This is a genomic window from Ideonella sp., assembly GCF_036277275.1.
In the GTDB taxonomy this organism is placed as follows: Bacteria; Pseudomonadota; Gammaproteobacteria; order Burkholderiales; family Burkholderiaceae_C; genus Ideonella.
In genome coordinates, this window is record NZ_DASUNH010000121.1 from 1 (window position 1) to 41,143 (window position 41,143).

At 66.6% G+C, this 41,143-nt stretch carries 43 protein-coding genes and 2 tRNA genes; 15 read left to right on the plus strand and 30 right to left on the minus strand.

What is annotated here, in order from left to right:
- From VFY73_RS20055 to VFY73_RS20105, 11 genes are all read right to left on the minus strand, one after another.
- Positions 1–354: TCP-1/cpn60 chaperonin family protein (locus VFY73_RS20055; RefSeq protein ID WP_329722087.1), on the minus strand; the 354-nt coding region annotated here is incomplete at its 3' end.
- Positions 355–482: 128 nt separating this feature from the next.
- On the minus strand, positions 483–773 hold the full coding sequence (gene groES / locus VFY73_RS20060) for a co-chaperone GroES (protein WP_329722089.1): 291 nt from the start codon (positions 771–773) through the stop codon (positions 483–485).
- Positions 774–1,058: 285 nt separating this feature from the next.
- Positions 1,059–1,718, minus strand: a complete 660-nt coding sequence (locus VFY73_RS20065) for an ECF-type sigma factor (protein ID WP_329722091.1) — start codon at positions 1,716–1,718, stop codon at positions 1,059–1,061.
- A 167-nt stretch (positions 1,719–1,885) separates the two neighbouring features.
- On the minus strand, positions 1,886–2,086 hold the full coding sequence (locus VFY73_RS20070; protein ID WP_329722093.1) for a DNA gyrase inhibitor YacG: 201 nt from the start codon (positions 2,084–2,086) through the stop codon (positions 1,886–1,888).
- Positions 2,087–2,097: 11 nt separating this feature from the next.
- Positions 2,098–2,853: a cell division protein ZapD gene (zapD, locus tag VFY73_RS20075; protein ID WP_329722095.1), complete on the minus strand. Its 756-nt coding sequence runs from the start codon at positions 2,851–2,853 to the stop codon at positions 2,098–2,100.
- Positions 2,854–2,934: 81 nt separating this feature from the next.
- Positions 2,935–3,567 (minus strand): dephospho-CoA kinase, encoded by a 633-nt coding sequence (gene coaE / locus VFY73_RS20080; protein ID WP_329722166.1) that lies wholly within the window; start codon positions 3,565–3,567, stop codon positions 2,935–2,937.
- Positions 3,568–3,572: 5 nt separating this feature from the next.
- Positions 3,573–4,499, minus strand: coding sequence for an A24 family peptidase (locus VFY73_RS20085; protein ID WP_329722097.1), 927 nt, complete (start codon positions 4,497–4,499; stop codon positions 3,573–3,575).
- 3 nt (positions 4,500–4,502) lie between these two features.
- Positions 4,503–5,723, minus strand: coding sequence for a type II secretion system F family protein (locus VFY73_RS20090; protein WP_329722099.1), 1,221 nt, complete (start codon positions 5,721–5,723; stop codon positions 4,503–4,505).
- Between the two features lie 64 nt (positions 5,724–5,787).
- Positions 5,788–7,503 carry a type IV-A pilus assembly ATPase PilB gene (gene pilB, locus VFY73_RS20095; protein WP_414654497.1) on the minus strand — a complete coding sequence of 572 codons (1,716 nt, stop codon included), beginning with the start codon at positions 7,501–7,503 and terminating at the stop codon, positions 5,788–5,790.
- Positions 7,504–7,690: 187 nt separating this feature from the next.
- A tRNA-Pro gene (locus VFY73_RS20100) sits at positions 7,691–7,767 on the minus strand.
- A 29-nt stretch (positions 7,768–7,796) separates the two neighbouring features.
- Entirely contained in the window at positions 7,797–8,786 is a 990-nt protein-coding gene (locus VFY73_RS20105) for a polyprenyl synthetase family protein (protein ID WP_329722102.1), read from the minus strand.
- Between the two features lie 218 nt (positions 8,787–9,004).
- Between VFY73_RS20105 and rplU the strand changes: the two genes are divergently transcribed.
- The 4 genes from rplU to proB all read left to right on the plus strand — a co-directional run bounded on the left by rplU (position 9,005) and on the right by proB (position 11,973).
- Complete coding sequence (rplU, locus tag VFY73_RS20110) at positions 9,005–9,316, plus strand: 50S ribosomal protein L21 (protein WP_329722104.1); 312 nt, start codon at positions 9,005–9,007, stop codon at positions 9,314–9,316.
- 25 nt (positions 9,317–9,341) lie between these two features.
- Positions 9,342–9,599, plus strand: a complete 258-nt coding sequence (gene rpmA, locus VFY73_RS20115) for a 50S ribosomal protein L27 (protein ID WP_329722106.1) — start codon at positions 9,342–9,344, stop codon at positions 9,597–9,599.
- Positions 9,600–9,700: 101 nt separating this feature from the next.
- A complete protein-coding gene (gene cgtA, locus VFY73_RS20120) occupies positions 9,701–10,855 on the plus strand; it encodes an Obg family GTPase CgtA (RefSeq protein ID WP_329722108.1) in 1,155 nt (384 codons plus the stop codon).
- A complete protein-coding gene (gene proB / locus VFY73_RS20125; protein WP_329722110.1) occupies positions 10,852–11,973 on the plus strand; it encodes a glutamate 5-kinase in 1,122 nt (373 codons plus the stop codon). Before cgtA ends, proB begins: the two co-directional genes overlap by 4 nt.
- Positions 11,974–12,138: 165 nt before the next feature.
- Here the strand turns inward: proB and VFY73_RS20130 are convergent, their stop codons facing one another.
- A complete protein-coding gene (locus VFY73_RS20130) occupies positions 12,139–12,762 on the minus strand; it encodes an RNA pyrophosphohydrolase (protein ID WP_414654501.1) in 624 nt (207 codons plus the stop codon).
- 115 nt (positions 12,763–12,877) lie between these two features.
- On the opposite strand from VFY73_RS20130, the gene VFY73_RS20135 reads away from it, so the two are divergent.
- Together VFY73_RS20135 and VFY73_RS20140 are read left to right on the plus strand one after the other, a co-directional pair.
- Positions 12,878–14,623 (plus strand): proline--tRNA ligase, encoded by a 1,746-nt coding sequence (locus VFY73_RS20135; RefSeq protein ID WP_329722112.1) that lies wholly within the window; start codon positions 12,878–12,880, stop codon positions 14,621–14,623.
- A complete protein-coding gene (locus VFY73_RS20140) occupies positions 14,623–15,297 on the plus strand; it encodes a lytic transglycosylase domain-containing protein (RefSeq protein ID WP_329722114.1) in 675 nt (224 codons plus the stop codon). The genes VFY73_RS20135 and VFY73_RS20140 overlap by 1 nt, the downstream gene beginning before the upstream one ends.
- Here the strand turns inward: VFY73_RS20140 and VFY73_RS20145 are convergent.
- From VFY73_RS20145 to hemA, 6 genes are all read right to left on the minus strand, one after another.
- Positions 15,286–15,852: a UbiX family flavin prenyltransferase gene (locus tag VFY73_RS20145; protein WP_329722116.1), complete on the minus strand. Its 567-nt coding sequence runs from the start codon at positions 15,850–15,852 to the stop codon at positions 15,286–15,288. The two genes, VFY73_RS20140 and VFY73_RS20145, sit on opposite strands and share 12 nt — an antisense overlap.
- Positions 15,853–15,973: 121 nt before the next feature.
- Positions 15,974–16,282, minus strand: coding sequence for a Grx4 family monothiol glutaredoxin (gene grxD, locus VFY73_RS20150; RefSeq protein WP_329722118.1), 309 nt, complete (start codon positions 16,280–16,282; stop codon positions 15,974–15,976).
- Between the two features lie 106 nt (positions 16,283–16,388).
- Positions 16,389–16,985 carry a hypothetical protein gene (locus VFY73_RS20155; protein ID WP_329722120.1) on the minus strand — a complete coding sequence of 199 codons (597 nt, stop codon included), beginning with the start codon at positions 16,983–16,985 and terminating at the stop codon, positions 16,389–16,391.
- Positions 16,986–17,147: 162 nt separating this feature from the next.
- Positions 17,148–17,978, minus strand: a complete 831-nt coding sequence (gene prmC, locus VFY73_RS20160) for a peptide chain release factor N(5)-glutamine methyltransferase (protein ID WP_329722122.1) — start codon at positions 17,976–17,978, stop codon at positions 17,148–17,150.
- 70 nt (positions 17,979–18,048) lie between these two features.
- Complete coding sequence (prfA, locus tag VFY73_RS20165; RefSeq protein ID WP_329722124.1) at positions 18,049–19,137, minus strand: peptide chain release factor 1; 1,089 nt, start codon at positions 19,135–19,137, stop codon at positions 18,049–18,051.
- 95 nt (positions 19,138–19,232) lie between these two features.
- Entirely contained in the window at positions 19,233–20,552 is a 1,320-nt protein-coding gene (gene hemA, locus VFY73_RS20170) for a glutamyl-tRNA reductase (RefSeq protein ID WP_329722126.1), read from the minus strand.
- Positions 20,553–20,659: 107 nt separating this feature from the next.
- Here hemA and VFY73_RS20175 point away from each other — a divergent pair, with 107 nt between their 5' ends.
- Positions 20,660–20,938, plus strand: coding sequence for a hypothetical protein (locus VFY73_RS20175; protein ID WP_329722128.1), 279 nt, complete (start codon positions 20,660–20,662; stop codon positions 20,936–20,938).
- On the opposite strand, the gene miaB is transcribed toward VFY73_RS20175, so the two are convergent.
- The 3 genes from miaB to VFY73_RS20190 form a co-directional block, all read right to left on the minus strand.
- A complete protein-coding gene (gene miaB / locus VFY73_RS20180; RefSeq protein WP_329722130.1) occupies positions 20,939–22,303 on the minus strand; it encodes a tRNA (N6-isopentenyl adenosine(37)-C2)-methylthiotransferase MiaB in 1,365 nt (454 codons plus the stop codon).
- Between the two features lie 26 nt (positions 22,304–22,329).
- Complete coding sequence (locus VFY73_RS20185; protein WP_329722132.1) at positions 22,330–22,755, minus strand: hypothetical protein; 426 nt, start codon at positions 22,753–22,755, stop codon at positions 22,330–22,332.
- A 119-nt stretch (positions 22,756–22,874) separates the two neighbouring features.
- On the minus strand, positions 22,875–23,360 hold the full coding sequence (locus VFY73_RS20190; RefSeq protein ID WP_329722134.1) for a MarR family winged helix-turn-helix transcriptional regulator: 486 nt from the start codon (positions 23,358–23,360) through the stop codon (positions 22,875–22,877).
- 111 nt (positions 23,361–23,471) lie between these two features.
- Here VFY73_RS20190 and VFY73_RS20195 point away from each other — a divergent pair, with 111 nt between their 5' ends.
- The gene (locus VFY73_RS20195) at positions 23,472–24,206 is read left to right on the plus strand and encodes a siderophore-interacting protein (protein ID WP_329722136.1); all 735 of its coding nucleotides are present in this window, start codon (positions 23,472–23,474) and stop codon (positions 24,204–24,206) included.
- Here VFY73_RS20195 and VFY73_RS20200 read toward each other — a convergent pair whose 3' ends face one another.
- The 7 genes from VFY73_RS20200 to VFY73_RS20230 all read right to left on the minus strand — a co-directional run bounded on the left by VFY73_RS20200 (position 24,207) and on the right by VFY73_RS20230 (position 30,211).
- Complete coding sequence (locus tag VFY73_RS20200; protein ID WP_329722138.1) at positions 24,207–24,737, minus strand: hypothetical protein; 531 nt, start codon at positions 24,735–24,737, stop codon at positions 24,207–24,209.
- A 32-nt stretch (positions 24,738–24,769) separates the two neighbouring features.
- Complete coding sequence (locus VFY73_RS20205; protein ID WP_329722140.1) at positions 24,770–25,798, minus strand: M35 family metallo-endopeptidase; 1,029 nt, start codon at positions 25,796–25,798, stop codon at positions 24,770–24,772.
- Between the two features lie 200 nt (positions 25,799–25,998).
- Positions 25,999–27,042, minus strand: coding sequence for a M35 family metallo-endopeptidase (locus tag VFY73_RS20210; RefSeq protein WP_329722142.1), 1,044 nt, complete (start codon positions 27,040–27,042; stop codon positions 25,999–26,001).
- A 270-nt stretch (positions 27,043–27,312) separates the two neighbouring features.
- Positions 27,313–28,089: a ferredoxin--NADP reductase gene (locus VFY73_RS20215; RefSeq protein ID WP_329722144.1), complete on the minus strand. Its 777-nt coding sequence runs from the start codon at positions 28,087–28,089 to the stop codon at positions 27,313–27,315.
- Between the two features lie 50 nt (positions 28,090–28,139).
- Entirely contained in the window at positions 28,140–29,219 is a 1,080-nt protein-coding gene (locus VFY73_RS20220) for a tartrate dehydrogenase (protein ID WP_329722146.1), read from the minus strand.
- A gap of 17 nt (positions 29,220–29,236) precedes the next feature.
- Positions 29,237–30,034, minus strand: coding sequence for a 4-hydroxy-2-oxoheptanedioate aldolase (gene hpaI / locus VFY73_RS20225; protein ID WP_414654499.1), 798 nt, complete (start codon positions 30,032–30,034; stop codon positions 29,237–29,239).
- Between the two features lie 100 nt (positions 30,035–30,134).
- Positions 30,135–30,211, minus strand: a tRNA-Met gene (locus tag VFY73_RS20230).
- 76 nt (positions 30,212–30,287) lie between these two features.
- Here VFY73_RS20230 and ftsY point away from each other — a divergent pair.
- Positions 30,288–31,568 (plus strand): signal recognition particle-docking protein FtsY, encoded by a 1,281-nt coding sequence (gene ftsY / locus VFY73_RS20235; protein ID WP_414654500.1) that lies wholly within the window; start codon positions 30,288–30,290, stop codon positions 31,566–31,568.
- Positions 31,569–31,588: 20 nt separating this feature from the next.
- On the opposite strand, the gene VFY73_RS20240 is transcribed toward ftsY, so the two are convergent.
- Together VFY73_RS20240 and ffh are read right to left on the minus strand one after the other, a co-directional pair.
- Positions 31,589–32,272: a DUF2726 domain-containing protein gene (locus VFY73_RS20240; protein WP_329722150.1), complete on the minus strand. Its 684-nt coding sequence runs from the start codon at positions 32,270–32,272 to the stop codon at positions 31,589–31,591.
- 37 nt (positions 32,273–32,309) lie between these two features.
- Positions 32,310–33,701 carry a signal recognition particle protein gene (ffh, locus tag VFY73_RS20245; protein WP_329722152.1) on the minus strand — a complete coding sequence of 464 codons (1,392 nt, stop codon included), beginning with the start codon at positions 33,699–33,701 and terminating at the stop codon, positions 32,310–32,312.
- Positions 33,702–33,770: 69 nt separating this feature from the next.
- On the opposite strand from ffh, the gene VFY73_RS20250 reads away from it, so the two are divergent.
- The 6 genes from VFY73_RS20250 to VFY73_RS20275 form a co-directional block, all read left to right on the plus strand.
- Positions 33,771–34,583: a cytochrome C assembly family protein gene (locus VFY73_RS20250; protein WP_329722154.1), complete on the plus strand. Its 813-nt coding sequence runs from the start codon at positions 33,771–33,773 to the stop codon at positions 34,581–34,583.
- Positions 34,580–34,816, plus strand: coding sequence for a PP0621 family protein (locus tag VFY73_RS20255; RefSeq protein ID WP_329722156.1), 237 nt, complete (start codon positions 34,580–34,582; stop codon positions 34,814–34,816). The genes VFY73_RS20250 and VFY73_RS20255 overlap by 4 nt, the downstream gene beginning before the upstream one ends.
- Positions 34,817–34,826: 10 nt before the next feature.
- Positions 34,827–36,710, plus strand: coding sequence for a sensor histidine kinase (locus VFY73_RS20260; protein WP_329722158.1), 1,884 nt, complete (start codon positions 34,827–34,829; stop codon positions 36,708–36,710).
- Between the two features lie 45 nt (positions 36,711–36,755).
- Positions 36,756–38,246: a sigma-54 dependent transcriptional regulator gene (locus VFY73_RS20265; protein ID WP_329722160.1), complete on the plus strand. Its 1,491-nt coding sequence runs from the start codon at positions 36,756–36,758 to the stop codon at positions 38,244–38,246.
- Positions 38,243–38,809: a 1,6-anhydro-N-acetylmuramyl-L-alanine amidase AmpD gene (ampD, locus tag VFY73_RS20270; RefSeq protein ID WP_329722162.1), complete on the plus strand. Its 567-nt coding sequence runs from the start codon at positions 38,243–38,245 to the stop codon at positions 38,807–38,809. The genes VFY73_RS20265 and ampD overlap by 4 nt, the downstream gene beginning before the upstream one ends.
- A gap of 534 nt (positions 38,810–39,343) precedes the next feature.
- Positions 39,344–41,143 (plus strand): ribonucleoside-diphosphate reductase subunit alpha (locus VFY73_RS20275; RefSeq protein ID WP_329722164.1); only part of this gene is annotated, 1,800 nt, incomplete at its 3' end.

A 41,143-nucleotide genomic window follows, 5' to 3' on the forward strand; every position in this document is an offset into this window, starting at 1 on the left:
GCGCTTCAGGTCCATCGGGTTCATGCCGGCGGCGACGAACTTCATGCCTTCGCGCACGATCGACTGCGCCAGCACCGTGGCGGTGGTGGTGCCGTCACCGGCGTTGTCGCTGGTCTTGGAAGCGACTTCCTTGACCATCTGCGCGCCCATGTTCTGGAGCTTGTCCTTCAGCTCGATTTCCTTGGCGACCGAGACACCGTCCTTGGTGACGGTGGGGGCGCCGAACGAGCGCTCGAGCACGACGTTGCGACCCTTGGGACCCAGCGTGACCTTGACCGCGTTGGCCAGGATGTTCACGCCTTCGACCATGCGGTGACGTGCGTCGGCGCCGAAGATGACGTCTTTTGCTGCCATGTTGATTTCTCCGAATTCAGTTCAGTGATGCGTGGTGGCGACCCACTTTTGTCTTCGGCCGGCCCTGTGGGCCTTGACTTGGCCTTGCCAAGTTAGCCTTCGACGGAAGTAAATCGCCTTCAGGCGATTTACTTCTCGACGACTGCGAACAGGTCGTCTTCCTTCATGACCAGCAGCTCTTCGCCGTCGACCTTGACGGTCTGGCCAGAGTACTTGCCGAACAGCACGCGGTCGCCGACCTTGACGTTCAGGGCGATGAAATCACCCTTGTCGTTGCGCTTGCCCGGGCCGACGGCCAGCACTTCACCCTGGTCGGGCTTCTCGGCGGCGTTGTCGGGGATGACGATGCCCGAGGCGGTCTTGGTTTCGTTTTCCAGGCGCTTGACGATCACGCGATCGTGCAACGGACGAAGCTTCATTGCATCTCCTTGGGTGTTTGCAGTAAGACTATATGTGGAGGACCAACGAAGTTGGCACTCATTCACAATCGGTACCCGCGGGGCGGGTACCTGTGAGGCTGCTCCGATCGCTGGCTGTTAGCACTCCAGCGAATCGAGTGCTAACAGGCATTATAGGGATCGACGCAAAGCTTTCAAGGCCGTTGCATCAGGTTCGCTGTTGCTGCCTTTTTCCGCCGCCGCCGCCGTCAGCCTGCTGCGCATTGCGCTTGCGCCTGGGCCTCGTGCTGGTCGGCCGGGCAGGGCTTACCGGCGTGCCGCTTTGCGCCTGCCGAGTTCGCGCAACAGCCAGGCGCGGGCGGTCGACCATTCACGTTTCACGGTGGCTGCGGAAACGCCGATCGCCTCAGCCGTTTCGTCGACGCTCAGGCCGCCGAAGAAGCGCAACTCGACGACGCGGCCTTGCCGGTCGTCCAGCTGCGCCAGTTCTTGTAGCGCTTCGTCGAGCTGGATGATGTCCAGGATGGCATCGCCGTCACCCGGGCTCGCCAGCTCGCCTGCTTCCTCCTGCAGCGCGTCGAGGCTTTGCGGCGGAATGCCGCTGCCGCGCTTGGCGGCATGGCGACTGCGGGCGTGGTCGACCAGGATGCGGCGCATCAGTGTCGACATCCAGCCAAAGAACTCCCCACGCGATGCCAGGTGAAGCTCGCTGCGCTGGGCCAACCGCATGAACGCCTCATGAACGAGCCCGGTGCTTTGCAGGGTGTGGTTGTCACGCTCGTGGCGCAGATGCCGGCGTGCGAGTTGCCGCAGATCGTCATAGACCAGCGGTACGAGCCGGTCCAGCGCCTGCTCATCGCCGTTCGACCAGCTGTGCAGCAGGGCCGTGATGGGCGATCGGATGTCGCTGTGGTCGGCTTCGGCCTGATGCTTCGGACTGGTCTGAGCCAGGCCAGGGGCGCGCATGGTAATTCGAGACTGCAAAGGGGCCCCGATTCACGCACACTCGTAGTCCGATCGCAAGGCGAAGCCCCGGCTTCGGGTGGGGCACTACAAGTTTCGCAACGGCTGAGACGGCTTGTGCCGTCGTTGGCCTTCGGCGCATCGACCCACGAACAGCGAGGGGCCGCGACCTATTCCTGATCGTCCGGCGGCGGGTTGGCCTCGACGCGGTAGGCCTCGTTGGCCCAGGCGCCGAAATCGTGCCCTTGGCAACGCGCGCTGCAGAACGGGCGATAGGGGTTGCCGGGCGAGAACAGCGCGGGTGCCTTGCACGCGGGGCAAGGCACCATGCGCGGCTTGGGCGCGGCGGGTGGTGAAGATGGTTCGGGCATGACCGAGCGCATCAGGCGCACAGCGCGAGGTCGAAACTCGCGTCACCGTGGTAGGTCTTCAACCGGCCCTCGGCATCTGCGCGCATGAGGCGCACCGACACCATCAGGCGGTGGCCGCTGATCTCCGGCACCAGCCCCGAGGACTCATCGATGCGCACCCGCAGCAACTGGTAGGCCCGGCCGGGCGGCAGGCTCTGCTGGTACTGGCCAGCCTGCGCAACGACGCGGTGGGGCACGCCTGCATCGCGCAGCAGGTTCAGCAGCAGCAGCAGCGCCTCGGCCAGTGGCACCAGCGTGTCGACCCAATGGGTCAGGTCGCTGCGGCGTTGGTCCGGGGCCAACTGCTGCCATGCGTAGTAGGCGGGCAGGTCGAACGAGCAGGTGCCGCCTGGGATGCTGATGCGGCTGCGGATGCTCATCAACCAGTCGTTGGCGACGAGGGTGTGCCCGGCTTTGCCGCTCAGGTGGTTCAGGCCGGCATGGGCATGGTCGATGCGAGCAATGATCTCGTCCAGCGCGGCTTCCGAGACGCTGGGATTGCCGCGGAAGCTCTGCAGCTGGGCTTTGTGGCGCTCCAGCTCTTTCAACAGGTCGGACTTGAGATCGGCGCGTGACGAGACATCCATGATCTCGAACAGCGTGACCAATGCGAAATGGTGGTCCACCGCGGTGTCTCGCGGCAGCAGGGCGTGCAAGCGCGCGAACAGATGCTCCAGCCGAAGCATCGTGCGAATGCCTTCGTTGAAGGGATATTCGTAAAGAACCAAACCGTGTCGTCCTTGCTCGGCAGCCGTGCCCAGGCGCTGTGAGCCCGGGGCGACACCGATTGTTTCACAGCGGCTGCTGTTTCAAGGGTTTGCGGCGCCAAAGGCCGCGCTGGGCCACCAGCATCGCCACAGTTGTCCGACGGCATCGTCGAGGGTGGACAGATCCAACCGCTCGTTGAGCAGCACGGCGTCGGCGATCGCACGCCGGGCCGGCCGCGAGGCCTGCTGCGCGATGACGCGCAGCACTTCGGCCTCGGCCCAGCCCGAGCGTTGCACGACCCGCTTGACTTGCAGGGACTCGTCGCAGTCCACCACCAGCACCCGGTCGACGCGCTCTCGCCAGTGGGCGGATTCAGTCAGCAAGGGCACATCGAACACAACGGGCTGGTCGGGTTCGGCGCGGGCCGCCTGGGTTTGCGCTTCCTGTCCGATCAAAGGATGCAAGATCGCTTCCAGCCGCAGGCGCGCGGCCGGCTCGGCGAACACCTCGGCCCGCATGCGCACCCGGTCCAATGCGCCGGCCGGGTCGATCATCACGGCGCCAAAGGCGGCGGCGATGGCCGGCAACGCCAACCCGCCGGGGGCGGTGAGTTGGCGGGCGATCTGGTCGGTGTCGACGATCACTGCGCCGCGCTGTGCCAGAGCGGACGCGACGGTGCTCTTGCCGCTGCCGATGCCGCCGGTGAGGCCGACGCGCAGCCGTCCCGGCGCCATCGTGGTCACTGCCCGATCCAGCCCAGCACGCGTTCGGTGCCGGCCAGCACCACCACCACGCCGCCGCCGGCGAGGAAGGGGCCAAAGGGTACGTAGCCGCCCTCGCGCAGGCCGGAGGTGAACTTCATCGTGATGCCGACCACCGCGCCGATCACCGAGGACATCAGGATGATTGGAAGAATGGCCTCCCACCCCAGCCAGGCGCCCAGCGCGGCGAGCAGCTTGAAGTCGCCGTAGCCCATGCCTTCCTTGCCGGTGGCCGCCTTGTAGAGCTTGTAGACGACCCACAGCGACAAGTAACCGACGATGGCCCCCCAGACCGCGTTACGCAGAGGCACCGCCGTCCAACCCAATGAGGCTGCGGCGAGTCCGGCCCACAGCAGCGGCAGGGTGATCGAGTCCGGCAGCATCGTGGTGTCCCAGTCGATCGCGGCGAGCGCGACCAGCGCCGCCAGCAGCGCACACCACAACAGCGCAACCGGTTGCGCACCGAAGCGCCAGGCGGTCGCAGCGAACAGCGCACCCGTCAGCAGTTCAAGCAGCGGGTATCTGGGCGAGATCCTGGTCTTGCAGGCCGAGCAACGACCGCGCAGTCGAAGCCAACCGAAGACGGGGATGTTCTCGTGCCAAGCGATCTGATGGCCACAGGCCGGGCAGGCCGAGCGCGGTTTTGCCAGCCCGTACGATCCCAGGCCTTCCACTTCCTGGGCCAGTTCCTTGGCCGTGGTCTGAAGGGCCTTCGACGGCTCGTGTCCGAAACAGCGCTTGAACGACTCGCCATCGCTCAATTGCTCGGCGAAGTCCGTCCACCAATCGCGCTCCATCATGCGCGGCAGCCGATGGGCGACGACGTTCAGAAAGCTGCCGACACACAGGCCGAGCAATCCCAGCACCGGTGGCGACAGCCACAGGCTCAGTGCTTCAGAGGACATGGATTAGACGACCTGGCCGAGCTTGAAGATGGGCAGGTACATCGACACCACGATGCCGCCGATCAACGTGCCCAGGAAGACGATGATGATCGGCTCCAGCAAGGTCGACAGGCCCTTGACCATCTCGTCGACTTCTTCTTCGTAGAAATCGGCAGCGCGCGACAGCATGTCGTCCAGCGCCCCCGACTCTTCGCCGATGGCCGCCATCTGCAGCACCATGTTCGGAAAGACCCCGGTCTGGGTCATCGAGGTGGTCAGTGCGGTACCGGTCGAGACATCGCGCTGGATCTGTTGCGTGGCCTGGGCGTAGACCGAGTTGCCGGCTGTGCCGCCGACCGAATCGAGTGCCTCGACCAGCGGCACTCCGGCGGCAAACATCGTCGACAGCGTGCGGGTCCAGCGCGCAATGATGGCCTTGCGGATGAGGTCGCCGAACACCGGCAGCCGAAGCAGGAAGCGGTCCATCGCGAACTGCACCTTCTCCGACCGCTTCCAGGTCTGCATGAAGGTGTAGCCGCCGCCGAAGAGGACGCCGAAGATCAGCCACCAATAAGTGACGAAGATGTCGCTCATCCCCATCACGAACAGCGTCGGCGCCGGCAGTTCGGCGCCGAAGTTCTTGAACACGTCCTTGAAGGCGGGAATCACGAACAGCATGATGACTGTCACAACGACAAAGGCCACCACCAGCACCGAGATCGGATAGATCATCGCCGACTTGACCTTCTGCTTGATGGCCAGCGTCTTCTCCTGGTACATCGCCAGGCGTGAAAGCAGTTCTTCCAGGATACCGCCGGCTTCGCCCGCTTCGACCAGATTGCAGTACAACGCGTCGAAATACTGGGGATGACGGCGGAACGCCGAGGAGAGGTTGGTGCCGGTTTCGACATCGGAGCGGATGTCCATCAGCAGCCGAGTCAGGCGCGGGTTCGGGCTGCCGCGGCCGACAATGTCAAAGGCTTGCAGCAGGGGCACGCCGGCCTTCATCATCGTGGCCAACTGGCGGGTGAAGACGGCAATGTCCTTGGGCTTGATGGCCTTGCCGCCACCGGTGCGGCGCTTCTTGACCTTGGTGACCATCACGCCCTGGCGGCGCAGGCTGGCACTGACCGCTGCTTCGCCTCCGGAGCGCAACTCACCGCGCACGATCTTGCCGTTGCGGTCCTTGCCTTCCCACTCGAAGATGAATTCCTTGACGTCTTTCGTCGCTACTGCAGTTGCCATTAAGCCTCCGGCCGATCCCCAATTGATCGATGTACGCGTTGTCGTGATTGTGCTTGCTCGCCGGTCACTCGTTGGTCGCGGCGATCACTTCCTCGAGCGAGGTGGCACCCAGCCGGACCTTCAGCAGCCCTGACTGCCGAAGGTCACGCACACCGTCGCGCTGGGCCGCTGCGGCGATGTCGACCGCCGAGCCCAGCGACAGGATGATGCGCTGGATCTCTTCGGTCACCGGCATCGCCTGGTAGACGCCGACCCGGCCCCTGTAGCCGTTGTTGCAACTGCTGCATCCGACGGCCTTGTAGGGCATCCAGCTTCCGTCGAGATCGCTTTCGGCGTAGCCTGCCTTCAGCAAGGCGCTGCGCGGGTAGTCGCCCGGCTTCTTGCAGTTCTCGCACAGCTTGCGCACCAGGCGCTGTGCGGTGATCAGCAGCACGCTGGAGGCGATGTTGAACGGCGCCACGCCCATGTTCAACAGCCGGGTCAGGGTCGAGGGTGCATCGTTGGTGTGCAGCGTCGACATCACCATGTGGCCGGTCTGGGCCGCCTTGATCGCGATGTCGGCAGTTTCCAGGTCGCGGATTTCACCGACCATGATGATGTCGGGATCCTGCCGCAGGAAGGACTTCAGCGCCACGGCGAAGTTCAGACCCGCCTTGTCGTTGACGTTGACCTGGTTGATGCCGGGCAGGTTGATTTCGGCTGGGTCCTCCACCGTGGCGATGTTGACGCCCGGCTGGTTCAGGATGTTCAGGCAGGTATAGAGCGACACCGTCTTGCCGCTGCCGGTGGGGCCGGTGACCAGTACCATGCCATAGGGCCGGTGAATGGCGTGCAGCAGGCGTTCCTTCTCGGCCGGCTCGTAGCCGAGCGCCTCGATGCCCAGCTTGGCGCTGGACGAGTCGAGAATCCGGATCACGATCTTTTCGCCGAACAGTGTCGGCAATGTGCTGACCCGAAAGTCGATCGACTTGTTGCCGAAGCGCAGCTTCATGCGACCGTCTTGCGGCACGCGCTTTTCGGAGATGTCCAGCCGCGAGATCACCTTGATCCGCGATGCCAGCTTGTCCTTGATGGCGATCGGCGGCTGGGTGATTTCGCGCAACTCGCCGTCGACGCGAAAGCGTACCCGGTAATTGAACTCGTAAGGCTCGAAGTGCAGATCGGACGCGCGCATGTTGATCGCGTCGACCAGCATCTTTTGCAGGAAACGCACGACCGGCGCGTCTTCGACCTCGGTCGTGACGTCCGCTGCGGCTGGCGCCGTATCTTCTTCGGTGACATCGAAATCGAAATCGGCGTTGGCAATGGCCTCGAGGGCTTGCGACGCCGGGGCCGCCTGCGAGTCGATCTGGCGGCTGAGCTTGTCGTACTCGACCAGCACCCACTCGGGCGCCAGCTGGGTTGCAAACTTGATGCGCTCGCTGGCTTCCTGGTCGGTCGGGTCTGCACAGGCCAGGAACAGACGGCTGCCGCGCTTGCTCAGCGGCAGCACCTTGTACTGGGCGATCAGCTTGGCGTCGAGGACGGTGCGAGGCAGCCGCTGAGGATCGACCGCATCCAGATCCAGCAAGGGTATCGCGAGCGCCGTCGAGAGATTGTGAGCCAGCGCTGACGGCGTCATCTCGCCCGCATCCATCAATGCGGCGACGAAACTGATGCGTTTTTCGCGCGCCGACGCCGTCAGTTCTTCAGCGCGCTGGACTTTCAGTTTTCCGCCGTGCACCAGCACGCGAGCGACGCCGGACAGCGCGGAAGAAGAGGCTTCGATCAGGGTATCCACAACCACGCACCGTCAGGGCGCAAAAAGACCATGATCGGCCATCATCGCCGAACCAACAGGGCCTGTAAATCGTGGGGATCGCGGTGGAGGTGCTCCCATGAACACCTGGTCACGCTTCGTGTCCCTGGCGAGACATCTGCAACGGCCCAGGGCGGGCACGGCGTGACGGATGGGAAACGGAAAATTCTGGTCGGGGTGAGAGGATTCGAACCTCCGGCCTCTACGTCCCGAACGTAGCGCTCTACCAGGCTAAGCTACACCCCGATGCTTCTGCGTCGTGTTGTTTTGCAGCGCTACGAGGAACGCTCAACCGACCGAGCAGAGAATTCTAGCAGAGCTTCGCGAGCTCTCGATGGCGGCAATACAAAAAGTCGTTCGCGGGCGTGCTGCGCTTCGGTGCGGGCCGCGTCGCGCGTTGCTTGCAGCGCACCCGTGCGGCTGACGATGGCGACGATCTCGGGCAGGCGCTCCACTTCGCCATGTTCGATGGCGTGACGGATCAACGCCCGCTCTTCCGGTGTGCCGCGCTCCATCGCCAGCAGCAACGGCAAGGTCGGCTTGCCTTCGCGCAAATCGTCGCCGACGTTCTTGCCCAGGGCCTGCGTGTCGCCTTCATAGTCAAGCAAGTCGTCGACCAGCTGGAATGCCGTGCCCAGCGCGCGGCCGTAGTCGGCGCAGGCCTCTTCGATCTCCGGTGCCGCGCCGGCGATGACCGCGCCCAGGCGTGCGCTGGCCTCGAACAGCTTGGCGGTCTTGTAGCGGATCACACGCAAGTAGTCGGCCACCACCAGGTCGGGGTCGTGCATGTTCATCAGCTGCAGTACCTCACCCTCGGCGATGACGTTGGTCGCGTCGGCCAGCACCTCGAGCACACGCATGCGGTTCAGCGACACCATCATCTGGAAGGCGCGCGAGTACAGGAAATCGCCGACCAACACGCTGGCCGCATTGCCGAACAGGGCGTTCGCCGTCGCGCGGCCCCGACGCAGCGACGACTCGTCGACCACATCGTCGTGCAGCAGCGTGGCGGTATGGATGAACTCGACGATTGCCGCCGCCTCGTAGGGCTCCGGTCCCGCGTGCCCGAGGGCTTCGGCGAACAGCAGCACCAGCCGTGGCCGTATCCGCTTGCCGCCGGCGCCGATGATGTAGTGGGATATCTGCTCGATCAGCGCGACATCGGATGCCAGCCGGGAGCGAATGACCTCGTCGACCCGTGACATGCCTTCGGCGATGAAGTCCGTCGGCGGGGCGGCCGGCGAGGTGGTGTCCGTGGCGGGCATGAGAAAGAATCCGCAGTCTGCAGGCGACAAAGCGGCCGATTATAGGAACGGCCCGCAAGCCATCTGCCGCGGGGCCTTCGCCGCCTTGCGGCCTTCGGTCAGGGTTTGCTATAATTTTCGGCTTCGCGCGGGATGGTCCGTGCGGGCGCGTCCAGTTCTCTCACGGGCGGGCGCGAGGGCTTTTTGCAGGCTTCCTGCAAAAATTTCAAAGGGCACATATGTACGCGGTCATAAAAACCGGTGGCAAGCAATACAAGGTTGCGGCCGGCGAAAAGATCAAGGTAGAACAGATTGCTGCGGACGTTGGCCAGGAAATCGTGATTGATCAAGTGCTGGCCGTCGGCGACGGCGCGGCTCTGACGGTTGGGACCCCCCTGGTGAGCGGCGCGAGCGTGAAAGCCACTGTCGTGGCGCATGGTCGGCACGACAAGGTGCGCATCTTCAAGATGCGTCGCCGCAAGCACTACCAGAAGCACGGCGGTCACCGCCAGCACTACACCGAGCTGGAAATCAGCGCGGTCAACGGCTGACAAGCCGAAGCAGGAGCTCTGAACCATGGCACAGAAAAAAGGCGGCGGTTCCACGCGGAACGGCCGTGACTCCCAGCCCAAGATGCTCGGCGTGAAGGTGTTCGGCGGTCAGGTCATTCCGGCCGGCTCGATCATCGTTCGCCAGCGCGGCACCAAGTTCCACGCCGGCACCAATGTCGGCATGGGGCGTGACCATTCGCTGTTTGCGCTGGTCGACGGCACCGTGTCGTTCGCGGTCAAGGGCGAGCTGAATCGTCACACCGTCAGCGTCACGCCGCTGTAAACCCGGCGCATGTTGCACTGCAAAGCCCCGGCTTGCCGGGGCTTTTTCACGTCTGGGCGCCTCGCTGCCTGGACGCCCCATTCGCTACCATCCGCTCCATCATGAAGTTCGTTGACGAAGCCACCATCGACATCGCCGCCGGCAACGGCGGGGCCGGCTGCGCGAGCTTCCGGCGTGAAAAATTCATTCCCTTTGGCGGCCCCGACGGCGGGGACGGCGGTCGGGGTGGCAGCGTCTGGGCGGTCGCCGATCGCAACTTGAACACGCTGATCGATTACCGCTACGCCCGCCGTCACGAGGCCAAGAATGGCGAAGCCGGCCGTGGTTCCGACTGTTTCGGTGCTGCCGCCGATGACATCACGCTGCGCATGCCGGTCGGCACGATCATCACGGACCTCGAGACCGGTCGTGTGATGGCTGAGTTGATCGAGCCTGACGTGCCGGTGCTGCTGGCCAAGGGCGGTGATGGCGGTTTTGGCAATCTGCACTACAAGACCAGCACCAACCGCGCGCCGCGCCAGAAAACGCCCGGTTGGCCGGGCGAGGCCTTCAAGGTCAGATTGGAATTGCGCGTGCTGGCCGACGTTGGCCTGCTGGGCATGCCCAATGCGGGCAAGTCGACCTTGATCGCCGCGGTGTCGAACGCGCGGCCGAAGATCGCCGACTACCCGTTCACCACCTTGCACCCGAACCTCGGTGTGGTACGTGTCGGGCCCGAGAAGAGCTTCGTCGTGGCCGACATCCCGGGCCTGATCGAGGGCGCCTCCGAAGGAGCGGGCCTGGGGCACCTCTTCCTGCGCCACCTGCAGCGCACCCGCCTGCTGCTGCATGTTGTCGACATGGCTCCGTTCGACGAATCCGTCGACCCGGTCGCGCAGGCCAAGGCGATCGTCGAAGAGCTGCGCAAGTACGACGAAGCATCGGCTTTGGCCCCCGAGCTTTCCGACGCTGAGCGAGCTGACCTGGGCGGTAATCGACGCTTGCCTCGACCGGGCGCCTCGTTGCTCGACAAGCCGCGCTGGCTGGTGCTGAACAAGCTCGACATGGTGCCGGCCGAAGAGCGGGCCAAGCGCGTCAAGGACTTCGTCAAGCGCTACAAATGGAAGGGTCCGGTCTTCGAGATCTCGGCCCTGGCCCGCGAAGGATTGCAGCCCTTGATCCACGCCATCTGGGAGCATGTGGCTGCCGAGCAGAGCAAGCCGCCTCCCGAGCACGACCCGCGCTTCGACAGTGGCGGCGAGGAGCGGCCGGCATGACTGTGGGCGCCTTGAAGTCGGCGCGCCGCATCGTCGTCAAGGTCGGCTCGAGCCTTGTCACCAACGAGGGCCGCGGCGTCGATGCCGATGCGATCGACAACTGGTGCCGCCAGTTGGCCGCGCTTGCCGCGCAGGGCCGCGAGGTGGTGATGGTCTCGTCCGGGGCGATTGCCGAGGGCATGAAGCGCCTGGGCTGGGCGACTCGGCCGAAAGAGCTGCCCGAGTTGCAGGCCGCCGCCGCGGTGGGTCAGATGGGCCTGGCCCAGATGTACGAGCGCAAGCTCTCGGCCCATGGCATGGGCAGTGCGCAGGTGCTGCTGACGCATGCCGACCTGGCTGACCGCGAGCGCTACCTCAATGCCCGGTCGACGCTGTTGACGCTGTTGGGCCTGAAGGTCATTCCGGTCATCAACGAGAACGACACGGTCGTCAACGATGAGATCAAGTTCGGTGACAACGACACGCTGGGTGCGCTGGTGGCGAACCTGGTCGAGGCCGATGCGCTGATCATCCTGACCGACCAGCGTGGGCTGTATTCGGCCGATCCGCGCAAGGACACGTCAGCGCGCTTCATCGAAGAGGCTGAAGCCGGCGACCCGGCGTTGGAGGCCATGGCCGGTGGTGCAGGGTCGAGCATCGGCCGCGGCGGCATGATCACCAAGGTGCTGGCCGCCAAGCGCGCGGCCGGCAGCGGTGCCAGCACGGTGATCGCATGGGGCCGCGAGCCTGATGTGCTGCTGCGCCTTGCGGCCGGCGAATCGATCGGCACCGCCTTGCTGGCCGGTACGCCCAAGCTGGCCGCGCGCAAGCAATGGATGGCCGACCACCTGCAGCTGCGCGGCGCGGTGCGGGTTGACGACGGCGCAGTGATCAAGCTGCGCGATGAGGGCAAGAGCCTGCTGCCGATCGGCGTGCTGGAGGTCGAAGGCGACTTTCACCGCGGCGATGTGATCGCCGTGCGCTCGGTGGCCGGTGCCGAAGTGGCGCGGGGACTGGCCAACTACTCCAGCGGCGAGGCGCGGCTGATTGCCCGCAAGCCCTCGTCACAGATCGAGGGCCTGCTCGGTTACGCCAGCGAACCCGAACTGATCCACCGTGACAACATGGTGCTCGCCTGAAGCAGCGCCAAACTGCGGCGCAGGCCAACGTCCGCCCCTGCGGACGTCAAGGCTCGAAGCGCCAGCAGTAGCCGCATCCGTGCGGGTCAACGCCGCCACCCATCGGTGCAGGGTTGCGGCGTTGGTGCGCCGAGGGGCTGTGTGCCGGATTGCCCCGCCGACTCGTCAGTGCGGCCCGTTGGAGCCGTTGTGCCCTTCGCCCAGGGGGTCCACCGGGCTTTCACCGGGCAGCGCCTCGTCGACCAGCTCGCCGCGCCGCCTGTCGTCACGCGCATGCGGACGCATGCCGCTGCGCAGGTAGCGGTTGTGGTGGTTCATCTTGGGCAGAAAGCGCGCCAATTCGGTCAGCGCCATTTGGTACACCCCGCGCTTGAACTCGATCACCACGTCCAGTGGCACCCAGTATTCATTCCAGCGCCAGGCGTCGAATTCAGGGTGGTCGGTGGCGCGCAGATTCATGTCGCTGTCGCGCCCCATCAGGCGCAGCAGGAACCAGATCTGCTTCTGACCCTTGTAGTGGCCACGTGCGTCCTTGCGGATGAAGTGATCCGGGACTTCGTAGCGAAGCCAGTCACGGGTGCGTGCCAGAATCTGCACGTGCTCGGGCAGCAGGCCCACCTCTTCGTGCAGCTCGCGAAACATCGCCTGCTCGGGCGATTCGCCGTACTTGATGCCCCCTTGCGGGAACTGCCAGGAATGGGTGCGCAAACGCTTGCCCCAAAACACCTGGTTGCGGGCGTTGAGCAGGATGATGCCGACGTTAGGCCTGTAGCCCTCCCGGTCGAGCATAATCAAACCCCAATTTTTGAACTGAAATCAATATAGCACCGGCGGCTCACAGGGCACAGGCCCTCGCTTTCCCGAAGCGCGCGCCGCGGTCGATTTCGCCCCTGACAAGCCGCCCATGAAAGCCAGCCAGTTTTTCATCTCCACGCTCAAGGAAGCGCCCGCCGACGCCGAGGTGGTGAGCCACCAGCTGATGATGCGCGCCGGGATGATCAAGCGCCTGGGCGCCGGCATCTACAACTACATGCCGATGGGCCTGCGGGTGATCCGCAAGGTGGAGGCCATCATCCGCGAAGAGATGAACCGGGCCGGTGCTGTCGAGCTGCTGATGCCTGTCGTGCAACCGGCCGAGCTGTGGCAGGAGACAGGCCGCTTCCAGGCTTACGGGCCTGAGCTGATGCGCGTGAAAGACCGGCACGACCGCGACTTCATCATCCAGCCCACGAGCGAAGAGGTCATCACCGACATCGCCCGCCAGGAGCTGCGCAGCTACAAGCAGCTGCCGAAGAATTTCTATCACATCCAAACCAAGTTCCGCGACGAGCGCCGGCCGCGCTTCGGTGTGATGCGTGGCCGCGAGTTCACGATGAAGGATGCCTACTCGTTCGACCGCGACAAGGCCTCGGCGCTGAAGAGCTACGAGACGATGTACAAGGCCTATTGTTCGATCTTCGATCGTTTCGGCCTGCAGTACCGCGCAGTCGCGGCCGACACCGGCGCGATTGGTGGCGATGCGTCGCACGAGTTCCAGGTCATTGCCGACACCGGCGAAGACGCGCTGGTCTACTGCCCGACCAGTGACTACGCTGCCAACATCGAGCTGGCCGAAGCGCTGGCGCTGTCGGTCGAGCGTGGTGCTGCCACGCAGGTCCTGGCCAAGACGCCGACGCCCGGCAAGAGCACCTGCGCCGACGTGGCCCAACTGCTGGGCCTGCCACTGGCGCAGACGGTCAAGTCGCTGGTTCTGGCTACCGACGAGTTGAACGACAAGGGTGACATCGTCAAGACGACGGTCTGGTTGCTGCTGGTGCGTGGTGACCACGACCTGAACGAGATCAAGGCCGGCAAGCTGCCGGGCCTGAAGGGAGGCTACCGTTTTGCCACCGTCGCCGAGATCGAGGACCACTTCGGCTGCAAGCCGGGCTACCTCGGCCCGATTGGCCTGAAGAAGCCGGTCAAGCTCATCGCCGACCGCACGGTCGCGAACATGGCCGATTTCGTCTGCGGCGCCAACGAAGCCGACTTCCACCTCACGGGCGTGAACTGGGGCCGCGACCTGCCCGAGCCGGATCTGGTGGCCGACATCCGCAACGTCGTCGCCGGTGACCCGTCGCCCGACGGCAAGGGCACCCTGGCGATCCAGCGCGGCATCGAAGTGGGCCACGTGTTCTACCTCGGCACCAAGTACTCGGGCGCGATGAGCGCCAACTACCTGGACGAGACCGGCAAGCCGCAGCCGATGGAAATGGGCTGCTACGGCATCGGTGTCACGCGTATCCTGGGCGCGGCGATCGAGCAGAACCATGACGAGCGCGGCATCATCTGGCCGGCCTCGATTGCACCCTTCGCGACCGTGATCTGTCCGATCGGCTACGACCGCTCGGCCGATGTCAAAGCCGCGGCCGACAAGCTGCACGACGAGCTCAGCGCTGCCGGCATCGACGTGCTGCTGGACGACCGCGGCGAACGCCCCGGCGCGATGTTCGCCGACTGGGAGCTGGTGGGGGTGCCGCTGCGTGTGGTGATCTCCGATCGTGGCTTGAAAGATGGCCTGCTGGAAGTGCAGGGCCGGCGCGACGCCGACGCCAGCAAGGTGGCCGTGGCCGACGTGGGCGCCGCCGTGAAAGCGCGCCTGGCGTCTTGATGGACGGCCGCCCAGCCCAGGCCGGGCGCCGTGCCTGCTTGCGTGCGGCCGCCGCCGCGACCTTGCTCGGGCCGGCCGCCTGGCGTGAGGCCATGGCCGGCAAGCAGGCCGAGGAGCCGCTGATCGATTCGGTGCGCACGGCCTTGTCGGCGTCGATCGCCAACAGCGCACCGCCCAAGCCCAGCTTTGCCCGCATCGAAGACCGGCTCGCCTACCTGCGTTGGCTCGGTGCGATGGGTGACAAGCTCAAGCCACGCAAGGCCGAGCGGCAGACCCGCATCGAGTTCCTCGAGACACTGTGGTACGAAAGCAAGCGAGCCAGCCTGCAGCCCGAACTGGTGCTGGGGTTGGTGCAGGTCGAAAGCGGCTTTCGCAAATACGCGATCAGCGTTGCCGGCGCGCGCGGCTACATGCAGGTGATGCCGTTCTGGGCCCGGCTGATCGGCGACGGCAACCCCGCGCGTCTGTTCCACATGCAGACCAACCTCCGCTTCGGCTGCGTGATCCTGCGGCACTACCTGGAGCGCGAGCAGGGCGACCTGTACATGGCACTGGGCCGCTACAACGGCAGCCGCGGCCGCCCGGAGTACCCGAACGCGGTGCTGGGCGCCCGCAAGCAATGGCTGGTGGCCGAGTCGGTCACGCCGGCAGCCACCGCAGCGTCAAAGGCCTGACCAGCGCCGTGGCGCGGCGTTGCCCACGCCCATCAGTTCGATCACCCGCTCGACAGTGTCGGCAACCAACTCATCGATCGTCTGCGGCCGGTGGTAGAACGCCGGCAGCGGCGGGAAGACCACCGCGCCCATTTCGGTCACCGCCGTCATGTTGCGCAAGTGCGCCAGGTTGAATGGCGTCTCGCGCACCATCAACACCAGGCGGCGGCGCTCCTTCAGCGTGACGTCGGCGGCACGCGTCAGCAGGTTGTCGCCAAAGCCATGGGCGATCGCGGCCAGCGACTTCATCGAGCAGGGCGCGACCACCATGGCATCGACGCGGTGGCTGCCGCTGGCGATGCAGGCACCGATGTCGCCTGCGGCGTGCACTTCACTGGCCAGCGCTTCCAACCCGGCCCGGTCCAGGCCCAGTTCGTGGTGAACGTTCAGCACGCCCGCTGGCGTGGCCACCAGGTGTGTGTACGTACCGAGCACCTTCAAGCGCTCCAGCAGATTCACGCCGTAGAGTGCACCTGACGCTCCGGTGATTCCAACGACGACGCGTGGGGCTTCCATCTCTATCGTGGCGCCGTACCGGCCGCGCTCCGCGGGAGCCGCTGCGCCGCCAGTGGCGAGGGGCCAAGCCACTGGCTCGGCGCGGCCTGCAAGGCGCTCCCCGGCAGGGGGCGCGGGGGCCTCATTTCAAGACCTGCTGCAATTCGCCCGCCTGATACATCTCCATCATGATGTCCGAGCCGCCGACGAACTCGCCGTTCACGTACAGCTGCGGGATGGTCGGCCAATTGGCGTAGTCCTTGATGCCTTGGCGAATGTCTTCGTCCTCCAGGACGTTGACGGTGGTCATGTCGTTGACGCCGCAGGCCTTCAGCACCTGCACCGCGCGGCCGGAGAAGCCGCACATCGGAAATTGCGCCGTGCCCTTCATGAACAGGACGACCTTGTGGCCTTTGACGATTTGGTCGATGCGTTGCTGAACGTCGCTCATGAGCACTCTCTGTGTGTTGGTGGATACGGGCCCGTGGGCCCAATATGGCTTTATAAAACAAAGCCGCCGCGCGAGTGCGCGGCGGCCGCATGCCCCGATTGTCGGGCTAGAACGCGTAGGACATGTTGACTTGCAGCATGGGCGAAATCTGCATTGCCCGCAGCACGTCGTCGAAGCTTTCTGCCCCCGAGAATGCTCGGCCGAACCGAACTGCTTGCCCCGGCTTCTGGGCGGCCAGCCCCAGATCGGCCGACAGCCCGACCCCGGCGCGCGCCCACCAGGCGCTGTAGCCCAGCCCCAGGTAGGGCATGGCCGGATTCGCCTCCGGCTCGGTCAGGCTGGGGTTGCTGCCGTTGTTGCGCCACTGCATTTCGCCATGAACCGCGCCCGCCGGTGCCGACAAGCCCAGGGCGCCCGATCCCAGCAGCAGTGCCCCGGTGGCACGCAGGCCGCCGCCATCGCCGAGCCGACCCCAGCCAAGGTAGCGGTCGCCGGCCAGCATCGCCGTGCCGATCGGCGCCGAGGTGGCCCAATTGCCCAGCACCGGCAGGCTGGGGGCCGACATGGCCAGGCGGGCTTGCCAGGGCGACCAGTTTTCACTGCTGTCGGGGCTGATTTTCAGGCCTTCGCCCACCACCGAGGAGGCGGCCAGGGCCGGGCCGGCCAAGGCCAGACTGAGCGAGAACGCAATGAGGTGGCGCATGGTGAACCTCCTGTCTGACGGCCGGCAAACACTGCCGTTAGAAACCATGCTACTCCGGCCAGTTTCTTCGTGGGCGTGAAATGCTGGCGGCCCCTCCCTCTGTTTCGGGGCATTACAAAACAGCGGCAAACGAGGATGATGGGCGGTTGGGCTGTCCGCCAATCAGGCGGGCCAGCAACCCCCGGTGCAGCGCGGCCGATCGGCCAGATCGTGACGCGTCGTCACGTTCAGGAAGCCGGCCCGCTGTAGCAAAGCAGCCACAGCATCTGCCTGGTCCCAGCCATGCTCCAGCAGCAACCAGCCCCCCGGCTGCAGGTGCGCCGGCGCGCCGGCGACGATGGTGCGGATCGCGTCCAGCCCGTCGCCGCCGGGCGTCAGTGCGAGCATGGGCTCGTGGCGCAGCGCGGGCAGGTGCGGGTCTTCGCCGGCGATGTAAGGTGGGTTGCTCAAGACCAGGTCGAAGCGCGCGGCGCCAGGCAGTGCCTGCCACCAGGAGCCGGGGTGGAAAGTGACCGCGAGACCCAACCGCGCCGCGTTGGACGCGGCCATCGCCAACGCAGCATCGCTCAAGTCGACCGCGGTGACCCGGGCGGCCGGATGCCGGTGCTTGACCGCCAGCGCGATCGCACCGCTGCCGGTCCCGAGGTCGACGACCTCCGGCGCCGGCCGGTCGGCCAGCGCACCGGTCAACAACGCCACCGCCCAGTCGACCAGGGTTTCGGTGTCCGGCCGCGGTATCAGGACGGCGGGGCCGACCTGCAGTGACAGGCCGTGGAATTCCCGCTCGCCCACCAGGTAGGCCAGCGGCTCGCCGGCGGCGCGGCGATCGCACAGTGCCACGTAGGTGGCTGCCGCGTCTGGCGGCAAAACGTCGCCATCGTGGGCGATCAGCCAGGCGCGTGGCCGCTGCAGCACATGGCTCAGCAGCAGGTGAGCATCCAGACGGTCCAGCCCTCGGGCGATGGCCCGCGCCAGCGCTTGCGCCAGCGTCATGGCGTCTCCCTGGCCCCGCGGGCCGTCCCCAAAAGGGGAGCCAGGGCCTTCGGAGGCGGCCGTACGAGGCTCATGCCGCGCCGCCGCTTTCCAGCGCCGCCAGCTGCTGCTGTGCCCGCTCGGCCTGCAGTGCGGCGATCACATCGCCCAGGTCACCGTCCATGATCGCGCCGAGCTTGTACAGCGTCAGGTTGATCCGGTGGTCGGTCAGCCGGCCCTGCGGGAAGTTGTAGGTGCGGATGCGGTCCGAGCGGTCACCCGAGCCGACCAGCGCCTTGCGGGTCGCCGCTTCCTTGGCTTCGCGCGCGCTGCGCTCGCGGTCCTGCAGGCGCGCCTGCAACACCGCCAGGGCCTTGGCCTTGTTGCGGTGCTGTGAGCGGTCATCCTGGCACTCGGCGACCAGCCCGGTCGGGATGTGGGTGACACGGATCGCGCTGTCGGTCTTGTTGATGTGCTGGCCGCCGGCCCCACTGGCGCGGAAGGTGTCGATGCGCAGGTCGGCCGGGTTCAACGTCACCTCGGCAGCCTCGTCCGGTTCCGGCATCACCGCCACCGTGCAGGCGCTGGTATGGATGCGGCCCTGCGCCTCGGTTTCGGGCACGCGCTGCACGCGGTGGCCGCCGGACTCGAATTTCATCTTCTCGTAGACCTGGTCGCCCTCGAAGCGGAAGACGATTTCCTTGTAGCCGCCCAGGTCCGACGCGTTCTCGCTCATCACCTCGGAGCGCCAACCTTGCCGCTCCGCGTAGCGGGTGTACATGCGCGCGAGGTCGGCAGCAAACAGAGCCGATTCCTCGCCGCCGGTGCCGGCGCGGATTTCGACGAAGGCGTTGCGGTGGTCGTCGGGGTCTCGCGGCAGCAGCGCGGTCTGCAGCGAGGCCAGCAACTGCGTCAGCTCGGCTTCGGCGCCGGCGATTTCTTCGCGCGCCATCTCGGCCATGTCCGGGTCGGCGAGCATCTCGCGCGCAGCGGCCAGGTCGCTTTCCCGTTGTTCGTAACGGCGAAACAGCCCGACGACCTCGGCGGCCTCGGCCTGCTCGCGCGCCAGCGTGCGGTAGCGGCCCATGTCCGAGGTGACCTGCGGGTCGGCCAGGTTCGCGTCCAGCTCGGACAGGCGCATCTGGAGGCGTTGCAGTTGCAGGCGCAGCGAGTCTTTCATGGTCTTCGGGCCGGCGCGTGCCGGCAGGCATTCAAGGGAGACAAGGGTGGCCCGCAGGGCGCGGGGCGCAGCAGCGGCAGGGCGGTGCCGCGTCGCTACAGCTTGTCGCCCGGGCCGGGCTCGTCGGCGGCCAGGTTGCGCGTGGCTTGGCGCAGGAACAGTCGCGAGACCCATTCGGCCGTGGCGTGGCGGGTTTCGCCTTCGCTCGCGCGCAGCTCGGCCAGCGCGCCGTGCAGCATCTTCTGCGTCAGCGCACGCGACATTGCATCGAGCACGCTGTCGACGTCGTCGCCGCGGGCCAGCAGTTTTCGCGCCCGGCCCAGTTCGGCGGCGCGCCAGTCGTCGGCCTGTTGGTTCAACGCCTGGATCAGCGGCACGCTGGCGCGTTGGTCCAGCCAGTGCGAAAAACTCTGCACGCCGGCGTCGATGATGGCTTCGGCCTGCGCGACGGCGGCCTGGCGTTTCTCGCCGGCGGTCTGCACCACCTCGGTCAGGTCGTCGACGGTGTAGAGGTACACGTCAGACAACCGCGCCACCTCGGGCTCGATGTCGCGCGGCACGGCCAGGTCGACCATGAACATGGGGCGTCGCCGGCGTGCCTTCAGCGCTCGCTCCACTGCACCCAGCCCGATGATCGGCAGTGTGCTGGCGGTGCACGAGATGACCGCGTCGAACTCATGCAGCCGCGCCGGCAGGTCGGCCAGGCGAATGGCCTGGGCGCCGAAGCGGCTGGCGAGCTTTTCACCGCGCTCGAGCGTGCGGTTGGCCAGCGCCATCTGCCTGGGCTCGCGGGCTGCGAAGTGCGTGGCGACCAGCTCGATCATCTCGCCGGCGCCGACGAACAGTACCTTGGTCTGGCGCAGGTCTTCAAACAACTGCGAAGCCAGGCGCACTGTGGCCGCGGCCATGCTGATCGAATGCGCACCGATCTCGGTCGAGCTGCGGACCTCCTTGGCGACCGAGAACGAACGCTGGAACAGCTGGTGCAGCGTGGTGCCGAGCGTGCCGGCCTCGTTGGCGCCGCGCACCGCTTCCTTCATCTGGCCGAGGATTTGCGGCTCACCGAGCACCATCGAATCGAGGCCCGACGCAACGCGGAACGCGTGCCGCGCGGCCTCGCGGCCTTCGAGCACATAGGTGTGGGCCAGCAGCTTGCCGCCATCGACGCCGCCTTGGGCAGCCAGCCAGTCGATCGCCGGGTGCACCAGCTCGCGGCCGCGGGCGGCATTGCCACCGGCTACGTACAGCTCGGTGCGGTTGCAGGTCGACAGGATCGCCGCCTCGGGCGACATGCGCTGCCATTGCTCGCGCAAGGCCCGCAGCGCCAGTGGCAACTGCTCGGGCGAGAACGCAAACCGGCCACGCAGGTCCAGGGGCGCGGTCGTGTGGTTCAGTCCGAGCGCGATGACACTCATGGGGCGATTATAAAATTTGTGCCTTTCACGGCGCTGGCGGTGGCCCGAATGCCCGCTGTGCGGCTTGACGCAGCGCAAGCCGCGCCTTTTCCCAACTCCAATACACCATGGGTCCGCTGGACGCGCTGTGGCACCTTGCCAATTTCTTCGGCCCCGCCATCGGCGTTGGCCTGATCGCCAGTGGGCTGTGCAAGCTGATCTGGTGGAAAGCCCTGCGCTCGGTCGCCTTCGGCGGTCTGACCCTGTGGGCCATGGCCGCCGGGGCGGTGGCACTGATCGGCGGCTTGGTGATCTTCGGCCGCGACGGCCGCATGGCCACCTACGGCCTGTTGGTGGCCAGCACGTCGCTCGCGCTGTGGTGGCGCGCCTTGCGCCACCTGCGCTGATCAGGCGGCCGCGGTCTCCCGCAGCACCACCTCACCGCGCAGCGAGTGCGGCAGCGCCTCGGTGATCGTCACGTCGACCATCTGGCCGACCAGGCGCGACGTGCCGGCGAAGTTGACGATGCGGTTGCACTCGGTGCGGCCCATCAGTTCGGCGGCGCTCTTGCGCGACGGGCCTTCGACGAGGATGCGCTGCACCGTTCCGACGCGCTGTGCGCTGTAGCGGCGCACGTTCTCTTCGAGCTTGGCTTGCAGCGCTTGCAGGCGGGCGAGTTTCACCTCGTGCGGCGTGTCGTCGTGCAGCGCCGCGGCCGGCGTACCGGGACGCGGGCTGTAGATGAAGCTGAACGAGGCGTCGTAGCCGATGTCGTCGATCAGCTTCATCGTCTTCGCGTGGTCTTCCTCGGTCTCGCCGGGGAAGCCGACGATGAAGTCGGAGCTCATTGCGATGTCCGGCCGCACCGCGCGCAGCTTGCGGATCGTGCTCTTGTATTCGATCGCGGTGTAGCCGCGCTTCATCGCCATCAGGATGCGGTCGGAGCCGTGCTGCACCGGCAGGTGCAGGTGGTTCACCAGTTGCGGGATGCGGCCGTAGGCGTCGATCAGGCGCTGGGTGAACTCGTTCGGGTGGCTGGTCGTGTAGCGGATGCGCTCGATGCCGGGGATCTCGGCCACGTACTCGAGCAGCAGCGCGAAGTCGGCGATCTCGGCCGTGCCGCCCATCGTGCCGCGGTAGGCGTTGACGTTCTGGCCCAGCAGCGTCACTTCCTTCACGCCTTGGTCGGCCAGGCCGGCGACTTCGGTCAGCACGTCTTCGAACGGGCGCGAGACCTCTTCGCCGCGCGTGTAGGGCACGACGCAGTAGGTGCAGTACTTCGAGCAGCCTTCCATGATCGAGACGAACGCACTCGCACCCTCGACCTTGGCCGGGGGCAGGTTGTCGAACTTCTCGATCTCGGGGAAGCTGATGTCGACCTGTGGCCGATGCTGCGCCTGGCGCTGGGCGATCATCTGCGGCAGCCGGTGCAGCGTCTGCGGGCCGAAAACGATGTCGACATAGGGCGCGCGCTCGATGATCGCCGCGCCTTCCTGGCTGGCGACGCAGCCGCCGACGCCGATCAGCACGCCCTTCTTCTTCAGGTGCTTGACGCGGCCCAGGTCCGAGAAGACCTTCTCGGCGGCCTTCTCGCGCACCGAGCAGGTGTTGAACAGCACCAGGTCGGCCTGTTCGACGTCCTGTGTCGGTTCGTAGCCCTCGGCGGCGCGCAGCACGTCGGCCATCTTGTCCGAGTCGTACTCGTTCATCTGGCAGCCGAAGGTGCGGATGAAGACCTTCTTGGGCGCCTTGTTGTCGATGGGAGAGGTCATCGCGGCAACTCCTTCTTCCGGCCGGTTCATGGCTTCGTCCACGTCTGCTCGCCTTCGTTGAAGGCCCAGGTCTGGGCTTCGACCGGCGTGCGTGGCCAGGGCTGCATGCGGATCTCGTCGGGCCGCAGGATCCAGACGTCCTGCACCAGCCCCATGCTGTTGACCGTGAAATTCACCACGTACTTGTTGCCAGCCAGCGCGCCCGGCATCGGAATCGCGTTGCCCAGGTCCTTCACGCGGGCGCCGGGCGCCAGGCTCGCCGCGCGGCCGTTGAGCAGGATCTCGGGAAAGGCGCCGAAGGCGATCTCGCCACGCAAGGCATTGCGCGGGAAGCGGCGCATCAGGGCCTGCGATTGCACCGGCAAGGCGGCGGACGCACAGGCGACAGCCAGGGCGGTGAGAACAAGGCGGCGGGGGGCGCCGGTGGAGGCGCTCGCGGCACAGCGGTGCATGGTGTAGACCCAGTGGCTGTGGAAGGATCGGTCGGGCCTGAAGAGAAGTGGCCCAGCCGGCGTAAGGGGTGAATTTTAGCGTCGTCGGGCCTTGCGAGTGGTCGGGTCGTGTGGGGGGCTCAGGCCTCGCGGTCGAGGTTGTCGCGCAACCGTTGCAGCAAGCTGCGCAACTGTTCACGCTCGACGGCGCTCAGGCCCGCCACCGCCTGCGCATTGACCTTGCGCGTCTGCTGCTGCAGCGTGCGCAGCAGGCCCTGACCGTCTGGCGTCAGCGTCAAGCGCAGGTTGCGCCGGTCGGCCTCGTCGGCCTCGCCTGCCAGCAGGCCGCGTTCGCGCAGGCCCTTGATCAGCCGCGCCAACTGGGCCTTGTCGCGTCCGCTGTGCTGTACCAGATCGCTTTGGGTGGCGCCGGGCTGGCGGCCGAAGTAGCCCAGCACCTTGCTTTCCATATGGGTCAGCGCCAGCGGGCCATCGCGCAAAGCCTGGTACTGCTGCGAGCGCAGCTGGTGCATGACGGTGTGCACCAGCTCCAGCACCTCGTCCCCGGTCGCCTCGGCCTGCCCGCGGGGCCGGGCAGGGCCGCAGCGCCCCCCCTGCGAAGGCATGTCGCCCGGCAAAGCCGGACCGACCTGAGGGCTTTGTGGCTTCTTGGTTGACATTGTCAATTGGTTTTCCGATGATGGGAGACATTGTCAATCAATTGGGATGCCAACGCCATGAGCAGTGTCCTCGGCCGCGTGCAGCGCGTGCGCCATGAACTGAAATTCCGCGACCTGACGGTGGTGCGCGTGCGCGATGTGACGCCGCACCTGCGCGCGGTCACCTTCACCGACGAGTCGCTGGCCGACTTCGTCAGCCCGTCGTTCGACGACCATGTGAAGCTCTTCATCGACACCGGCGCCGAAGAGCCTGCGCGGCGCGACTACACGCCGCGCAGCTTCGACAACGCGGCGCGCGAGCTGACGCTCGAGTTCGTGCTGCACGGCGACGGCCCGGCGGCCGGCTGGGCGGCACAAGCCGCGCCGGGCCAGCGCGTGCGCATCGGAGGCCCGCGCGGCTCGTTCCTGATCCCGCTCGACTACGACTGGCACCTGCTGGTCGGCGATGAGACGGCGTTCCCGGCAATTGCGCGGCGGCTCGAAGAGTTGCCGGCCGGCGCCAGGGCCCTGGTGGTGCTGCAGGTGCCCGACGAGGCTGACCGGCCGGTGCTGACCAGCGAGGCCGATGTGGCGTTCACGTGGGTGACCGACGGCCCGGCCTTGCTGGCCGCGTTGAAGGCGATGGACCTGCCGCCCGGCGAAGGCTATGTCTGGGCGGCCGGCGAAGCCTCGGAGATGGCCGAGCTGCGCCGCATCCTGGTCGACGAGAAGGGGCACGACAAGCGCGCGATCCGCGCGGCGGCCTACTGGAAGCGTGGCGCGACCGCGCACCACGAAAACCTCGAGGCTTGATCAACCCTTCGGCGATGCGAGCTTGAACTCGACCGCGGGGCACGCGAGGTCTGCGCCCTGGTGCTCGGACCGCGCTCGCGGCGCCTTGGCTTCGCTGCCGGTATCGACGAACACATCGATCAACCGCAACCGTGGCTGCACGCGGTAGTGGCCTGGCTTCGAGAGATCGAAGGGCAGGGCCAGATCCAGCTCGGCGTCGATGGATTGGCCTGCGTCGAACCGCAGATAGTTCTCGGCGCTCGGTTCCGCCCGCTTGATCATCGGGCCTTGGAATGGCAGCGCCTTGCCGTCGCGCTTCACTTCGACGAAAGGCGCAAACCAGGCGCCCTCGAAAGGCGTGTTCCAGCGCAGCACCTGCAGCGGCGTGGGGCCGGTGTTGGTCACCGTGAAGCGCAGCAGCACCGGCTGGCCCACCATGGCCCGCGCTGGTGCCTGAACAACGCAGCGCAGCGCAGTGGCGGGTGAGGTGGCAAGAGACGACGAGCTGACCATGGCAAGCGCCAGTGTGATCGCAGTCAGCTTCGTCGTCATCAGGTCACCGGTTCCTTCTGAGCCTCAACGCGTCAAGGCAGGTATGGGGTGTTTTCGGAGAAGTACTCGTGGTTGTCGGCGTTGTCGACGGCACGGGTCGGGTTGGTCCGCGCCAGGTTTGCCGCAGCACTTTGACCATATGCCCAGTCGTCGGTTCCGGCCACCACGGTGAAGTGCGACATCTCGTGCACCAGCGTGCCGCCCTTCGAATCGGTACCGGTCATCGGTGCGCTCCAGAACGCGCCGCACAAGTAGATCTTGTACGGCGAGTTGGCGTAGACGTAGGCATAGGTGCCGCTGTCATTGCACGAGCAATCCAGCGTCAACGGCTTGGTCTTGAACGCGCTCTCGATGTTGACGTAGTGGCTGTTCACCGTGTTCCAGCGGCTGGTGGTGAGGCTGCCGAACCACTTGGTGTAGCGCTGCGTGGCGCTGGGCGTGGACAGGTAGCTGTTGGACGAGGTCGCGTAGTTGGTGGCCGCGTTGACGGCCGAGACCAGCGTGGTCTTTTCCGACGAGGTGCAGCCGCCGGTGTAGGTGATGCTGGCAGCCACGGCCTCGCTCGACTCGACCACCGGTGCCGGCGCGCTGCGACCGGACGTCCACAGCTGCAGAGTCGTGGCCGAAGACAGCACCGCCTCGCTGCCATGGCGGCCGCGGGCGACGTATTCGATCGTGTGCTGGCCGTTGCCGAGCTCATACGAACCGGTGAGCTCGACGCGGTACTTCAGCGTCTGGCCGGCTTCGATGCGCACGTAGTCTTCTGGCCGCGGCTTGGCACGCTTGACCAGCGGGCCGACATAGGAAGCCGGCGTGCCGTCTTCCTTGATGATCCTGAACAGCGGGCCCTGCAGGCGCTGCGACGGCAGCTGCCACTTCAGCACCTTGACCGCCTGGTCACTCGTGTTGGTCACGGCGACATCGACAGCCACATCCACGTCTCCCTGCACCACCGGGTTGGCCGTGCTCAGCTGGACATCGAGCTGGGCCGGCGCGGCGAATGCGCCTGCGCAGGCCAGGAGGGCGGCGGTGGGTGCTGTCCTTCTTGCAAATCGAATCATCGGATTCTCCAGAAGTTTTGATCAGTTGGACTCACTGCCTGGGCCTTGTGGGCCGCGGCCGCCGCAGTCTCGGAGTCCGCATCGATGGCAGGAGATCGGGTGGACCCCCGGCCTTGATCAATGTTGACCTTGTTCTTCTGGAGAAATGGCAAGCGTCCGTTTCGGCGCTTGCCATCGATCACGACTTCAATGTCGCTGCTTCAGGGCAGTTGCGGGTTGTTTTCCGCGAAGTACTCGTGGCTGTCGGCGTTCTGGACGGCGGCCCTCGGGTTGTTGTCCGCCAGGTTCCGGCAGGCCGACTGGCCATAGGCGTTGTCGTCTGTGTTGGCGACGATGTCGAAGTGCGACATCTCGTGGATCAACGTGCCGCCCTTCGAATCGGTGCCCTTCATCGGTGCCGACCAGAACGCATTGCACAGGTAGATCTTGTACGGCTGGTTCGGGTAGACGTAGGCGTAGGCCGAGCTGGTGCACGAGCAGTCGAGCGTGATCGCCTGGTTCTTGAACGCGGAGTCGATCTTCTTGAAGTGCGTCTTCACCTTGTCCCAGCGCTTCTGGGTGAACGTGCCGAACCACTCGGTGTAGCGCTGCGTGCCTGACGGCGAGCCCATCATGTAGGCCTTCGACTCGGTGGAGTAGTCGATCGCGGCGTCGACGGCGCTGGTCAGCGTGGTCTGCTCGGATGACGTGCAGCCCCCTGTGAAGCTGATGTTGGCCTGGGTGCCTTCGCCCGCGGCGGCGACGGCGGCAGCTTCGATGGCTTCGCTGCGGCCTGAGGTCCACAGCGTCAGCGGTGCCGAGTTCTTGTACGAGGCTTCGCTGGCGCCCGCGCCGTCGCGGCCGACGAACTGGACCGCATAGCGGCCATTGCCCAGCTGGTACAGGCGGCTGAGGTCGACACGGTAGGTCTTCGAGGCGCCGGCCGGCAGGCGCACGTAGTCGGACGCGGTCGGCTTGTTCCACTTGACCATCGGGCCGACATAGCGCGCGGCGCTGCCGTCTTCTCGGGTGACGTTGAACAGCGGCACGTGCAGCTCTTCTTCAGGCAGGTACCGCTTCAGCACCTTCACGGTGTGGCCGGAAACGTTGGTGACGGTCACGTCGACGGCGACGCTCACATCGCCTTGCACCACCGGGCTGGCGGCACTCAGGCGGATGTCGAGCTTGTCGAGCGGCCCGGCCGATGCGGCCGCGGCGGCCAGCAAGGCGGCAGCAGGAATGGTCCACTTGGCAACTGGGTTCATGGCTCCTCCGAAATGACAACGACGTTGAATGGATACCGCAGCGGGCATGGCCGCGGCCCACGGAATCTAAGAGCCATGCGAGGTCACCCGCAGCGGGTTGACCCTTGCATTGACGCTTATTGACCGTTGTCTTTGGAAGAGATTGAAATGCCGTGTTACGTGCCCGGGCCCCAAGGTCCGGGCTGCACCCGGCCCGCCCCCAAGGAGAGCAAGAAGCTCGGGAGCGGCCCTTCGCTTCTTCGACGGCTCGATTCAAACGCGCGTCGGCTGTCAGCGCTCGACGAACGCCCGCTCGAACACGTAGTCGCCCGGCTCGCCCAGCCGTGGCGAGACCTTCAGCCCGTACTCGTCGAGCAGCGCGCAGGTGTCTTTGAGCATGCTGGGGCTGCCGCAGATCATTGCGCGGTCGACCTTCGGGTCCAGCGGCGCCAGGCCGATGTCGTCGAACAGCTTGTTGCTGTGCATCAGGTCGGTCAGCCGGCCCTGGTTCTTGAACGGCTCGCGCGTGACGGTCGGGTAGTAGATGAGCTTGGCCCGAACGTCTTCGCCGAAGAACTCGTTGCCCGGAAGCTCTTCTTCGATCATCTGGGCGTATGCCAATTCGCTCTTGGTGCGCACACCATGCACCAGCACCACCTTGTCGAAGCGGGCGTAGACATCCGGGTCCTTGATGATGCTGAGGAAGGGCGCCAGGCCCGTGCCGGTGCCGAACAGATACAGGTGCTTGCCGGGCAGCAGGTCGTGGATCAGCAAGGTGCCATGGGCCTTGCGGCCGACCAGCACCGTGTCGCCGACATGCAGGTGCTGCAGGCGCGAGGTCAGCGGTCCGTTGGGCACCTTGATGCTGAAGAACTCCAGCCGCTCGTCATAGTGCGCGCTGGCCACGCTGTAGGCGCGCATCAGCGGCTTGCCGTCGACCATCAGGCCGATCATCACGAACTGCCCGCTGTCGAAGCGCAGCGCGGCGTCGCGCGTGCATTGAAAGGTGAAGAGCGATTCGTTCCAGTGGTGGACGTGGGTGACCTTTTCAGTGCTGTAAGCGCTCATGGAGGGAGTTCCAGCCCGCGCAAGGGCTGTGACAAGGGGAGGACTCGCTATTACACCAGCCGCGCAATGGCCTCACCCATTGCGGTGGTGGAGGCCGTGCCGCCCAGGTCTGGCGTGCGCGGGCCATCGACCAGCACCTGCTCGATCGCCCGCACGATCGCGTCGTGTGCCTCGCGCTGGCCGAGGAAGTCGAGCATCAGCGCACCGGACCAGATCATCGCGACTGGGTTGGCGATGTTGCGGCCGAAGATGTCGGGCGCCGAACCGTGCACCGGCTCGAACAGCGACGGGAACTTGCGCTCCGGGTTCAGGTTGGCCGAAGGCGCGAGGCCGATCGTGCCGGTGCAGGCGGGGCCGAGGTCGGACAGGATGTCGCCGAACAGGTTGCTCGCGACGACCACGTCGAAACGCGTCGGCTGCAGCACGAAGCGGGCGCTGAGAATGTCGATGTGCTGTTTGTCGACAGACACGTCAGGGTAGTGCGCCTGCATCGCGTCGGCCCGGCCGTCCCACCACGGCATGCTGATGGCGATGCCGTTGCTCTTGGTCGCGACGGTCAGGTGCTTGCGAGCGCGCGAGCGCGCCAGCTCGAAGGCGTATTTCAGCACCCGGTCGGTGCCGTGGCGTGAGTACACCGATTCCTGGATCACGATCTCGCGTTCGGTGCCGGCGTACATCACGCCGCCGAGGTTGGTGTACTCGCCCTCGGTGTTCTCGCGCACGACGAAGAAGTCGATGTCACCGGCCCTGCGCGGGTTGCCTTTCTGATCGACCAGCGGGCAGGGGACGCCATCGAACAGGCGCACGGGCCGCAGGTTGATGTACTGGTCGAACTCGCGCCGGAACTTCAGCAGCGAGCCCCACAGCGAGACATGGTCCGGCACGGTGGCCGGCCACCCCACCGCGCCGAAGTAGATGGCGTCGTGATCGACGAGCTGGGTCTTCCAGTCGTCCGGCATCATCGCGCCATGCTTCAGGAAGTAGTCGCAGCTGGCCCACTCGATGGGGGTGGTCTGCAGTTGAAAGCCGAAGCGGCGTGCGGCGGCTTCGAGCACGCGCCGGCCTTCGGGCATCACTTCCTTGCCAATGCCATCACCCGGGATGATGGCGATCTTCAGCGTGGTGCTCATGCGGACTCCCGTAGGACTCAGTAAGGGCCGGTCGAGACCGGGTTCGAGGGGGGCTCACCCAGCCCGAACTCTGCTGCCAGGCGACGCGTGGCTTGCGCCAGCAGCGTCACGTCGATCCCGACCGCGACGAAACTCGCGCCCATCTCGAAATAGCGCCGCGCAAGCTGCGGGTCGGCCGTCAGCGTACCGGCGGCCTTGCCGCAGGCGACGATGCGGCGGATGGCATCGTCGACTGCCGCCTGGACTGCGGGGTGGCCGGGTCGGCCGCGCTGGCCCATCGATGCAGCCAGGTCCGCCGGGCCGATGAAGACACCGTCGACGCCATCGACCGCGCAAATGGCTTCGAGGTTGGCCAATGCGGTGACGGTCTCGGCTTGCACCAGCAGGCAGATCTCGTCGTTGGCGTGGTCGAGATAGTCGCGCTGCAGGCCCCAGCGCGACGCGCGGGCAATGCCGGCGCCGACGCCGCGCGTCCCTTGCGGGGCATACCGCGTGGCGGCGACCAGTGTCGTGGCTTGCTCGACGGTGTCGACCATCGGTACCAGCAGTGTCTGAGCGCCGATGTCGAGCAGTTGCTTGATCAACGCCGGGTCGCCGTTGACCGAGCGCACGATCGGGTGGGCCGGGTAGGGCGCCACGCCCTGCAGTTGCGCGAGCATGCTGAGGACGTCGTTCGGGCCGTGTTCGCCGTCGATCAACAGCCAGTCGAAGCCGGCCGTGGCGCAGATCTCGGCGCTGTAGGCGTCGGCCATCGACAGCCACAAGCCCACTCGCCGGTCGCGACGGGCCAGTGCTGCCTTGAAGGTATTCAACATCGTGGGGTCCTCGGGCATCGCCATCGGAATCCACGGTACACCACCCGCCAAAAGAAAAACCCCTTGCGGATCGGCGGCGACCGGCAAGGGGTTGGTATGGTGGTGGCGCTTCAGGGATTCGAACCCCGGACCTGCGGATTATGATTCCGTCGCTCTAACCGACTGAGCTAAAGCGCCAACAGCCTTCGATTATATACAGCGAACTCGGCGTGGGCCAAGCACCCTCGCCGAAGTTGCCTCGCATTGCCACCGAATGTTCAGTTTCTTCAAGAAAAAGTCCGCTCCGCCTCCTCCGGCACCAGGCCCCGCCCCGGTTGACCTGCGGGACTTCACGCCCGCTGCGGCGCCGGCTGTCGCCACGCCCGCACCCGTGGTGGCGACGCCGGTCGCGCCGTCCCCGGTTGCTGCACCGCCTGTCGTACCGGCTGGGGCGGCGCTCGCACCGGCGCCTGTGCCAGTTGCCGCACCGCACGCTGCGCCTGCGCCGAAGTCGTCCGCTCCGATGCCGGCGGTGCCTGTTCCAACCCCCGCACCGATGCCGGCACCTTCCGCGTCCGCGACCATGTGGTCCGCGTTGGCCCCCTCGGCGCCGATGCCGGCGCCTGCCGTTACCGCTGCGCCGACACCCGCCTCCGAGCGTGCCGGCTGGCTCGGCCGCTTGCGCCAAGGCCTGGCCAAGACCGGCTCCAGCATTGCCCAGGTCTTCACCGGCACCCGCATCGACGAGGCGCTGTACGAAGAGCTCGAGGCGGCGCTGCTGATGGCCGATGCCGGCGTCAAAGCCACCGAATACTTGCTGAGCGACCTGAAGCGCCGCGTCAAAGAACGCAAGGCCGAGAGCCCGGCCGAGGTGCGCGCGCTGCTGGCCGATGCCTTGACCGACTTGCTGACGCCACTGCAGCGCTCACTGCAGATTGGCGAGCAGCAGCCGACGGTGATGATGGTGGTCGGCGTCAATGGCGCCGGCAAGACCACCAGCATCGGCAAGCTGACGCGTCATCTGGCCGACGCCGAGCAGACGGTGCTGCTCGCGGCCGCCGACACCTTCCGCGCTGCGGCGCGCGAGCAGCTGGCGGTTTGGGCCGATCGCAACCAGGTCCAGATCGTCAGCCAGGAAGGCGGCGACCCCGCTGCGGTGACCTACGACGCGGTGGTGGCCGGCAAGGCGCGGGGCGCCGATGTGGTGATCGCCGACACGGCGGGCCGCCTGCCGACCCAGCTGCACCTGATGGAGGAGCTGAAGAAGATCCGCCGCACGATCACCAAGGCCGAAGCGAGCGCGCCGCACGAGGTGCTGCTGGTGGTCGACGGCAACACCGGCCAGAACGCGCTGACCCAGGTCAAGGCGTTCGACGACGCGCTGCAGCTGACCGGGCTGATCGTCACCAAGCTGGACGGCACGGCCAAGGGCGGCGTGCTGGCGGCGATCGCGCGCGAGCGGCCGGTGCCGGTGTATTTCGTCGGTGTCGGCGAAAAGCTGGAAGACCTCGAAACCTTCAGCGCGCGCGAGTTTGCGCAGGCGCTGCTGGGCTGACGCGCTGGGCGCGCGCCGGCTCAGTCGTCGCGCGGCGGGCGGCCGGTGCCGTCCAGGTCGTTGAACCAGGTCGTCGGCGGCGGCTCGAGCGGCTCGTCGAGCTCGCGCGCGTCGGCCACCGGGATCGGAACGGCTGCGGCGCGTTCGGCACGCTCGGCCATTGCGGCGCGTTCTTCACGTGCCTTCTGGGCTTCGTGCGGGAACAGGGCATGCCGCGCCGCGGTCGGTGTCGGGATGTCGTTGTCGGGCCAGACCAGCACATGGATACCCGCCGCCTTCAGCACGCGCACCATGCGGTTGTGGCGCTGGATGCTGCGCGGGCTCTCTTCGGCGCCTCGTATTTCGATCACGGCGAGCACCTCGGACGTGGCGTCGCAGACCAGCAGGTCGGCGCTCAGTTGGCCGACTCGGCTGAGCCACTCCCCATACGAGTAGCGTGTCGGCACACGCATGAAGCGCGACAGCGGCACTTGCGCCAGAACGAGGTTGCCAGGCAGTGCCTTCACCAGCGTTTCATAGGCCTGGCGCTCTGGCACGCTGAGGATGCGCGTGGCGGTCGGCGGCCAGTCGGCCACGGTGTCACGGGCTTCGACAACGCGTTGCTTGGCGACCTTGGCTTTCGCCTTGCGCTGCTTGTCCCACATCATCGCTGCGGCGCCGCCGACGACCAGCACGGCGATCAAGATTCCGATCAACAGATACATCTGAGCAAATCCTGTGGTGGTGGCGGGGAGGTGTGGATCAACGGGGGCCGAGGCCGCCCATGCCACCCAGGCCCTTCATGCCGCCCATGCGCTTCATCATCTTCATCAGGCCGCCGCCCTTCATCTTCTTCATCATGCCCTGCATCTGCTCAAACTGATTGAGCATGCGGTTGACATCCTGAATCTGTACGCCAGCCCCCTGGGCGATGCGGCGCTTGCGGCTGGCCTTGGTCTTGCCGTCGAGCAGCAGCGCGGGCTGGCGTCGCTCCTTCGCGGTCATCGCGTTGAGCATGCCCTCCATGCGCTTCATGTCGCGCTCGGCGCGGTCCATGTCGGCCTGACCAGTCTTGGCGGTCAACTGGGTGGGCAGCTTGTCCATCAGGCTACCCAGCCCCCCCATCTTCTTCATCTGGCTGATCTGCGACAGGAAGTCGTTCAGGTCGAAACCGTCGCCTGACTTGACCTTGTCGGCCAGCTTCTTCGCCGCGTCGAGGTCGACGCCCTTCTGCACCTCTTCGACCAGCGCAACGATGTCGCCCATGCCGAGCACGCGGCCGGCGTGGCGCTCGGCGTCGAAGACCTCCAGCCCGTCGATCTTCTCCGACACGCCGGCGAACTTGATCGGCGCACCGGTGATCTGCCGCACCGACATCGCCGCGCCGCCGCGCGAATCGCCGTCGAGCTTGGTCAGGATGATGCCGGTCAGCGGCAGCGCTTCCTTGAAGGCCTTGGCGGTGTTGATCGCGTCCTGGCCCTGCATCGCGTCGACGACGAACAGCGTCTCCACCGGGTTCAGCGTCGCGTGCAGTTCGCGGATCTCGGCCATCAGCGCTTCGTCGATCGCCAGGCGGCCGGCGGTGTCGACCAGCAGCACGTCGAAGTAGTGCTTTCTTGCGTAGTCGATCGCGGCCAGCGCGATGTCACGCGGCTTCTGGTCGGGCGTGGAAGGGAACCACTCGCCGCCGGCCTGCTTGGTCACCGTCTTCAGCTGCTCGATCGCGGCCGGCCTGTAGACGTCGGCCGAGACCGTCAGCACCTTCTTCTTGCGCTTCTCGATCAGGTGCTTGGTCAGCTTGGCGGTGGTGGTGGTCTTGCCGGCGCCTTGCAGGCCCGCCATCAGGATGACCGCCGGCGGTTGTGCGGCGAGGTTGATGTCGGCCACCCCCTCGCCCATCGTCGCGGCGAGTTCCTTGTGGACCAGCGACACCAGCACCTGACCGGGGTTCAGCGAGCCGATCACCTCCTGGCCCAGCGCCTTGTCCTTGACGCGGGCGATGAAGTCGCGCACGACGGGCAGCGCCACGTCGGCTTCGAGCAACGCCATGCGCACCTCGCGCAACATGTCCTGCACGTTGGACTCGGTGATGCGGGCCTGGCCGCGCATGGTCTTGACCAGGCGCGACAGTCTGTCGGTGAGGGTGGATGCCATGGGTGTGCGCGCCGTGTGGAAGGGCTTTTTCCCTGCTGGGAGCCCGCGACGCGCCGGTAAACTGTGGCCATGATTTTATCCGCTGACCCTGCGGTGTTCTGCGCTATGGCGGCCATGCTGGCGTACCTGGGCGCTTTGCTGCCGGCGGCGCCGCAAAGGCGATGGCCGGCGCAACTGCTTTTCTTGGCCTGGGTGCTGCATGCGGTGGTGCTGCTGAGTGGTGCCGGTGTATGGGCCGGCGATGCACAGGGCTTGCGTCTGGGGTTTGCGCCGGTGCTGTCGCTGACCGTCTGGCTGGTGCTGGCCGTGCATGGGATCGAAAGCCGGTTCCTGCCGGTGACGATGGCGCGCCGCACGCTGGCATTGGCCGGGGCCCTGGCGGTGTTGCTGGCTTGGGTCTTTCCGGGTGAGGTTCGGGCGATCGCCCACTCGCGCTGGGCTCCGTTGCACTGGGTGCTGGGCATCACTTCGTATGGTCTGTTCGGGGCGGCCGTGCTGCACGCGGTGCTGCTCGATACGGCCGACAAGCGGCTTCGTCACAAAGGGCCAGGCGGCGGCTCAGGCAGCATTGGTGGCGGTGGCTTGCCGCTGCTGACGTTGGAGCGCCTGACCTTTCGTTTCGTCGAGGCTGGGTTCGTCGCGCTCACGCTGGCGCTGTGGCTGGGCCTGCAGTCGGGAAGCCAATGGCACTGGGACCGCAAGAGCGTGCTGTCTGTGCTTGGCTGGGCCACGTTTGCCGCGCTGATCGTCGGCCGCTTGTGGCGTGGTTGGCGCGGGCGCCAGGCCACGCGCTGGCTTTACGCCGGCTCGCTGTTGTTGCTGTTGGCTTACGTTGGCACCCGTTTCGTCTACGAGGTGGTGTTGCAGCGCGCTCCCGCATGATCAAGTGGCTGCTCACGATCGCGATCGTCGTGATCGCGCTGATGCTGTGGTTCGGCAAGGGCCGCGGCGGTGGCGCCGCGTCCCAGCGGCGGCGTACACCAGGCCCCGAGGCCATGGTGTCTTGCGCGCATTGCGGCCTGCACCTGCCGCGGCCGGATGCGCTGGAAGGCGAGGGAGGGCGTCACTACTGCAGCGTCGAGCATCGCCGGCTGGGGCCGGGGGCGTCGGGCTGATGGACCGCTGATGGCGTCCAAAGACAGCGCCCGCCGCACGCAGTCGACCGGCAGCGCCCCTGCCACGGGTGGCGGCGAGTCCTGGCTCGAGGCCCTGGGCTTCGGCGAGCCTTCCGCCCTGGAGGGCGGCTCGACGATCGATCCCCGCTGGGCCGACCACTCTGGCACCGCCGGTGACGACAGCAGCTTCCTGTCGCGACAGGCCAGGCGCCTGGTCAGTGCCGACCACAGCGCCCACCAACGCGTCTACCGGACCTACCTGACCGCCCGCGCGGCGCTGGGCATGACGCTGGTGCTGGCGCAGCTGGCGATCGACCTGTTCGGCGGCCGCGGCCCGTCGCTGGTGCTGATGTTGTGCGGCGCCTATGCCTTGCAGGCGATGGTGCTGCGGCTGTGGACTGCCGGTGACGATCGGCCCTCGGGTGTCGGCCGGCGACGCTGGCGCTGGTGGGCCACGGTCGGCGTGGACCTGCTCGCCTTCGGCGCGATGCATTGGCTGGAGCCCAACGCCACACTGAATCACGCGGCGTTGCTGGTGTTGCCGGTGTTGATGGCGGGTGTGCTGAGTGCGCGCGTGCCGGCGCTGGCCACCGCCGCGGCGGCCAGCTTGTTGCTGCTGGCCTCGGCCTGGCAGCGGGCGATGGCCGGGGGCGACATCACGCCGCTGTTGTCTCAGGCCGGCTTGGCCGGCATGGGGCTGTTTGTCATCGTGTTGGTGGCCGGCCAGATGGCCAGCCGCCTCGCACGCGAAGAGCGGACCGCGCGTGGCAGCCTCGAGCTGGCGCGGCAGCAGGCCGAGCTGAACCGGTTGGTGATCGACGAGATGAGCGACGGCGTGCTGGTGGTTGACCGCCGAGGCCGCGTGCGCGCCGCCAACCCAGCTGCGCGGGCCTTGTTGTCCGAGCGTGGGGCGTGTCCGCCGGCGCCGTTCTCGTTGGCCAGCCAGCCGGGCTGGGGGCGCTTGCAGGAAGCTGTCGCGGGCGCCTACGAATCGGGCCAGTGGCCGGCGACGGGCATGGACATTACCGTGGCCTATGCGGGTGAAACGCCGCGCTCGATTCGTGTGCGCGCGCGCTTCACGCGTGGTGTGCGTTTGAACGGCGCCGCCACGCCGGACCGCGCGACCGACGAGGTGCTGGGCGTGCTGTTCATGGAGGAGCTGCGCACCGTGCTGGCCCGCCAACGCGAGGAGCGCCTGGTCGCGATGGGCCGCATCTCGGCCGGCATCGCGCACGAGATTCGCAACCCTCTGGCGGCGGTTTCGCAGGCCAATGCACTGCTGCAGGAAGACGTGCTGCGGCCCGACCAGCAGCGCCTGGTCCGCATCGTGGCCGACAACGTCGAGCGCTTGCGCCGGATCGTCGACGACGTGATGGAAGCCGCTCCCGGGAGCATGTCGCCTTCGCGCACCATCGATGCGACGGCCGAGGTAGCGGCCATCTGCGCCGAATGGGCGCGCACCGAGGGCCTGGTGCTGGGCGGCGACAGCCGGTTGCGCGTGATGCTGCCGAAGGAGCCGCTGGGCGCTGTCTTCGACCCTGACCATTTGCGTCGCGTACTGATCAACCTGCTCGAGAACGCGTTGCGCCATGCGAGTGACCGGGCGGGGGCGGTGCTGGTGATCCTGGAAGCGCTCGACGGCCCGTTCGTGCGGCTGGCCGTGGCGAGCGATGGTGATCCGATCCCGGCCGACGTCGAGCCCCACCTGTTCGAACCGTTCCATTCCACCCGCAGTCGCGGCACCGGCCTGGGCCTTTATATATGTCGCGAGCTGTGCGAACGCCATGGCGCCAGCATCGACTACCTGCGTCGCCCCGACGAGCGCCACACCAATCTGTTCCAGGTGGTGATGCAGCGTGACGCGGTGGCGGCCGAAGGAAGGCTGCACCTGTGACGCTGCCTGAATCAACATACCGCTCTCGATGGGCCAGAGGTTGTCATGACTGAATCGTTTGCTGCGGGCGGTGTGCTGGTCGTGGACGACGAGCCCGATCTGCTGACCCTGTACGAACTGACGCTGCTGCGCGAAGGCCATGAGGTCGAGACCGCGTCCACCGTGGCCGAGGCCTGGGCGCGGCTGCAGGAACGCGTGTTCCGCTTGGTCATCAGCGACATGCGCTTGCCTGATGGCTCAGGGCTGGAGCTGATGCACCGGTTGGAGCAGGCGAAGCGGCCGGAGAAGGTGATCGTGATCACCGCTTACGGCTCGGCCGAGAATGCGGTCGAGGCATTGAAGGCCGGCGCCTTCGACTACCTGACCAAGCCGGTGGATCTGCGCCAATTCCGCGCCGTGGTCGCCAGCGCTTTGGGCCGGGCCGCGCCGACGGCTGCGCCTAGACCCGGCGTGCCGGCCGCGAGTGCGCCGTTGGCGCGCTTGGTCGGTGGCTCGGACGCGATGCGTCAGGTCAAGGAGCTGATCGAGAAGGTCGCGCGCAGCATGGCGCCAGCGTTGGTGCAGGGCGAGTCCGGCACCGGCAAGGAGCTGGTCGCGCGGGCCATCCACGAGGTCAGTGCGCGCGCCGGTCAGCCGTTCGTCGCGGTCAACTGCGGCGCGATCCCCGAGAACCTGCTGGAGGCCGAGTTCTTCGGCTACCGCAAGGGCGCTTTCACTGGGGCCACCGAAGACCGTGCCGGTTTCTTCCAGGCCGCCAACGGCGGCACCTTGTTCCTCGACGAAATCGGCGACCTGCCGCTGGCGATGCAAAGCAAGCTGCTGCGTGTGATCCAGGAGCGCGCGGTGCGGCCACTCGGTGCGGTGACCGAAGTGCCGCTGAACGTGCGTATCGTCAGCGCGACCCACAAGGATCTGGTGGCCGAAGTTGCCGCCGGGCGTTTCCGCCAGGACTTGTTCTACCGCTTGAACGTGATCCGCATCGACGTACCGCCCTTGCGCGAGCGCCGCGGCGATCTCCATTCCATCAGCCTGGCACTGCTGGACCGCATCGCCCGCGACGCCGGGGTCAGCCCAGCACCTCGACTGACGCCCGCCGCGCATGAGCGCCTGACGCACTACCCCTTTCCGGGCAACGTGCGTGAACTGGAGAACCTGCTGCACCGCGCCGTGGCCTTGTCGCCCGGCGACCTGCTGGACGCTGAAGACCTGGGCCTGCCCGAGGCGGTGTTGCAGGACAGCGGCGGTGACACCGAGGCCGGCTCGCTGAGTGCCGAGTTGGCCACCGTGCCTGCGGTGTCGGGTGCAGCGGCAGACAACGAGCTGGTGTTGCCGAACGATCTGGCGCGTCACCTCGACGAGGTCGAGCGCGCGATCCTCGTGCGGGCCTTGGAGCAGCATGGCTTCAACCGCACGGCAGCCGGGGCTCGGCTCGGCCTGTCGCTGCGCCAGATGCGCTACCGCATGGCGCGGCTGGGCATCACCGAGGGCGGCGACAGCCACGGCGGCGACAACAACCACGGCGCCGAACACGCGTGAGCTGGGTCGACGGCTGGTGGTCGGGCGCGCGCGCCATCGTGTCGCCGAATTTCGGGCCGCGCCCGGCGCCTGCCGAGGTCTCGCTGGTGGTGCTGCACTCGATCAGCCTGCCGCCCGGAACGTACGGGGGTGACGCAGTCGAGCAGCTGTTCACCAACCGCCTGGATCCTGACGCCCACCCTGCGTTCGCCGAGCTGCGCGGCTTGCAGGTGTCGGCTCACTTCTTTCTCCGCCGCGATGGCCGCTTGCAGCAGTTCGTGTCCTGCGATCAGCGGGCCTGGCATGCCGGCGTGTCGCGTTGGCGCGGGCGCGACAACTGCAACGACTACTCGATCGGCATCGAGCTCGAGGGGCTCGAAGGGGATCGCTTCGAGGCGGCGCAGTACGAGCGGCTGGTGACGCTGCTGCGTGTCCTGCAAAAGAGGTACGGCCGCTTCGATGTGGCGGGACACGAACACGTGGCACCGGCCCGCAAGCGCGATCCCGGTCCAGGCTTCGATTGGGCGGGGCTGATCGGGCGCCTGGGCTGGCGCGCCGACCGATTTCCCGCGCCGCCGACCTGAGCCCGCCACCTCAATGCCGATGCGGCCTCGGCGGTGGTTTGGCCGCGCAGCCCGCATGAATACTGGCCTTGCTTTCGTGTCGCTCGAAACCATGCGGGCTCGTGCCGTCATCACGTTGACATGCGTCTGGTGCTGGTGCTCGAAGATCAAGGCAGGTGCCAATCGTCAAGAGGGTAATTCATTCCACACCACACTATAGGTAGTGCTTGTGGCGCCTGGTGACGCTAGCTATAGTGTGCTTTCGTGCTAACCTCTCGGCACTTTCAAAAGCCCATGTCTGTTGTCTCTGGCTTGTTGAACGCCCGCATGACCGGGCGCTTGGAACAGCCGTCACAGACTCCGGCATCCTCTTCTGCCCCGAGACCTCGGGGTCACAAGCACCGACGACGATGAACCTCGTGTCGCGCTGCCGGCAGGCCTGACGGCCTGGTCGGTGCAGGCACGAGGCATCGCCGTCGCCGGCGTGGAAGGGGTTTGCCGGCGCGGGTTCAAGGTCCGCATATTCACCGCTGCATATTCAAACAAGGGGATTCCATGCAAGCCGTTGCTCCCATCAGCACCGATGCCGCCGTCCCGGCGCGGCCGGCCACCGCACCCAACGCTGCGGGCAGCCTGCCCAATGCCTACCAGGGTTACCAGACGATTCGCCGCAATGGTGCGGTCGTGGCCTTCGAGCCGAACAAGATCGCGGTCGCGCTGATGAAAGCTTTCCTGGCAGTGCATGGCACGCAGGGTGCGGCCTCGGCGAGCGTGCGCGAAACGGTGGACGCATTGACCGAGACGGTCGTGCGTGCGCTGCTGCGCTCGCGCCCGGCCGGCGGCACCTTCCACATCGAAGACGTGCAAGACCAGGTCGAGCTGGGCTTGATGCGCAGCGGCCACCACGAAGTGGCGCGTGCCTACGTGCTGTACCGCGAGCGCCGCGCGCAAGAGCGAGCCAAGCAGGCACCGACTGCGGTGGCGGCACCGGCCCATGCATTGCACGTGATCGACGCAGGCCAGCGCGTGCCGCTGGACGAAGCGCGCCTGCAAGCCCTGGTCGAGTCCGCCTGCGCGGGCCTCGGTGAAGACGTTCGTCCCGAGCCGATCCTGGCCGAGACGCGCCGCAACCTGTACGACGGCGTGCCGATCGACGAGGTCTACAAGGCAGCCATCCTGGCCGCCCGCACGCTGATCGAGCAAGACCCGGCCTACACCCGCGCCACCGCGCGCCTGCTGCTGCACACGATCCGTCGCGAGATCATCGGTGGCGAGGTGATGCAAGGCGAGATGGTCGCGAAGTACGCCGAGTACTTCCCGAAGTACATCAAGAAGGGCGTCGAAGCCGAGCTGCTGGACGAGAAGCTGATGCAGTTCGACCTGGCCAAGCTCGGTGCCGCGCTGAACGCCGACCGCGACCTGCAGTTCGACTACCTCGGCCTGCAGACGCTGTACGACCGCTACTTCCTGCACATCGAAGAAACCCGCATCGAGATGCCGCAGGCCTTCTTCATGCGCGTCGCGATGGGCCTGGCGCTGAACGAGATCGACCGCGAGACGCGTGCGATCGAGTTCTACAACGTGCTGTCGACCTTTGACTTCATGTCGTCGACGCCGACGCTGTTCAACGCCGGCACCCGCCGCTCGCAGCTGTCGTCGTGCTACCTGACGACGGTGGCCGACGACCTGGACGGCATCTATGAAGCGCTGAAAGAGAACGCGCTGCTGTCGAAGTTCGCCGGCGGCCTGGGTAACGACTGGACCAACGTCCGCGCGCTGGGCTCGTACATCAAGGGCACCAACGGCAAGAGCCAAGGCGTGGTGCCGTTCCTGAAAGTGGTCAACGACACGGCGGTCGCCGTCAACCAGGGCGGCAAGCGCAAGGGCGCCGTCTGCGCCTACCTGGAGACCTGGCACCTGGACATCGAAGAGTTCCTCGAGCTGCGCAAGAACACCGGCGACGACCGCCGCCGCACGCACGACATGAACACCGCGAACTGGATCCCGGATCTGTTCATGCGCCGCGTGATGGAAGGTGCCGACTGGACGCTGTTCTCGCCGTCGACCTGCCCTGACCTGCACGACAAGATCGGTGCCGAGTTCGAAAAGGCCTACGTCGCCTACGAAGCGAAGGTCGACCGCGGCGAGATCAAGCTGTTCAAGCGCATGCCGGCGAAAGACCTGTGGCGCAAGATGCTCTCGATGCTGTTCGAGACCGGCCACCCCTGGATCACCTTCAAGGACGCCTGCAACGTGCGCTCGCCGCAGCAGCACATCGGCGTCGTGCACAGCTCGAACCTGTGCACCGAGATCACGCTGAACACCAGCGATACCGAGATCGCGGTCTGCAACCTT

Coding starts and splice junctions, on each gene's coding strand:
- groES (WP_329722089.1), bottom strand. CDS start 773: ATGAAGCTTCGTCCGTTGCACGATCGCGTGATCGTCAAGCGCCTGGAA.
- VFY73_RS20065 (WP_329722091.1), bottom strand. CDS start 1,718: ATGCGCGCCCCTGGCCTGGCTCAGACCAGTCCGAAGCATCAGGCCGAA.
- VFY73_RS20070 (WP_329722093.1), bottom strand. CDS start 2,086: ATGCCCGAACCATCTTCACCACCCGCCGCGCCCAAGCCGCGCATGGTG.
- coaE (WP_329722166.1), bottom strand. CDS start 3,567: ATGGCGCCGGGACGGCTGCGCGTCGGCCTCACCGGCGGCATCGGCAGC.
- VFY73_RS20085 (WP_329722097.1), bottom strand. CDS start 4,499: ATGTCCTCTGAAGCACTGAGCCTGTGGCTGTCGCCACCGGTGCTGGGA.
- VFY73_RS20090 (WP_329722099.1), bottom strand. CDS start 5,723: ATGGCAACTGCAGTAGCGACGAAAGACGTCAAGGAATTCATCTTCGAG.
- VFY73_RS20105 (WP_329722102.1), bottom strand. CDS start 8,786: ATGCCCGCCACGGACACCACCTCGCCGGCCGCCCCGCCGACGGACTTC.
- rplU (WP_329722104.1), top strand. CDS start 9,005: ATGTACGCGGTCATAAAAACCGGTGGCAAGCAATACAAGGTTGCGGCC.
- rpmA (WP_329722106.1), top strand. CDS start 9,342: ATGGCACAGAAAAAAGGCGGCGGTTCCACGCGGAACGGCCGTGACTCC.
- cgtA (WP_329722108.1), top strand. CDS start 9,701: ATGAAGTTCGTTGACGAAGCCACCATCGACATCGCCGCCGGCAACGGC.
- proB (WP_329722110.1), top strand. CDS start 10,852: ATGACTGTGGGCGCCTTGAAGTCGGCGCGCCGCATCGTCGTCAAGGTC.
- VFY73_RS20130 (WP_414654501.1), bottom strand. CDS start 12,762: ATGCTCGACCGGGAGGGCTACAGGCCTAACGTCGGCATCATCCTGCTC.
- VFY73_RS20135 (WP_329722112.1), top strand. CDS start 12,878: ATGAAAGCCAGCCAGTTTTTCATCTCCACGCTCAAGGAAGCGCCCGCC.
- VFY73_RS20140 (WP_329722114.1), top strand. CDS start 14,623: ATGGACGGCCGCCCAGCCCAGGCCGGGCGCCGTGCCTGCTTGCGTGCG.
- VFY73_RS20145 (WP_329722116.1), bottom strand. CDS start 15,852: ATGGAAGCCCCACGCGTCGTCGTTGGAATCACCGGAGCGTCAGGTGCA.
- grxD (WP_329722118.1), bottom strand. CDS start 16,282: ATGAGCGACGTTCAGCAACGCATCGACCAAATCGTCAAAGGCCACAAG.
- VFY73_RS20155 (WP_329722120.1), bottom strand. CDS start 16,985: ATGCGCCACCTCATTGCGTTCTCGCTCAGTCTGGCCTTGGCCGGCCCG.
- prmC (WP_329722122.1), bottom strand. CDS start 17,978: ATGACGCTGGCGCAAGCGCTGGCGCGGGCCATCGCCCGAGGGCTGGAC.
- prfA (WP_329722124.1), bottom strand. CDS start 19,137: ATGAAAGACTCGCTGCGCCTGCAACTGCAACGCCTCCAGATGCGCCTG.
- hemA (WP_329722126.1), bottom strand. CDS start 20,552: ATGAGTGTCATCGCGCTCGGACTGAACCACACGACCGCGCCCCTGGAC.
- VFY73_RS20175 (WP_329722128.1), top strand. CDS start 20,660: ATGGGTCCGCTGGACGCGCTGTGGCACCTTGCCAATTTCTTCGGCCCC.
- miaB (WP_329722130.1), bottom strand. CDS start 22,303: ATGACCTCTCCCATCGACAACAAGGCGCCCAAGAAGGTCTTCATCCGC.
- VFY73_RS20185 (WP_329722132.1), bottom strand. CDS start 22,755: ATGCACCGCTGTGCCGCGAGCGCCTCCACCGGCGCCCCCCGCCGCCTT.
- VFY73_RS20190 (WP_329722134.1), bottom strand. CDS start 23,360: ATGCCTTCGCAGGGGGGGCGCTGCGGCCCTGCCCGGCCCCGCGGGCAG.
- VFY73_RS20195 (WP_329722136.1), top strand. CDS start 23,472: ATGAGCAGTGTCCTCGGCCGCGTGCAGCGCGTGCGCCATGAACTGAAA.
- VFY73_RS20200 (WP_329722138.1), bottom strand. CDS start 24,737: ATGACGACGAAGCTGACTGCGATCACACTGGCGCTTGCCATGGTCAGC.
- VFY73_RS20205 (WP_329722140.1), bottom strand. CDS start 25,798: ATGATTCGATTTGCAAGAAGGACAGCACCCACCGCCGCCCTCCTGGCC.
- VFY73_RS20210 (WP_329722142.1), bottom strand. CDS start 27,042: ATGAACCCAGTTGCCAAGTGGACCATTCCTGCTGCCGCCTTGCTGGCC.
- VFY73_RS20215 (WP_329722144.1), bottom strand. CDS start 28,089: ATGAGCGCTTACAGCACTGAAAAGGTCACCCACGTCCACCACTGGAAC.
- VFY73_RS20220 (WP_329722146.1), bottom strand. CDS start 29,219: ATGAGCACCACGCTGAAGATCGCCATCATCCCGGGTGATGGCATTGGC.
- hpaI (WP_414654499.1), bottom strand. CDS start 30,034: ATGTTGAATACCTTCAAGGCAGCACTGGCCCGTCGCGACCGGCGAGTG.
- ftsY (WP_414654500.1), top strand. CDS start 30,288: ATGTTCAGTTTCTTCAAGAAAAAGTCCGCTCCGCCTCCTCCGGCACCA.
- VFY73_RS20240 (WP_329722150.1), bottom strand. CDS start 32,272: ATGTATCTGTTGATCGGAATCTTGATCGCCGTGCTGGTCGTCGGCGGC.
- ffh (WP_329722152.1), bottom strand. CDS start 33,701: ATGGCATCCACCCTCACCGACAGACTGTCGCGCCTGGTCAAGACCATG.
- VFY73_RS20250 (WP_329722154.1), top strand. CDS start 33,771: ATGATTTTATCCGCTGACCCTGCGGTGTTCTGCGCTATGGCGGCCATG.
- VFY73_RS20255 (WP_329722156.1), top strand. CDS start 34,580: ATGATCAAGTGGCTGCTCACGATCGCGATCGTCGTGATCGCGCTGATG.
- VFY73_RS20260 (WP_329722158.1), top strand. CDS start 34,827: ATGGCGTCCAAAGACAGCGCCCGCCGCACGCAGTCGACCGGCAGCGCC.
- VFY73_RS20265 (WP_329722160.1), top strand. CDS start 36,756: ATGACTGAATCGTTTGCTGCGGGCGGTGTGCTGGTCGTGGACGACGAG.